35 protein-coding genes (1 of these 35 running past the window's edge) are annotated in these 57,671 nt (G+C 47.9%); 16 read left to right on the top strand and 19 right to left on the bottom strand.

The window, feature by feature from the left end; genetic code table 11:
* Nucleotides 1-776, top strand: partial view of a glycoside hydrolase family 43 protein gene (locus DXT99_RS22100; protein WP_246000945.1) — the 3' portion only. Its footprint begins 358 nt before the window's first position; only the last 776 of its 1,134 coding nucleotides appear in the window; its start codon lies off the left edge, out of view; it ends in the stop codon at nucleotides 774-776.
* A gap of 234 nt (nucleotides 777-1,010) precedes the next feature.
* On the opposite strand, the gene DXT99_RS22095 is transcribed toward DXT99_RS22100, so the two are convergent.
* Together DXT99_RS22095 and DXT99_RS22090 are read right to left on the bottom strand one after the other, a co-directional pair.
* Complete coding sequence (locus DXT99_RS22095) at nucleotides 1,011-1,700, bottom strand: response regulator transcription factor (protein ID WP_115567775.1); 690 nt, start codon at nucleotides 1,698-1,700, stop codon at nucleotides 1,011-1,013.
* Nucleotides 1,672-3,192 carry a sensor histidine kinase gene (locus DXT99_RS22090; protein WP_115567774.1) on the bottom strand — a complete coding sequence of 507 codons (1,521 nt, stop codon included), beginning with the start codon at nucleotides 3,190-3,192 and terminating at the stop codon, nucleotides 1,672-1,674. Before DXT99_RS22090 ends, DXT99_RS22095 begins: the two co-directional genes overlap by 29 nt.
* Before the next feature lie 229 nt (nucleotides 3,193-3,421).
* On the opposite strand from DXT99_RS22090, the gene DXT99_RS22085 reads away from it, so the two are divergent.
* From DXT99_RS22085 to ypfJ, 4 genes are all read left to right on the top strand, one after another.
* Nucleotides 3,422-6,373 (top strand): DUF2723 domain-containing protein, encoded by a 2,952-nt coding sequence (locus DXT99_RS22085; protein WP_115567773.1) that lies wholly within the window; start codon nucleotides 3,422-3,424, stop codon nucleotides 6,371-6,373.
* 141 nt (nucleotides 6,374-6,514) lie between these two features.
* Nucleotides 6,515-7,516 carry an endonuclease/exonuclease/phosphatase family protein gene (locus DXT99_RS22080; protein WP_115567772.1) on the top strand — a complete coding sequence of 334 codons (1,002 nt, stop codon included), beginning with the start codon at nucleotides 6,515-6,517 and terminating at the stop codon, nucleotides 7,514-7,516.
* A gap of 163 nt (nucleotides 7,517-7,679) precedes the next feature.
* Nucleotides 7,680-8,756, top strand: a complete 1,077-nt coding sequence (locus DXT99_RS22075) for an AI-2E family transporter (protein ID WP_115567771.1) — start codon at nucleotides 7,680-7,682, stop codon at nucleotides 8,754-8,756.
* A gap of 517 nt (nucleotides 8,757-9,273) precedes the next feature.
* The gene (ypfJ, locus tag DXT99_RS22070; RefSeq protein WP_115567770.1) at nucleotides 9,274-10,173 is read left to right on the top strand and encodes a KPN_02809 family neutral zinc metallopeptidase; all 900 of its coding nucleotides are present in this window, start codon (nucleotides 9,274-9,276) and stop codon (nucleotides 10,171-10,173) included.
* 94 nt (nucleotides 10,174-10,267) lie between these two features.
* Here ypfJ and DXT99_RS22065 read toward each other — a convergent pair whose 3' ends face one another.
* The 4 genes from DXT99_RS22065 to DXT99_RS22050 form a co-directional block, all read right to left on the bottom strand.
* Nucleotides 10,268-10,567 carry a type I restriction endonuclease gene (locus tag DXT99_RS22065; RefSeq protein ID WP_115567769.1) on the bottom strand — a complete coding sequence of 100 codons (300 nt, stop codon included), beginning with the start codon at nucleotides 10,565-10,567 and terminating at the stop codon, nucleotides 10,268-10,270.
* 446 nt (nucleotides 10,568-11,013) lie between these two features.
* Complete coding sequence (locus DXT99_RS22060; protein WP_115567768.1) at nucleotides 11,014-13,365, bottom strand: DGQHR domain-containing protein; 2,352 nt, start codon at nucleotides 13,363-13,365, stop codon at nucleotides 11,014-11,016.
* A gap of 191 nt (nucleotides 13,366-13,556) precedes the next feature.
* Nucleotides 13,557-13,949: a GxxExxY protein gene (locus DXT99_RS22055; protein WP_115567767.1), complete on the bottom strand. Its 393-nt coding sequence runs from the start codon at nucleotides 13,947-13,949 to the stop codon at nucleotides 13,557-13,559.
* Between the two features lie 61 nt (nucleotides 13,950-14,010).
* Nucleotides 14,011-14,202, bottom strand: coding sequence for a hypothetical protein (locus DXT99_RS22050; protein ID WP_246000943.1), 192 nt, complete (start codon nucleotides 14,200-14,202; stop codon nucleotides 14,011-14,013).
* An 856-nt stretch (nucleotides 14,203-15,058) separates the two neighbouring features.
* On the opposite strand from DXT99_RS22050, the gene DXT99_RS22040 reads away from it, so the two are divergent.
* Both DXT99_RS22040 and DXT99_RS22035 read left to right on the top strand, forming a co-directional pair.
* Complete coding sequence (locus tag DXT99_RS22040; protein WP_115567765.1) at nucleotides 15,059-17,029, top strand: sialate O-acetylesterase; 1,971 nt, start codon at nucleotides 15,059-15,061, stop codon at nucleotides 17,027-17,029.
* Nucleotides 17,030-17,055: 26 nt separating this feature from the next.
* On the top strand, nucleotides 17,056-18,585 hold the full coding sequence (locus tag DXT99_RS22035) for an alpha/beta hydrolase family protein (RefSeq protein ID WP_115567764.1): 1,530 nt from the start codon (nucleotides 17,056-17,058) through the stop codon (nucleotides 18,583-18,585).
* Between the two features lie 155 nt (nucleotides 18,586-18,740).
* Here the strand turns inward: DXT99_RS22035 and DXT99_RS22030 are convergent, their stop codons facing one another.
* Nucleotides 18,741-19,628 (bottom strand): dienelactone hydrolase family protein, encoded by an 888-nt coding sequence (locus DXT99_RS22030; RefSeq protein WP_115567763.1) that lies wholly within the window; start codon nucleotides 19,626-19,628, stop codon nucleotides 18,741-18,743.
* A gap of 92 nt (nucleotides 19,629-19,720) precedes the next feature.
* Nucleotides 19,721-20,857, bottom strand: coding sequence for an AhpC/TSA family protein (locus DXT99_RS22025; RefSeq protein WP_181885218.1), 1,137 nt, complete (start codon nucleotides 20,855-20,857; stop codon nucleotides 19,721-19,723).
* Between the two features lie 697 nt (nucleotides 20,858-21,554).
* Here DXT99_RS22025 and DXT99_RS22020 point away from each other — a divergent pair.
* The gene (locus tag DXT99_RS22020) at nucleotides 21,555-22,670 is read left to right on the top strand and encodes a TlpA disulfide reductase family protein (RefSeq protein WP_115567761.1); all 1,116 of its coding nucleotides are present in this window, start codon (nucleotides 21,555-21,557) and stop codon (nucleotides 22,668-22,670) included.
* Nucleotides 22,671-22,896: 226 nt separating this feature from the next.
* On the opposite strand, the gene DXT99_RS22015 is transcribed toward DXT99_RS22020, so the two are convergent.
* Entirely contained in the window at nucleotides 22,897-24,042 is a 1,146-nt protein-coding gene (locus DXT99_RS22015; protein ID WP_115567760.1) for a Gfo/Idh/MocA family protein, read from the bottom strand.
* A gap of 673 nt (nucleotides 24,043-24,715) precedes the next feature.
* Between DXT99_RS22015 and DXT99_RS22010 the strand changes: the two genes are divergently transcribed.
* On the top strand, nucleotides 24,716-26,287 hold the full coding sequence (locus DXT99_RS22010) for a bifunctional aminoglycoside phosphotransferase/ATP-binding protein (RefSeq protein ID WP_115567759.1): 1,572 nt from the start codon (nucleotides 24,716-24,718) through the stop codon (nucleotides 26,285-26,287).
* Nucleotides 26,288-26,437: 150 nt separating this feature from the next.
* On the opposite strand, the gene DXT99_RS22005 is transcribed toward DXT99_RS22010, so the two are convergent.
* Both DXT99_RS22005 and DXT99_RS22000 read right to left on the bottom strand, forming a co-directional pair.
* Entirely contained in the window at nucleotides 26,438-26,839 is a 402-nt protein-coding gene (locus DXT99_RS22005) for a hypothetical protein (RefSeq protein WP_147294275.1), read from the bottom strand.
* 141 nt (nucleotides 26,840-26,980) lie between these two features.
* Nucleotides 26,981-27,478, bottom strand: a complete 498-nt coding sequence (locus tag DXT99_RS22000; RefSeq protein ID WP_115567757.1) for a hypothetical protein — start codon at nucleotides 27,476-27,478, stop codon at nucleotides 26,981-26,983.
* Nucleotides 27,479-27,887: 409 nt separating this feature from the next.
* Here DXT99_RS22000 and DXT99_RS21995 point away from each other — a divergent pair, with 409 nt between their 5' ends.
* The 5 genes from DXT99_RS21995 (at nucleotide 27,888) to DXT99_RS21975 (ending at nucleotide 36,252) form a co-directional block, all read left to right on the top strand.
* Nucleotides 27,888-28,340: a hypothetical protein gene (locus DXT99_RS21995; RefSeq protein WP_147294274.1), complete on the top strand. Its 453-nt coding sequence runs from the start codon at nucleotides 27,888-27,890 to the stop codon at nucleotides 28,338-28,340.
* A 431-nt stretch (nucleotides 28,341-28,771) separates the two neighbouring features.
* Complete coding sequence (locus DXT99_RS21990) at nucleotides 28,772-30,202, top strand: TolC family protein (protein WP_115567755.1); 1,431 nt, start codon at nucleotides 28,772-28,774, stop codon at nucleotides 30,200-30,202.
* A 39-nt stretch (nucleotides 30,203-30,241) separates the two neighbouring features.
* Nucleotides 30,242-31,447 (top strand): efflux RND transporter periplasmic adaptor subunit, encoded by a 1,206-nt coding sequence (locus tag DXT99_RS21985; protein WP_115567754.1) that lies wholly within the window; start codon nucleotides 30,242-30,244, stop codon nucleotides 31,445-31,447.
* 5 nt (nucleotides 31,448-31,452) lie between these two features.
* Nucleotides 31,453-34,575, top strand: a complete 3,123-nt coding sequence (locus DXT99_RS21980; RefSeq protein WP_115567753.1) for an efflux RND transporter permease subunit — start codon at nucleotides 31,453-31,455, stop codon at nucleotides 34,573-34,575.
* Nucleotides 34,576-35,064: 489 nt separating this feature from the next.
* A complete protein-coding gene (locus DXT99_RS21975) occupies nucleotides 35,065-36,252 on the top strand; it encodes a glucuronyl esterase domain-containing protein (RefSeq protein WP_115567752.1) in 1,188 nt (395 codons plus the stop codon).
* A gap of 84 nt (nucleotides 36,253-36,336) precedes the next feature.
* Here the strand turns inward: DXT99_RS21975 and DXT99_RS21970 are convergent, their stop codons facing one another.
* Entirely contained in the window at nucleotides 36,337-38,802 is a 2,466-nt protein-coding gene (locus tag DXT99_RS21970; RefSeq protein ID WP_115567751.1) for an outer membrane beta-barrel family protein, read from the bottom strand.
* Nucleotides 38,803-39,408: 606 nt separating this feature from the next.
* Here DXT99_RS21970 and DXT99_RS21965 point away from each other — a divergent pair.
* Nucleotides 39,409-39,768 carry a DUF983 domain-containing protein gene (locus DXT99_RS21965; RefSeq protein WP_246000942.1) on the top strand — a complete coding sequence of 120 codons (360 nt, stop codon included), beginning with the start codon at nucleotides 39,409-39,411 and terminating at the stop codon, nucleotides 39,766-39,768.
* Nucleotides 39,769-39,950: 182 nt separating this feature from the next.
* On the opposite strand, the gene DXT99_RS21960 is transcribed toward DXT99_RS21965, so the two are convergent.
* The 7 genes from DXT99_RS21960 to DXT99_RS21930 form a co-directional block, all read right to left on the bottom strand.
* On the bottom strand, nucleotides 39,951-41,378 hold the full coding sequence (locus tag DXT99_RS21960) for an APC family permease (RefSeq protein ID WP_115567749.1): 1,428 nt from the start codon (nucleotides 41,376-41,378) through the stop codon (nucleotides 39,951-39,953).
* 831 nt (nucleotides 41,379-42,209) lie between these two features.
* A complete protein-coding gene (locus DXT99_RS21955) occupies nucleotides 42,210-42,845 on the bottom strand; it encodes a TlpA family protein disulfide reductase (RefSeq protein WP_115567748.1) in 636 nt (211 codons plus the stop codon).
* A 111-nt stretch (nucleotides 42,846-42,956) separates the two neighbouring features.
* Nucleotides 42,957-43,799: a sulfite exporter TauE/SafE family protein gene (locus tag DXT99_RS21950; protein WP_115567747.1), complete on the bottom strand. Its 843-nt coding sequence runs from the start codon at nucleotides 43,797-43,799 to the stop codon at nucleotides 42,957-42,959.
* A 157-nt stretch (nucleotides 43,800-43,956) separates the two neighbouring features.
* Nucleotides 43,957-44,370: a DUF6691 family protein gene (locus tag DXT99_RS21945; protein ID WP_115567746.1), complete on the bottom strand. Its 414-nt coding sequence runs from the start codon at nucleotides 44,368-44,370 to the stop codon at nucleotides 43,957-43,959.
* A 12-nt stretch (nucleotides 44,371-44,382) separates the two neighbouring features.
* Nucleotides 44,383-45,054, bottom strand: coding sequence for a YeeE/YedE family protein (locus DXT99_RS21940; RefSeq protein ID WP_262511376.1), 672 nt, complete (start codon nucleotides 45,052-45,054; stop codon nucleotides 44,383-44,385).
* Between the two features lie 130 nt (nucleotides 45,055-45,184).
* Nucleotides 45,185-46,525 (bottom strand): MBL fold metallo-hydrolase, encoded by a 1,341-nt coding sequence (locus tag DXT99_RS21935; RefSeq protein ID WP_115567745.1) that lies wholly within the window; start codon nucleotides 46,523-46,525, stop codon nucleotides 45,185-45,187.
* 238 nt (nucleotides 46,526-46,763) lie between these two features.
* A complete protein-coding gene (locus tag DXT99_RS21930; RefSeq protein WP_115567744.1) occupies nucleotides 46,764-47,414 on the bottom strand; it encodes a Crp/Fnr family transcriptional regulator in 651 nt (216 codons plus the stop codon).
* A gap of 806 nt (nucleotides 47,415-48,220) precedes the next feature.
* Between DXT99_RS21930 and DXT99_RS21925 the strand changes: the two genes are divergently transcribed.
* The coding region (locus tag DXT99_RS21925; RefSeq protein WP_115567743.1) for a non-ribosomal peptide synthetase at nucleotides 48,221-57,671 on the top strand (9,451 nt) is incomplete at its 3' end.

Raw genomic sequence — 57,671 nt, 5'->3', positions numbered from 1 at the left:
AAAACTTCCGCATTGGGGTGGCAGTAGCCGACAAGCCAACCGGGCCTTTCATTGATATGGCCAACAAACCGGTTTTTGACCCTGGCTATCCTATTATTGATGCCAATGTGTTTTTTGATACCGATGGCAGAGCCTATTTATACTACTCCCGTGCGGCCTACAAACACCCGGTGGAGAGCCAGGTAGCTGACTGGGCCCGAGAGAAAGGATGGTTCAAGGAAATTGAAGAAAGCTGGGTGTATGGCGTTGAACTTAAACCTGATTTTTCAGGCGTTATTGGCCAGCCGGTTTTATTGCTCCGGCCGCCTGTTGACCTCAACGACAAGCAGGCCGAGTGGGAAAGCCGCTCCGTAACGGCCCGCGAAGTGAACCGCCGCTGGACGGAGGGCTCCGTCACGTTTAAAAAAGAAGGTATCTATTACATGATGTACTCGGCCAACTATTTTGGCGGCCAGCATTATGCCGTGGGGTATGCCACAGCAGCTTCGCCTTTAGGTCCTTATGAAAAAGCAGCCAATAACCCGGTGCTGCAGAAAAATACCGATGAAGGCGGTGTGGTGACGGGCACAGGGCATAACAGTATCACACATTCACCGGACGGCAAAGAAATGTTCTGCGTTTACCACGGGAGAACACTCCGAACTGGAGACGAAAGGGTGGTATTTATTGACCGCATGGAGGTGAAAGATGGAAAAATAAACGTCTTCGGTCCGACCACCACACCGCAAAAGCTCCCCTCGGGGGTAAAGACTGATAACAGCAAGGACACTCCTTGAAACGGTGAGGCTGGCAAAGCGCAAGCCATGGAAACCGCTGTAAGCTTCAGTATCAAGGGCTATAAAGTATGATGCTATCCGGCTCTGCTACTTCAAAGCAAAGCTGCTCTGCTTTATCAGGCATCCGGTTTTAAAACTTCTGATGAAGGTTATCATGTGGTGGCGAGAGTGTACGTAACGGATTAGGTTCCGGCCGGGGCGGGTACTTTTAACGGCTTTTGCCAACAGGGTTTTTTAGAAAATCAGCTTATACCCGGCGCCCCGGATGTTGAGGATTTCCACCGCAGGGTCCTTTTTCAGGTGCTTGCGCAGTTTAGAGATATACACATCCATAGAGCGGCCATTGAAGAAGCTGTCGTCCCCCCATAGTTTCAGCAAACTGGCTTTGCGGTCTAGCACCTGGTTCTTCTGCTGAACAAGCAGCCACAGCAGCTCGCTTTCGCGGTGAGAGAGCTTGCATACCAGTTCCCCGGCATACCACAGTTCCTGCTTAAGGGGGGCAAAGGTATAGGCGCCAACTGCCACTGTTTCAGGCGCTCTCTCTTCGGTGGTGTTGCCGCTTCTGCGGAGCAGCTCTTTTAGCCGCAGCACCAGTTCTTCCAGGCTGAAAGGCTTTTTGAGGTAATCGTTGCCGCCCAGTTCAAAGCCGCGCACCACATCCGCTGTCATCGACTTTGCCGTCAGGAAGAGCACTGGCGTCTGGCTGTCGGTTTTCCGTAGCTCCTCCACAAACGTGAAGCCATCCATGAGTGGCAGCATCACATCCACCACACAGATATCAAAATCAGCCTGGCGGATAGCATCAAGGCCCTGTAAGCCGTTGGCAGCGTGTGTTACCTCAAATGCTCTGCTTTGCAGGCTTTCAGATACAATTCTGGCGAGCTGCGGCTCATCTTCAAGCAACAGTACCCGGGGCTGGCTCATGCTGGTACACTGGTAGTGAAATAAGAAAAGTGGTGCCTTCCTGCACCCGGCTTTGCAGTGTGATGCTGCCGCCGTGGCGTTCTATAATTGTTTTGGCATAGCTCAGGCCAAGGCCGTAACCTTTGGTGTTGTGCGTGTTGCCGGAGGGTACCCGGAAGAACTTCTCAAATACTTTAGACTGCATTGCGGCTGGAATACCGATGCCATTGTCCTTGAGCGCAAGGATGGCGCGTCCATTCTCCTCCCGGCAACTCAGCTGCAGAACCATTGTCCCGCGGCTGTATTTTAATGCATTCTCAATGAGGTTAGAGAGCACGTTGAGCAAATGGAGTTCATCCACTTTCACAGGTACAGCCTGCGCAGGAAAATCGAATTTCACGGCAGCACCAGCTACATCCAGCTGTGGCCGGTGCTGCAGAATGGCCTGTTGTGCCAGCTGCTGCAGGGGCATCGGGCGAGGACTTAACTCCAGCTGGTCCTGCTCAAAAGCCAGGTTCTTCAAAATGCCGTCGATGAGGTGGGAGAGGCGGCCAGACTGCTGGCGTATAATCGTCAGGTATTCGTCTGCAGAGGTTTTGCTCAGGTTGAATTCCTGTATGGCTTCGGCGGCAATGCCGATGGTGGCCACCGGTGTGCGCAGCTCGTGCGTCATGTTGTTCACGAAATCATTCTTCAGCTCCGTCAGCTTTTTCTGGCGCAGAATGGTCAGTACAGTGTAGGCAAAGCAGAAGATAGTGACCGCCATCAGCACCAGGGAGCTCAGCAGCACCCATTTCATGCGCAGCAACAGAGTTTTGTTCGGGTCCGGGAAATAGGCTCTTACTTCATCGAATGGTTTTCTGAAGCCAAATTGAAATTTGCGGGTGGCATAAGAAAAAGATTCGGCATTGGCGACCTCTTTATTCTTGAAGGCCAGGCTGTGCTTTGTATGGATGCCCCTTTCGCGTAGTTCTTCTGCATACAATTGCTGCAGCCGCGCCTCATCCAGCTTCACTTCCTTGAACCACTCCTCAATCTTTTCACCCAGGCGTCTGGTGTAATAGGTGGTATATCCATCTTTCAAATTTTCCCGGATTTTCGTGTCTACAAAGCGATCGATAAAGTACTTCTTTTTCCTGAGCGTCATTGTGGCCGATTTCTCATCGAACTCCTGGTAGCCAATGGCAAACTCTACTTTATCGTTGTCAGCAACGCCATAGGAAGGGGCTTTATCACTGATTGAAAAGACAGTAAGGCCAGACAAAGAATCGATGTGGCACTTAATAACCACCAGGTTGGTGTCAGCGAGCCAGCCTTTATACTTCTCGACAATCTCGTCCTGGCGGCGCTCCATTTCATTGTCTACCGCAGCTTGCAGTGCCTCGTTTATATCGCTCTTAAAGGTTTTGGAGGCACTCTGAAATGCCTGGTAACTCCAGTAAAACTGGAACAGCAGCAGGCACAGGGTGCACACCGACATCAAAACCAAAATGTATTTTACCCGCTGCTTCATAGATCAAATATAATAATTCAGGTGCAGAGTTAGCCTGTCGTTAACACTATTTAACACTTCTTAACAAGCGTTAACGCTGTAACTGGAACAACAAAGCTTCCTTTGTTTAAATCAATCTTAAGTTAATAGGTGCCTGAAAAAATACCATTGCTGGTTGTCTTAACTCTTGCCTCATGCTTAAGCTATAGATTATTGATGTTCAACCTGCCACTATACCACATCCTAAATCATGCGAAACTACAATTTCATCAATAACCTCACAGGCTGGCTTGTGTTTCTGGTTGCCGCCACCGTTTATACCCTGACGCTGGAGCCAACCGCCAGCTTCTGGGACAGCGGCGAGTTTATTGCCTGTGCCTATAAACTGATGGTGCCGCATGCGCCCGGTGCGCCGCTTTACCTGCTGGTGGGCCGCCTCTTTTCGCTCTTTGCTGCGGATGCCTCACAGGTAGCCTGGTGGGTAAACTTCCTCTCCGGCCTGTGTAGTGCGCTTGCTTCCCTGTTCCTGTTCTGGTCTATCACCATACTTGCCCGAAAGCTACTTTGTCCATCCGGAGAGCCGCCTAAAAAAGGAAACTTGCTGTTGGTGTTAGGAAGTGGGGTAGTGGGGGCGCTCACTTATACCTTCACCGATACGGGCTGGTTTTCTGCCACTGAAACGGAGGTATATGCCATGTCGTCTTTCTTCACGGCGATTGTATTCTGGGCCATGCTGCGTTGGGAAGCAAGGGCGGGAGAGGCCGCATCAGACAAATGGCTCATCCTGATTGCCTACCTGGTGGGGCTCTCGATTGGTGTGCACCTGCTCAACCTGGTGGCCATCCCTGCACTGGCCTTCGTCTTTTACTTCCGGAAGTATTCACCTGATTTAAAGGGAGCGGCTATCACTTTCATCAGCAGCGCCGGAATCTTACTGTTCATTCTCTGGGGCGTAATTCCGGAGCTGCCTTCGCTGGCCGGAAGCATAGATGTCTTTTTTGTGAACAGCCTGGGGCTGCCTTTCGGAGCCGGTATTATCGCCTTTGTCATACTCCTGGTAAGTGCTATCCTGTATGGGTTATACTATTCGGTTCGGCACAGCAGCCGTCTGTTGAACACAGCGCTGCTTTGCTTTGTGTTTGTGCTGATAGGATATGCCTCCTATATGATGATCCCGATACGCTCCGGATACGACCCGGCGATCGACATCAACAACCCGGAGGACGTGATGAGTTTTGCGGCTTACCTGAAACGCGAGCAGTATGGCGACCGACCCTTGCTGTATGGGCCGCAGTACAATGCACAGCCGATAGGGCAGGAGGAGGGCGCGCTGCGGTATACCAAAGGCGAAGACAAGTACATCGCTTCTCCACGCATCGAGCCCATTTACGACAGCAAAGACATGGCCCTGTTGCCGCGCATTTACAGCGACAAACCGGCAGACGTGCAGGAATATAAAAAGTGGATGGACCTGCGCGAGGGGCAAAAGCCTACCTTCGGGCAGAACATCAGTTTTCTGCTGAACTACCAGTTAGGGCACATGTACTGGCGTTATTTTCTCTGGAATTTTGTCGGGCGCGAAAGCGACGTGCAGCACGCAGGGGTGCTTTGGTTCAGGGGGGACAGTAGCAGCCTGCCAGCCAGTGTGCTCCAGAATAAAGCCCGCAACTGCTTTTACCTGCTGCCCTTGCTGGTGGGGATACTAGGCCTCGTGTACCAACTGCGGAAGCGGCAACGGGATGCTTTTGTCGTGGGCCTGCTTTTTTTCTTCACAGGTATGGCCATTGCTTTATACCTGAACCAGCCGCCGGCAGAACCCCGGGAGCGCGATTACACTTTTGCGGCTTCCTTTTACGCCTTCTGCATCTGGATAGGGCTTGGGGTGCTGGCGCTGGCCGAGCTGCTGCAAAAGCTGCTTCGGAACAAAACAGTTACAGCGGGGCTGGCTTTTGCCCTGTGCCTGTCTGTTCCGGCTATTATGGCAGCAGAAAACTGGGACGACCACGACCGCTCTCATAGATATTTCTCCACGGCTTCCGCCAAACACCTGCTGGATTCCTGCGCACCCAACGCCATCCTTTTCACCTACGCCGACAACGACACCTACCCCATCTGGTATGCGCAGGAGGTGGAAGGCTACCGGACCGACGTACGGGTGGCCGTGATGACCTTTCTGAACACGGACTGGTACGTAAACCAAATGATGCAGCCAGCCCATGAAACAGAAGCATGGCCGCTGACACTGGAAAAGGAGAACTACCAGCAAGGCACCAACGATTACCTGCCTTTTGTGGAGCGCTCCCAGGTAGCGGCGGGCATTGACCTACAGCAGTTTATTCAGCTGGTAAAGGAAAACCACCCAGCCCTGCAGGTACAGTATGGCTCCGGAACTTCCATGCTTACCTTCCCTACCAAAAACTTTTACCTGGGTGTTAACAAGCAGCAGGTGAAGGAGCAGGGTTTCGTGCCACAGGAAAAGCAGGACAGCATCGTCGGCAGCATGCACCTGCAGGTAAACGTGCCTTACCTAGAAAAGCGCCACCTCGTGATTCTCGACCTGCTGAGCAGCAACAACTGGGAAAGGCCCGTGTATTTCTCCAGCACTATTCCTGTAGCAGACTATGTGGGGCTAGACAACTACTCACAGCTGGAAGGCTTTGCCTATAGAATTGTGCCGGTGAAATCGGAAAGCAAAGAGGAGCAGGGGTATGTGAACAAGGAGGTGATGTATAATAACCTGCTGCATACATTCAACTACCGCAGCCTTGACAGTGAGGCCGTTTACCTGGACGAGAACTACCTGCGCTTTGCCGCCAGCACCCGTGAAAAGTTTGCCCTGCTTGCCGAGGCTTACCTGGAGGAGGGAAATATCGCCCGAGCCAAAGAGGTAGTGGACTTCTGCTTTGCAAAAATTCCGCTCGACACAGTGCCGCCGGATATTTTCACACCCCGGTTTATACCGGTTTTAGCGGCGGTAGGAGAGCCCCGGCAGGCGGAAGCGCTGCTGGACACAATAGCCCGGGAGACACAGCATGAACTGGATTACTATTTCGCAAAAGGAGCTTTGTTTGAGCGGAAGGTGCAACTGAACATGCTGCAACTACAGAACCTGATCATCGCTGCCCAGGACAGTGGAATGCAACAGCAGGCGGTGGCACTTCAGCAGCCCTTTAGGCAATACCTCCAGCACATGCGGCAGTGAGTGGCATGTGCAGATTCGGCTATCGCTGTCCAACGTGACAAACCCAGCAGAGCTGAAGTTCTTCCTCTGAAGTGAGCTGGCGGAGAGACATCCCAACCCATTCGCCTTCCCGTACGTCCTTACAGGAAATAATGTTGAGGCATGCCTACTGTAAGACGAATTACCTTCTTTTTAGTGCTGGTGGCGGGAACCCTGCTGATAATCGCTACACTGCTTTCCCTGCTGTACGACGTGACGTACTGGTATCTTAAAGTGCTGGATTTTCCGCGGGTGCAGGTGCTTGTCGGCTTGCTCGCCTGTCTGGTATTGTTTGTTCTTGTAAACAAAGGCTGGGAACTCCCGTCTGTTTTGTTCGTGCTGGGCCTGATAGCTTCCATTGTACTGCAGGCCCGGATCATCTTGCCTTACACTCCTTTAACTGATGTTGTGGTGGAGTCTGCTGAGCCCCTCTCTGTCGAACCCGCACGGAGCTTTAGCATGTTGATAGCCAACGTTTGGATTAAAAATAACCAGGTGGAGGCTTTCCTCGACCTCGTGGCTGAATCAGACCCGGATATAGTACTGGCCATGGAGACCACCGAATGGTGGGTCAAGCACCTGGCGCCTCTCCGGGAACAGTATCCGCACAGGGTGCTCTACCCGCAGGACAACACCTACGGCATGGCCCTTTATTCTAAGCTGCCGCTAAACAACACGGAGGTTATGTTTCTCAGCCACGAGACTGTGCCTTCCATACACACAGAGGTAAGGCTCCCGGACGGCTCCTCATTTATGCTGCATGCCGTGCACCCGGTGCCTCCCAAGCCCAGTGAATACCCTGACAATATAGGGGAGGAAGAAGTGGCGCTTCTGAAAGTGGGAGAGATGGTGGCGCGAACAAAAATGCCTTCCATTGTGGCAGGAGATTTTAATGACGTGGCCTGGTCAAAGACTAACCGCCTGTTCGGCATCGAGAGCGGGCTTGGGGATGTGCGGATAGGGCGGGGGCTCTACAACACATTCGACGCTACATCCCCTGTGCTCCGGTGGCCGCTGGATCATGTCTATGTGTCGGGGGAGTTCAGGGTAGTCGACTTTGAAAGGCTTCCGCCTTTTGGCTCCGACCATTTCCCGATATATGTAGAACTGGTGATGCGGAAATGACAGAGGAAGCATCATCAGCCTTGTGAGCATGTATATACCGGCAGAAACAAAGGCAGCACAAAGCCTTAGCAGAGGCGGATACGTACAGTGGTTCTGGGGGATATTTTCGCTTGGCGGGGTATACCACTGTGGCTTCCCCTGAAAATCATGATAAAAGCCTCCCATGAACAACTCCCCCCAAAACACAGAAACCACCTCAGGTAAAGATCCCGACAGTTTCACCCGCAAGGTCCTGAAGGCGCTGGGCATTGTGCTGGGTGCGCTGCTCCTCATCATACTTATCGGCAGGGCTTTTAACGTGCTGCTGCTGATTTTTGCCGGGGTGCTCTTCGCCGTGTTCTTCAGGGGAACGGCCCATGTGTTGAGCAGCCGCACTGCCCTGTCCGGAAAATGGTCTCTGGCTATCGTGGCGGTTGGGGTGCTGGCGCTGATTACCGCCACTGTCTGGCTGCTGGCCCCGCAGGTGATCGAGCAGGTGAACGCCCTGAGCGAGGAACTGCCGAAAGCGACAGCAAACTTCAGAGACAGAGTAGCGCACTACAAGTGGGGCAGGAAACTCATAGACGAAGCTCCTACAATGGATAGTCTGCTGGAAAACAGGGGCACTTGGCTGCAGCAGAGCCTGGGTGTGCTATCCACCACCTTCGGCGTGCTGGCCGACCTGTATGTGGTGCTGTTCCTGGGGCTCTTTATTACGGCCCAGCCCGGCATCTACAGGCGTGGAATAGTACTGCTTATACCACTGCCCAGGCGGGCCCGGGCCCGGGAGGTGCTCGACACTCTGGGCTCCACACTTTACAAGTGGCTGCTGGGTAAGCTCTTCTCCATGCTGGTGGTGGGCGTCTTCACAGCCATCGGGCTATCCTTGCTGGGTATCCCGATGGCGCTGGTGCTGGGGCTACTCGCCGGCCTGCTGTCCTTTATCCCGAACTTCGGGCCGCTCATCGCCCTGGTGCCCGCCGTGATGATTGCTTTCCTGGAAGGACCCAGCCAGGCGCTCTACGTCGTGTTACTCTATGTCGGGATACAGGCAGTGGAGAGCAATATTATCACCCCGCTGGTGCAGAAAAAGATGGTGGAGATACCACCGGCCCTCATCATCATAAGCCAGCTGTTGCTGGCCATTTTCACCGGAACACTCGGCCTCATACTTGCCACCCCGATCATGGTTGTAGTGATGGTGCTGGTGAAGATGCTTTATGTGCACGATGTGCTGGGGGATGAGAACGTGGAGGTATAAGAGTTGGCATTCTCTCCCCCCGTTTCTTAAGTCTCCAACGCACTGAAACACATCCTCCTCCCTTACATACAGCCGCGCTTTTAACTTTTTCCGGTGCGGCAGGGTGTATAAGGATTCACCTGCTACAGTGATAGCAGGAGGGGCAAAATTAAAACAGTACTTGTGCGCTTGATAACTGTTAAGGTTCCTGCTGGACAAGGGAAGGACGTTGTGGGGGTGGCATTGGTGGTGAACGTTTCCCATGTGTCGGTTTACCATGCAAAGGTAGCAACTCCATAGAGAGTGGATTGGCCTTGACGCTAATTCCCGGTGATGATGGAGGCACGGTATGGGAAACAGGTAAAATAATGGTATTGACAGCTCATCTGCACACCGGTATAGGCATCCTGTTTAAATTGTATGTATCCAAGTGAAGTTGCTCCCCGTTATACCGTTCGGATATGGGTATAGGCTTTCGGTCTGGCAAGGCGGATAATATGCAAGCCCTACAATCCTTCACTTCTTTAAAACAATATTTATGAAATGGCAGGGCAGAAGAAAAAGCGGCAATATAGAAGACCGTAGAGGACAATCAGGAGGCGGTTTTGGAGGAGGCAGAGGGCTCAGTCCGATGCTGCTTATACCTTTGTTCCGGCTCCTTTTCTCGAAAGTAGGGCTGATTATTGTGGCGGTGCTGGTGGCGGTAATGTTCCTGACAGGAACCAACCCGATAGCGCTGCTGCAGCAGTTTGTGGGCGGGGAACCGCAATATACACAGTCAACCAATTACCAGCCAAGCCCGGAAGAGCAGGAACTGGCCGACCAGACGGCCGTGGTGCTGGCAGATACCGAAGATGTCTGGAACAGGATGTTAGAAGGGTACAGAGAACCTACCCTGGTGCTGTTTTCGGGGCAGGTAAACTCCGCCTGCGGTACAGCGTCCTCTGCATCTGGACCTTTTTACTGCCCCGGCGATGAAAAACTGTACATCGACTTAAGCTTTTTTGGCGAGATGGAACGCAAGCTGGGTGCTGAAGGAGACTTTGCGCAGGCCTATGTGGTTGGCCATGAGGTGGGGCACCATGTGCAGAATCTCACGGGTACGATGGAGCAGGTAAACGCCATGCGGGGCCAACTATCCGAAGTGGAATTTAATAAACTCATGGTAAGAGTAGAGCTTCAGGCTGATTTCTATGCCGGTGTGTGGGCGCATCATACCCAAAGAGCGACAGGGTTTATGGAGCCCGGCGACCTGGAAGAAGCCCTGAATGCAGCAAGTGCCATCGGTGATGACCGTCTTCAAAAGCAAGCCACAGGAAGAGTGGTGCCAGACTCCTTCACACACGGCACCTCTGCCCAAAGAGTCCGCTGGTTCAGAAAAGGCTTCGAGACAGGCGATTTGTCACAGGGTGATACCTTCAACGCCACCGAGTTATAAATAAACAGCTTAACCGCTATACACCAGTAGCAAAACAGGAAGCCTCTCCATTTCCGGAGAGGCTTTTTTTACATCCGGAAAGGTACTTGTTAAGTTATTGCACGCCATTTTCGTGGTCTTGCCCGGTTGAAAGCTTTTCGATGGTGGCGTTGGCATCGAACCGGTTCTTGAATTCGAAGAGCACCAGCGGCAGGCCGTTCACGAACAAAAGTAAATCGGGGCGATGCTTGTTTTTGCCTTCTATGCTGAACTGATTGACCACCAGGAACTCGTTCTGCGAAACAGCATCGTAGGCGATAGGGTAGAAGTGGCCAAAGTGGTCTTTGCCGGTATCGTCTTTCAACTCTTTTAGTCCATCTCTGAATTTACCATCAGCAAGATCTCTATACTGCACCTGAGTTGATTATATTTTATATTTTTCAACTGCTACCTCTTTTTCTACTAACTGCTACGTGAAATGGTAAAACAATACTAAACTTAGGCATTGTTGCTATACGAAATAGCTTTTATTAATCTGCTGTACGTTCGCCTCTGAACTCAACAGGCGTACGTACAGGGGCTGAGGTGGAGTAGAGTACAGTAGGTAAGAATGTATGATAGCCACGCAAGGTTTAGTCTGCTTGGCTATCATCTAATGTAATTACAGTACTAAATCAATGAGAATTTTCCAAAGTATATAGAGGGCGTCACAACTTATCGGAATTTAGTATTGTTTATATTTGACCTCACCATACAGCTCGAAAGCTTTATGTAAAAGGTTGCTTCTGGTATTTCACATTCCCAATAAGTTGTGACGCTGTCTTTAAAAGTAATGGAGTAACTAAATAATCTTTTAAAAGATCAATTGTAGAAATGGCTATGTATTTTTTCAATAAAGTTGACCTCTTCCTTATTCAACCTCTTTTCTTTAGTTCCTTCATGTGCCCACAAGTTTCTGTATGAGTTAAAGAATGAAATCCATTTTAAAGATTTTGACTTGCTACCCAACCCTTCACCAACATCTATGGCAAAATCCTTTTCAAAAGTCTTAAAATCACCGTTTTTCTGTTCGGGGAGCTTGGTCCAATATTTTTCAATTATAGTTTTGTAATCATTTATGTTAAACATTTCTGTCCAATGAACGGTTTTTCTTCCTAATCCTTCCTTATAATGCTTCTCCATCTCTTGTTCTGCTCTATTCTGACATTCGCGTTTAATACTGTTAATTTCTAATTCCCAATCCTCAACATAGATAGTCTTCATCTTATTGAGCACAAGAGCTTTCATTTTTTTCTCAATTTCTACACCTAATGTTCGACCTTTGTTCTGTAGCTCCTCATCTTGCCTCTCATTCCAATCAATAAGTTCTGTAGGGTAGTAATCAAGGTGAGATTTATTAATTATACTTTGAAAGAACCTCAGCCACTTTATATCTGCTCCTGCACCAAGTAAACTTAATTGCTTTTCTTTTTCATCATCAGTCATTTTATTTCTTAAATACTCAAGTAATGAAGATAAATAGCTTTTGATTAAGGTAAAGCGTACATCGATATCAGTATCTTTATTGATTAGTGCTTTGTCAATCAAGTGTCTGTGTAAGTTTCCTATAAGGCAGATAAAAGCAAAAGTTCCTCTATTAGAAAATATAAATGAACTTTCAGCGTAATAAATGTCAGAGTAATCTTGTTCTACAAAATCATAACATAGAGTTAATAGACTAACAATTCTTTTTTGGCAACTATACATTTCTTTATTATGGTCATGATTAGATACATTATAAAGAGAGTATTTTATAGCATTTTCAGAAAAATGATTACCCTTTGCACTAGGTAATAAATCACTATATGACAGCGCTGTTGAAAATGGTTTGAAAGCTAATACTGCTTTGTCTTCTCCTACAGAAATTTTTTCAAACAATGGACTTGACTGAGAATTAGCAAGTTTTTTGATAATTGATGATCTTAAGGCTTTTATTCTTGAATCTGCTCTATCAGAATTCCAATACAAATCTTCTTCTAAGTCTAATCTTAAACTCGGGCTAACTGCTTTTTGATTTTCATTGATGTCCATGAAGATCTTCAATTGCTCACTAGTATCTAAATTATCAAAGGCTACAACAGGAATTGTGTTAGAGTTTTTATAATTAGAATTAGCATATCCATATACTCTGTGTTGGCCATCTATGATATAGGCTATGCCATAGCTATTAGGAACCTTTAAAGTACCAAAGCAAGAGTTAGATGCTGAGGCTTTTGAACTAGCTTCAAACTGTATCTTATGCTTCTTATTACTGAAGTTTATTATTATTGAGTTTGGGAAATAACCTCCTTCGTCTATAAATTTAGTTATTCCTGATAGCCTACTAGGTACCAGTAATCTTTGATATGTTGGCAGTTCAGATTCATTAACTTTTGTTCTATGCAAAATGAATCCCATTTTAAGTAATAGCGATGGTTCTAGTGAAAACATATAGTATGATTTAGTGCCCATCTCTCCCTTGATTGCTGGTATTTCGATTCTGTCTTTACTAATCAATTCATTCTTAAACACTAGGCCTAAAAATTGATAAAATGCTACTCCTTTATAATTCTTAATTAAGCTATTTATATAATTGAAAATGTTGTTGTTATAGAGAAAAGAATTTGTTGAATTAAATCTTTTCATGTCTTCACTATCCTTATCAATTCTCAGATTCCTTGTCGCAAAAACATATTTAATTTTAAGATTTCTCCCATAAATTTGATGTAATACTTTTTTAAACCCATCTAGGCGAAGACCAAGTAGTTCAAATTCATCTTTATAACTTGGCGCTTTTTTGAACTTTTCACTTGATTTGCACTCAATAATGAAGGCTGTATCATTATTTATTGCTATTACGTCAATTTGTTTTTTGTCATTGCTGTTATTACTAAAATACAAACTTAAACTTTCGTCAAAGTTCATTGTTCTGTAACCTAGCTCATAAAACTGACACCAAACATCATCCTCAAATTGTTTAGAATGAGATCTAGGCTTACGTAATTTTGTTTTAGTTTTTAATGGTTTAGTGTATTCTTCCCATCCAACTTTTATATAGCTATCAACTAAAGAATGATCTATACTTATAGTTTGATGACTATTCTTTTTGGCTTTATAAACTTTCCCTAAAAATGATAAATCACTAGTTATTTTTTTCTCAATCTCTATAACTTTAGTTTGATCAATAAAAGCCATTTTAGTTGCAGTTAGTAATGTTATAAGTTATTTAAAATCAGTTCAGAAAATTTACATAGTTTAGCTTTCTCCCGAATCCGCTTCTCCAGCAGAGCCCTTTAGTCTGAATTTGGATTTTTGGGATTATTGAATTTATGGATTTAAGATTTTGCTTTCTAATCTTTTCATCCATAAATCTGACAAATCCCAATTCAGACACGTTTATTCAGCGGGTGGCGCAGCCTTTTTACTTCCAGGCTTTTTGCTCCGAAGTTCAGCAACAAGCCTATATCTAATTTGTAAGCTATCAGGTAATTAAGGCCTTGGGCAAGATGAACATCTTCCAGCTTTACCAGCGCCTTTAGTTCTACCAGTACTTTGTTTTCAACCAGGAAATCAACCCGTCTGCTGCCTATTTCTATCATATCATAAAAAATAGGCATCTCCAGTTCTCTTGCAAAGCTAAGCTGCGCCTTTTCTAATTCAATGGCCAGCGCTCTTTGGTAGATTACTTCCTGAAAGCCATTGCCAAGCGTGCCGTGTACCTTCATCGAACACCCGATAATCCTGTAGGTCAGTTCGTCTTCAATCTTTTCCTTTTCCATGTGCTGTTGTCTGAATTTGGATAAGCGGGATTTTTAGATTATTGGAATCTTTTTTTATTCTTCACTTATTCTCCTGAAATCCATTCATCTGACGAATCCCAATTAAGACAGTAAATCCAATCCCCTCCAGATTCTCCCGAATCCGCTTCTCCAGCAAGGCACTTTCCTCAAACTGAGTCGCCAGTTCAGTGGTCAGCAGCTTCATCTTCTCTTCGAAGGGAACACCGTCGTCTTCCTCGGCTTCGGAGCCCACGTAGCGGCTCGGTGTTCGGCTACAGCATCAAGCAATACTTTGGCGGCGTTCCAGAGTATGTTTCCTAAATCTAGCTGCTGGCGTATTGGTTTTGGCATGTAATTTACTCGGTGTTTAAACAGAAGCATAAGGTAGTGAATTTACCATTAAATGCAGGGGAGGTGATATAGAAATATTATAATGTTCTAAAGAACAGGTAACCCAACGGGACTTTAAACGCTGCTTAATGTGTTCCTGTCATTGTCTCTGTTTCAGGGAGGGGAGCGCATGAAACCTGCAGCTGATGTTAATGTTTTAACTCAGCTATTGCTGATTTTTAATTACAATTTTGTTTTTACTAAGCTTTTAGTAAAATATTCAGCCTGGATTTCTTTACTTTGGACTATTTAATAAAAGTTGCGATGAGCACATTTCACTGTTTCGCTACCATTGAAAACCCACCCCTGCCCCTCCAGGGAGGGGAATTTCGGCCTACAAGTAAGACTCCCCTCCCTGGAGGGGTTAGGGATGGGTTCATTCAACTGCAAAGGAACAATCGCGACTTGAGTTATATAATAACCGACATTACGCAAAAGTCCCTGCGGGACGACCTGTCGATAGAAAAAGAGTCTAACTGTTTTTTAGCTCCAGCGGAGCGACCTGTTGATGATATTTTTACAGGCCGCTCCGCTGGAGCTAAGGGCGGGTTCTGGATATCAGGCTATTAACAGGTCGTCCCGCCGGGACTTGAAAAAAAACTATGTCTGGTGTTGCCTAATGTCTTTAATAAGCAACAAAAAGGGGCAATAGCGGCACTATTTGTGAGTTAGATAATGGCCTGGCTTGCTCATTTGTAACTTTTACCATAATCACTTTTATGTATCACAAACAGATAAAGATTGATAAATTAAAATTTGCCGGGCTCCTGGCCCTGTGTCTTTTTCAATTTTCAGCATTCAAAGCCCTGGGCCAGGTGAAGCTGCCGGAGCTCATCAGTGATGGCATGGTGCTGCAAAGAAATGCGAAAACGAAAGTATGGGGATGGGCAGCAGCCGGCGAAAAGGTAACGGTAAAATTCAACCGCAAAACGTACAGGGCCACTGCCGATGCCAACGGAGATTGGGCAATAACCCTTGCTCCTATAAAAGCAGCCGGTCCTTATACCATGGACATCACAGCCAGCAACCAGATTACCATTAAAGATATAGTGGCAGGGGATGTTTACCTGGTTTCGGGGCAGTCGAACATGGTGCACCAGATGTCGCTGCATAACATAACCTACGCCGATGATATTGCCACTGCCAACTACCCGCAGATAAGGCATTTCTGGATTCCTACCACAACCAATCTGGAAGGCCCCGCGCAGGATTTGCCACCCGGATCGTGGAAATCAGCGAACCCGGAGGATGTTAACAATTTCTCGGCAGTCGCTTATTTCTTCGCCCGGAAACTGTACAATGAATACAAGATTCCGATTGGCTTAATTAATGCAAGTGTCGGCGGCACCCCTATAGAGGCCTGGATGAGCGAAGAAGGACTGAAGGACTTTGATACGGCACTGGCTGCGATAGATAGAAACAGAGACACCAGCTACGTGAATTCTTTCAGGCGTCAGGCGCAGGCAGCTGCCAATGCTAACAAACAAAAAGCAGAGCAGGACAAGGGGCTGACGGGGGAAGTGAAATGGTACGAAACCGCTTACGAACCCAAAGGCTGGCGAAACATCAATATTCCCGGTTATTGGGAGGACCAGGGCATCAAAGACCTGAACGGTTCTGTCTGGTATCGCCGCGAACTGGACGTGCCTGCCTCCATGGCCGGTGTGCCGGCAAAAGTATTCCTGGGCAGAATTGTAGATGCTGATGTTTTATACATCAACGGAGAACAGGTGGGCAATACCACCTATCAGTACCCGCAGCGGCGGTACAGCCTGCCGGCAGGCGTTCTGAAGCCAGGTAAAAACACATTTGTGATACGGGTGCAGAACTTTGGCGGTAAAGGCGGGTTTGTGCCCGACAAGCCTTATTACATAGAAGCCAACAACCAGACCCTTGACCTGAAGGGAACCTGGCAGTACAAAGTAGGAGAGGTATACCGTCCGGTTAGCGGGAGCGTTGGTGGTGGATTCAGCGCGCAAAACCAGCCAACGGCTTTATACAACGCCATGGTGGCACCGGCTACAGATTACACTCTGAAAGGCATACTGTGGTACCAGGGAGAAAGTAATGCCGGCAACCCGACGGAATATAAAAAGCTGCTGCCCGCCTTAATCAGCGATTGGCGAAATAAGTTTGAGCAAGGCAATTTACCTTTTCTTTATGTGCAACTTCCGAACTTTATGGAGGTAAACTACCTGCCTTCGGAAAGTAATTGGGCGCTAATGCGGGAGGCTGCCCTCCAGACCTTGTCGGTGCCAAACACCGCCATGGCCGTGACCATTGACCTGGGAGAGTGGAATGACATCCACCCGGACAATAAAAAAGACGTAGGAGAGCGCTTAGCGCTTGCTGCGCAGAAATTGATTTACAACGATAAAAAAGTGGTTTCTTCTGGCCCGCTTTTTCAATCTGCTGAAATCGATGAAAATGAAATCATTCTCAGCTTTACGAATGTGGGGAGTGGGTTAATTTCTAACGATGAAGAAGAACTGAGCTGGTTCGCCATAGCCGGAGCCGACAAGGAATTTGTATGGGCCAATGCCAGAATTGAGGGAGACAAGGTAGTGGTGTGGAGCGATGAAGTGCCGGAGCCAAAATATGTGCGTTACGCCTGGGCCGATAACCCCGATGGCGCCAACTTATACAACAAAGAAGGTTTGCCGGCTTCTCCTTTCCGTACCGATAAATAGATTTCAAACGCTTTCATCAACACCCCATGAAAAAGGCAATTTACGTACTGTTTGCCCTGGCAATGGCCTCGGCTCCGGCCTCTGCCCAGCAGGCAACCGCCAGCGCCGGTACTACCTATCCGGCGGTCGTCGATTTTACCGCTCAGCAGGATCATCAGCACATGATGCAGCAGCTGGGCATTAAAGCGCTGCGGCCCGGGCCCAGCGGAGACGAGTCGGCACCCAATCACGCCAACTACGATGAAGCGCTGGCTAACCCGTATCCCAACCTGCCGGAACTGCTGACCCTGAAGAACGGCAAGAAGGTAACTACACCGGAGATGTGGTGGAAGAAGCGGCGACCCGAGATTGTGGAGGAGTTTGAGCGGGAGGTATTCGGGCGGGTGCCGGAGAATGTGCCGCAGGTCACCTGGAAAACCCTTATTTCAGAACGGGAATATGTGGGCTGGATACTGGTAAATGCAAAACAACTGGTGGGGCAGGTAGATAACTCAGCCTATCCTTTGCTAGACGTAAAGATAAATATGACAGTCGTGACACCAGCCAACGCCAAGGGGCCGGTGCCGGTGTTAATGATGTTTGGGCGCAGCGCGTTGCCAGCCCCGGCGCAGCCGCCTAAGGAAAGCCTCGAAAAAGTAAACGCTGCCCTGAAGGAGCTGCTGGTAAAGGCTGATCCTTCGCTCCGGGAGGTGTTTGAGCAGTATCCGGCTTATAACCCCATTGCATCCCAGGCTCCCACTTTTGGCCCTCCACCGGCTGGTGACCCGCCTACTCCGCAGCAACTGCTGGCGGCAGGCTGGGGCTATGCTTTAATTGAGCCGGGCAGCATACAGGCTGACAATGGTGCGGACCTCACCAAAGGCATCATTGGCCTGGTGAACAAAGGGCAACCCCGCAAACCCGACGACTGGGGCGCACTAAGGGCATGGGCCTGGGGCGCTTCGCGCGGACTGGATTACCTGGAAACAGATCCGGCGGTAGATGCCAAACATGTAGGTATAGAAGGCGTGTCGCGGTTTGGCAAGGCGGCACTGGTGGCCATGGCATTTGATCAGCGGTTTTTTACGGCCCTGGTTGGCTCTTCCGGAGAGGGCGGTGCCAAGTTGCACCGGCGCAATTTCGGTGAAGCCGTGGAAAGCCTGACCAGTAGCGGAGAGTACCATTGGATGGCAGGTAACTTCCTGAAGTATGGAGCCTCGGAGGCTACTTTCGGCAATAAAAACGCGAATGATATCCCGGTAGATGCGCATCAGCTTATTGCCTTATGCGCCCCGCGTCCTACTTTTATAAGTTATGGCATACCCGAAAAAGGCGATGCGAAATGGCTGGACCAGCAGGGGAGTTACATGGCCACTGTAGCGGCCGGCCCGGTGTTTCAGCTTTTAGGGGCCCGGGACCTGGGCGTAGGCCACGATTACAAGACGGCTAAAATGCCCGGGGTAAACGTCAGTTTGCTGGACGGGGAGCTGGCATGGCGGCAACACGATGGCGGCCATACCGATGCCCCCAACATCAAGTACTTTATTCCATGGGCTGATAGGTTCATAAAAAAGTAAACCAGCCTAAGCCCCTCAAAACTAGAAACAAGTAGCAAGAACTATTAAAAGCTCCTGCTACTTGTTTCTTGTTTTGAGGGTAAACATCAGGTAAGCACATAGACTGATGTCTTGCCAGTTCTTCTCTTTAGCAAGAAGGTAGAACCATTTAATCGTTACTTCAACTTCTCATTGAAAAAATCAATCGTACGCTGCCAGGCAAGTTCTGCCGCTGCTTTGTCATAGCGGGGTGTAGTGTCGTTATGAAAGCCATGGTTTGCATTGGCATACATGTAAGCGGTATATTCTTTGTCATGCTCTTTTAATGCAGCTTCATACGCTGGCCAACCCTCATTCACACGGGTATCCAGTTCTGCAAAGTGCAAGAGGAGGGGAGCCTCAATTTTAGGAACATCCTCACTTGCCGGCTGACCTCCATAAAAAGGAACGGCTGCCGCCAGATCCGGAACTTGTACTGCCATCATGTTAGCAACCCACCCACCAAAGCAAAAACCTACAACACCAACTTTACCATTACAACTTTCGTGGTTTCGCAGATAGTCATGTGCAGCTATAAAATCTTGCAGCATTTCATTTCTGTCCCGTTTGCTTTGCATTGCACGGCCTTCATCGTCGGTACCCGGATAGCCGCCTAATGGCGTTAAAGCATCAGGAGCAATCGAAATAAAGCCTGCCAGCGCTGCCCGCCTTGCCACATCTTCAATGTATGGGTTCAATCCCCGGTTTTCATGAACAACGACAATGCCTCCCAGCTTCTTTTGGGTATCAGCAGGCATTGACAATAACGCTTTCATTGTTCCGCCACCTTTTTCAGACTGATACTGGATATACTCTGATTTTAAGCGAGGGTCATCTGCTTTCACCTGAATGGAGCCCTTGTAATTAGGCATGAGAAAACTCATCAGTGACGCTACTGTAAGCCCTCCCACTGCATAGGTGGAAAGCTTTTGCACAAACTCGCGCCTGTTAACCCGGTTGTGCGCATAGTCATCGTAAAGGTCAAATACTTCCTGTTTAATGTCTTCTTTTTTGATTTCGTCCATGTTCGTCTGTGTACGTTTTAGCTTATGTTTATTTGAGTGGCTCTACATTACAGGGCATTATTATATACCTCATATACTATGAGTTATAGCTTTTATTTACTTGCTAAATTCTTTCGGATAGCCGCATTTATTTCTTTTATATTGTTTTCGTTGTAGCCCAGTATTTTCAGAACTTCTTTGCCTGAATTGTCAGTTAGCACGATAAACGGAATAGCCGAAAAATTAAACTGCTGTTGAACTGACTCCATTTGTTCTTTCGAGACAATATACTGTTGCCAGTCCATCTTTTCCTGTGTCAAAGCCTTTCGCCAACTGCTGGTGTCTCTGTCTATAGAGATACTGACCAGGTTCAGGCCCTTATCTTTGAAGGTATGATTTATCTCTTTTAAAGCTGGTATTTCCTGGCGGCAAGGGCCGCACCAGCTGGCCCAGAACACTAACAAATTCATCCGGGCGTCGGGGCTCAGGATTCTCTGTTTTTCATTCATAGCGTTGGTGAGGAGCAGATTGGGATAGGGCTTGTTCGGAGAGGGCATGTTGGCAAGGTAGCTGTAGAACTTCTTCCCGGTGCTTGAATTCAGAACGTCTTTATCGAAAAGAGACAAAAAACTGTTCAGCTCTTTTTGTGTATAGGCTTCTTTGTTCTGGTAAATTTCTGATAACAAGAAGTATGAATCAGGATGCTGCTTAATGGTTTTCATGAAATAGCTTAGCCTGGCTAGCCTCTTTGCGGAGTCAGGAACATCAAGGCTGCCGAAGCCTTTGTTCATGAATTTCTGGTACAGCATGTTGTCTTTCCCACCGGTAATCAGGTGAAACGTCCACATCACCGGAGTATTGGGAGTACTTGGATCCGCTATTATTTTCGTGTTTTCTCTTCCCTGAAAAAAAGCCGAAATTCCAGCTTTCTTTTTTACGCTTGATTGGTAGGTGTTCAGAAAGGCTATTTGTCTTATCATGTTGTTTTCAACAAATGTACTATCACGATAATGGATACTTGCCAGAAACGGCACAAAGGAAGCGTCAGGTTTTAACACAAATTTAAAGTGTCCGTTTACAACTTCAGTAGAATCCACGATCTCTTTAGGGTCGTGCGCATGGGTGAGGTATACCTTTCCATCCGGGACTACATTTACAAAGCCCTCAATCAATATTTCATCGGGCTTTTCCTGCCTTGAACAGGCCGCCAACACCAATAAAATGGCTATCAATCTTACTGATGTTTTCATGTTGTTTGCTTTATAAATGAGGCTAACCATACCTTTATTATGGGAACGCCATACGCAGCGAAATTGTATTTGTCAGCCTCAGTGAATTTTTGTTCTTGATAGGGCTGGATGTTATAAATAAACCATTTGCATTTAAATCCGGTGTTGGAGTTTACTGATTCGGATTATCGTAACCAGCTTCTTCAATGTAATAATTTTTAGGAGAATATCAGCCTCTTGCCTTCTGATTCAGCGGGAGAGACATAGGGATTTATAGAGCTGAGGGTGTGGCCGCTGCAAAGCTCTGTTTCTGCATACATAATCCTAATCACAGTTTCTTGCAGAGACGAAAACCTGAAACAGCTGCTCAGGCTCTGCTCTACGTCAGTTGTGTAAGTCTGTATTATTTCCGATAGTATTTTATCACTACACTATTATATAATGTATTGATTTAAATTAGTATATTTATAATATAACCCATTAAGATGAAAGTTTAGTCAAAACTTGTATATGAAAGCAACAGGCATGATTCTGCAATTTATTCTTTTATACAACATGCCTAAGCCAAACAATTATTTAATGTTCAATAACTTATGTCTCATGTATGAACAAGAAGGGGTATAATTGCTAAACGACATATGAAGTATTGCTTGTTTTAATTCCTGTTATTTTTCTCTCAAAATGTAAAGCAGATGCTTTGCTGTAACCAAACAAAACCATGAAGACACTTTCTCAAAAAGCTTTTCAATTTCTGTTATTAGCAGCGGTAGTTTTTGCTCCACTGTGTTGTTTCGGGCAAAGCCTGTCTGTCGAGGGTAAGATAGACGGTATTGGCAACAAGAAGGTGTATCTCTTTGTGAGAGACGCGCATAATCAGGACATACTACTGGACTCTACTGTGTCTGCAAAGGACAAGTTTGCCTTTACTCATGAGCCTGGAGAGCTTAATTATTATACTGTAACTGTTGACAGTGTGCCTGGAGGTATATTATTCTTCCTGGACAGCAACGTGCAAATAGAGGGAGACAGTAAGGCAATATGGGAGTCATCTGTGACGGGTTCACGTTTAACAGATGAATTCAAAGTTTATGACAAACAATTTATTATACCTGCGAGGCAGAGGCTATTTGCCCTATCCGACAGCATGCAGGCCCCAAACCTGGACCCAAGCAGGAGAGTAGAGCTTGAAAAGCAGCAGCAGGAGATTATGGACGCGGAGCGTCTTCGGTCAGAAAAGTATATTAAAGAACATCCTGATTCGTATTTAAGCCTGTTTAAATTGCAGATTTTTGGAAAAGAAAAGAAAAGGCAGCTGCTGGATATCCTTGGCGAGGAGCTTCAGGAACATTCCATTGCGAAGGCTATTCGGGAAGAAGCCCAGCTTGAGGCCTCTGTGAGTGCAGGCAAACCTGCGCCAGGCTTCACTGTTCAGGACATGAAAGGCAATGCAGTTTCGCTCTCGGATTACAGAGGGCAATATGTGCTGCTTGATTTCTGGGGCTCATGGTGTGGCCCGTGCATCAAACTAATACCCGAGACGAAGGCAGCATATGAAAAGTACAAGGGCAAAAAGGTGCAGTTCATGGGCATTGCCTATGACGAGGAAAAGGACAGGGCTAAGCTCAGCGGGATGATAGAAAAGCACGGAATGGCGTGGCCGCAAATTTTCCAAAATATGTCTGACGAAAGCAAAAAGGGTGTCGTTCGAAGCTACAGAGTTACTTCCTTCCCTTCCGTCATATTGATTAACCCACAGGGCAACATTGTTTACAGGGGAATAGGTCAGGACGGTCTGGTAGGGGCATTAAAGGTGCTGGACAAAGAAATTAACTGAACTGTTGAAGATTAATGGATGAAGAAAGTTGCCTTAACTTTTCCTATACCTACTTTATAAGCTGACACAGTGGAAAGCCTTTATCATACTATGTCGCATTACATAATAAGGCCCATTGAGATAGTTCCCGGAGAAGCTTAGGCGGTTATTTAAAGAGGGTACCCAGAATGGATACCCTCTTCTAACTTTTAGCAAAAAAGATTCTTATTCAACAATGTTTCCCGAACTAAACTGCTACCCATCCGCGCTTGCGATTCGATTCCAGAATCCGCTCGCAGATTAGTAGCTCGCGGTAACCGTCTGCAAATGTTGGGAAGGTTGGATTTTCGGGCTGCCTGCCCGCTTCGATAGCGGCATACACTTCTTTGAACATTTGCTTCGAGGTATCCGGGAATCCTTCGTTGTGGCCACCAGGAAAAGTTATTAGCGAGCGCACTTCCGGGTGCACCAGCGACGGGTCGCGCAGGAGTACCTGGTTTGCGCCGTCGCGGTTGCCCACCCACATTTCGTTGGGCGACTCCGAATTCCAGGCATACGTTTGCTTTGAACCGGAAATCTCCAGCTTCATTTGGTTTTTACGGCCAGCAGATACCTGCGATACGGTGATAACTCCGCTATTCCCATTATCGAAGCGAAGTAAAACGTTGGCGTGGTCTTCGGTGGTAATATCCATATCAGCATAATCCTCGGGAGTGAGCAACTTGCCGGAGTAAGTTTCCACAGGCTTCAGGGGCTTCTTGCGGGTTTTGTGGATGGTGTTGAAATCAGCCATTACCGAAGTGGTCTTAAGGCCGGTGATGTATTCGAGAACATCCATCAGGTGCGAGCCAATGTCAGCGATTGCGCGGGAATCCCCGGACTTGTCAGGTTCTAAGCGCCAGTTATAATCGGTGTTATAGAACAACCAATCCTGCAGATACGACCCGATAAAAGAATAAATTTCACCCAGTTCTCCTTTCTCACGCATGGTTTTCATCTGTCGCACCAGCGGGTAGTATCTCAGGTTGAAGTGTACGGCATTTACCAGGCCGGATTCGGCGGCTATACGTACCAGTTCTTCCGCCTCTTCTAAGTTTTTGGCTAACGGTTTTTCGCACACCACGTGCTTGCCCGCCTGTAAGGCCGCCTTCGATTGAGAATAATGCAGGAAATTAGGGGTGCAGATATGAATGCTTGTAATATCGTCCTGTTTCAACAGGTTCTCGAAAGTATAGGAGCGCTCAATACCAAGTCCGGCAGCCTTTTCTTTGGCCATATCCTCGGTTAACTCACAGAGGGCGGCTACTTCTACGTTTGGGAGCCGCCGAAGCGCTTCTATATGAGCGGGGCCTATAAAGCCCGTGCCTACGACACCTACTTTAATTTTCTTCATTATCTGGGTTTATTTATTTGTTTTAGATGATTTAGGAAGAAAATTATAGAAAACTATCTGTTTTTAATAGCTTTTTTTGCAAAAATGCGATCGGTGGTGCGTTGTTGTGCTACTGTTGCTGCGCTAATTACAATACGCTATGGCTATACCGGATTCCGGAGTTTCACTCTTATCTCCTAAAATCAAATGAAGATCCAGTTTATGTATGGTTGTTGTTTCATCTGTAACTGAGCACAGTTACTGTGAGGATTGTTTGATTATAAATCTGATTTTCGGTCAAACCTAAAATCAGTAGAAGAGGGGGGAAGAAGTGTGTTAGAACAGGATGAACTATACAGGTGTAATGCTCCTACTGATAATACTCGTAAGCAGCAAACTTACGTTTCGGGATAGCAGGTTGTCCTTCTGAATCTTTAGGCTAACGCTGTATTGTAGTTGTACTAATCTTAATTGATTTGGCTCAAGTATTTCAGGTATAATAAAGTAAAGTGTTCTGATTAAAGTACTACTATTCCTGATTGCTGTTATTCTCAGTACTTCCTAAGGAGCGTATTTGCTATTACTGGCAATGTCGTTTTCTGTCGCTGGTTTGAGCTGAGCCTATAGCATCGTTGGCAGGGGAGACAGGTACGTACAAGCTTTTAATCAGCCTGATGGCTTAACAGATAAACCAATGGTAGAACTTATTGAGTTTTTGCGTAACCCTTCGTCTTTTCCGCACCACCCTCCACATGTGGAGATCCGGCAAACACATGCTTCTGTGCTGGCGATAGCACCTCCTTTTGTGTATAAAGTTAAAAAACGGGTGAACTTAGGGTTTCTTGATTTTACCTTACTGGAGGAGCGAAAAAGGAACTGCGAGCGAGAACTTGAGTTGAACAGCCGTTTTTGTTCCGGCATTTACATAGCCGTACTTCCAATTGCCATGAAGGACGGGCAGCTGCTTTTCGGGACAGAAGGAGAACTGGTTGATTATGCCCTTCAGATGAAGCAGTTGCCGGATGGCTATTTTCTGAACCAGCTACTGCAGGCCGGTAAAGTTACCCTTGGTATGCTGGGTGCAGTCCTGGGAATTCTGAAAGATTTTTATGAGAAGTATTCTTCAGAATCCTCTATAGCACATTACGGCAACCTGGGGAAAATCAGGGAGGCAGTGGAAGAAAATATCGCCACACTAGAACAGCATACAGGCATTGCCGTGCACCCGGCCTCTCTGGAGGCCATCCGGCACTACTTCCAGCGTTTTTTTCAGGATAACCAGGGGTTGTTTTCTAAGCGTGTGGAGGAGCAAAGAATCCAGGATTGCCATGGCGATCTGCACCTGGAGCACATTCACATCCGGAAGGATAAAGTTTGTATCTACGACTGCATTGAGTTTAATGACAGTTTCCGCTACATAGATGTGGCCTCCGATATTGCTTTTCTGGCAATGGACTTTGACCATCATGATCGCCCTGATTTGTCAAAGTACGTTACTACTCGCATGGCCGAATTGCTGCATGACCCGGATATGCTATTGTTGGTCGATTTCTATAAATGTTACCGGGCCTGTGTTCGGGCCAAGGTAGAATGTATAAAAGCTAGTGAACAGGAGGTGTCGGTTGTGGAGCGGGAGGCCAGCAGGGAAGAGGCTAAGAGCTACGTGAGTCTTGCGCTACAGTATGCGCTTTTTGGTTCAGGACCTGCTGTGCTGATTGTGTGCGGCAGAAGTGGTTGTGGCAAAACGACCCTGGCTGAAAGTTTAGCCAAGCTATTAAACTGGAAATGTGTGAGCAGTGACGTATTGCGGAAAGAAACAGCAGGATTGCCCCTCTACCAACGTTCTGACCCGAAGATACGGCAAAGCTTATACTCCCTGCCAATTACCGATAAAGTATACCAAACGCTGCTGGAAGAAACACTTACCCGGGTAAAAGGCCTCCAGGGTGTAGTGATAGATGCAACTTTCGGTCTGGCGAAACACCGTGATCTGTTCGGGCAGGCATTAGCCAAAGCACGCGTTCCATATTACTTCTTAGAGATGAAGACCTCCGAAGCGGTGATGAAGAAAAGGCTGGCTGTAAGAAACATAATCAAACAGGTAGTTTCAGATGCACGGTTAGAAGATTTTAATTTGCTCAGGAGTATTTACCAGGAACCTGATGAACTACCTTCTGAGCACCTGTTTAAAATTAATGCTGATGCAGGTGTAGAGGTGACGCTTGCGCGTGTGCTTAAGAAGCTTTCAACTACATTGCTGCTATAGCCAAACAGTGCCATAGTGTATAGCGCGAAATGAGTGATTTCAGGTGCTGACAAAACTCATTTTAAATGTAATAGCAGCGCTATTGGGAGGAGAATATAGCCGCAGTCAGGCGCTGAAAGAACTTATTTTCAGCTTAACCCGCTGATTGTGTCAATTAGTTTCTTCTACCCATACTTGCCGGGCAACACCAAGACCCACTAAGTTTCCCTGGCCGCCGCCTCTCAGCTGGATCGCCACATTTTGCCCCTGTCGTAACTCGCTTAGGCTGATGGACTGCCCGTCTGGGCCTACAATCTGGGTGGTTGGCAGCACGAGCACATACGCCCGGTCAAAGCGGGAGTACTGGGAGGGAAAGCCTTCGACCTCCAGTATGACCTGCCCCTGGTCATAACGGCTCATAATAATACTTCCCCTAATATCCACCCTTTGAGGCGCCATTTTATTATTTGCGGTTGGTGCATTGGCGGTTCCAACTCGTGCGGTGCTGGTTTGGCAGCCGGTTATCCCTAGCGTAATCAGGAAGCAAAAGGCCAGAATGATTTGCTGTTTCATTTTAAATCCCATATGCTTCTCCTTTACATTTGTCGTTTTGTATGATGGGGGCAAACTGATGCAGGATATATTTGGTGAACTACTTTGCGGAGGGGGACAGTTGGTTTTTTTAACTTTCTCTATCTCCTTTAAAAGTGCCTCCTATTCAATCTTAGTTTTCAGGCTATCAAAGAATGACTTAAGAAAGCTTAAACTGCCGGTGTCCTGTTTCTCATAAAAGTATCTCCAGTTCACAAAGGCATTGTTGTTTTCTAAGAGATGATCCTCAAAGGCTTCTTCCGTGATGGTCAGGTCTGTCGTTACAAAGGCTTTTATCTCGTCTTGTAAAAATATGGGCAGCTGGTTGAAGAGAATCTTCAACTCATGCACATGCTTAGGAACTTCACCCTCTTGTTTGATCAGCACTTTCAAAGCCTGTTCTATCGCTAAGCTAAGAACAACTATCGCTGGTATAGTTTGTGAAGCTAATAAAGTGTTCGAGCCTAAGGCATCATTGTTATTCAGGTCAGTCAAATGGATTCCCTTTTCGGAGCCTGTTAACCTGCTTAAATTATTCAAGCCTTCATTTGCTTTCCGTTCTAGTTCCTGAAATGCAAATTCGAAAATTCTAACAGCATCCTTTTGAGCGTTAATGTCCATAACATGAGATTTTGATGGGCTTTCTTTTTCTTCCTACTCTTAGTCAGCTAGGCATAATCACAATGCCACCCGGACTCTTCCACTGACATCACCTCCAGCTTTACTGCACTATAGGTTTGCTTTGGGAGCGAGTTCGTATTTTACAGCAACCGGTGTTGAACATAAGATATGTCTTTTTATGCATACGCTTTCCATTGTTAAAGGCTCTGTTTTGCTGCACATAGTCTCTGTATGGGATATCAAGGCTAAAAAGATGTTTAAATAAAAATGGAATAAAAGGAGATGCGCCATCCTTATTTAAATGCTTTTATTGTTGTGGTTATAACTAAACTAATACGAAAATAGGTGTAGCAGATAAAAAAGATAAATTTATATATACTTTATAATATATATTGCGTATAGGATGTTCATGAAAAAGCTATTCCTTCTGCCCGTCCTGCTCTTCCTTCTCCTGGCCTCCTGCAAAGAAGAAGATGCGCCCACTCCTGATGTAAACCAGGTTCAACTGGAAGGCTCCTGGAGCACGGTTACCCAGGAACTCAAATATTATAATGCTTCGGGGCAACTGATGCATGCAGAGACAGATGAAAAGGTGACCACTTTTCATTTTAATGCGCCTGAGGTAACCACAACCTATAACACTGGAACCAGGACTACATGTACTTACACTTCTTTTCAAAAGAATGGAAATGATTACCTCCAGTTTTATCATAACGGCCGCTTACATGATTTTGAGATTACTTCCATTACAGGTTCCGCTATGTCGTGGCAGGTTCGTTTAGAGAAAGCGCAGTATGGTGCCGGCTCAACTATAAAAGAGGCAGATCATGTTATTGTCACCATTGGCTTGTCTAAGCGGTAGCAAAAACACAGCACCTTTGCAAAATCATAAACAGTTCTACTGCCTGGGGAGGCCAAGGTAAAGGCCCCCTCAGGCCATCATTTCAGCAACACTGCCTTCTGCCGCACTCCCGCTTCTGCAAAGTAATTCGTTCAGTCATAGCCCTAACTCCTACAAACTGAACAGCTTCCTGAGCTCTCCCACTAATGTGTAGTCACTCATGCAGACTTTATTGCCTGTTCTGTAGCAATTGATTTAGGTGAGCACTGCTCCAGTCCACTAAATTCCTTACCGTTTTAAATCTTCAGTACTTCCCTAAACTAGAAAGGAGGAAAATCATCTTAGGTCAAGTATAACCTTATATAGCTACTATTGGTTATATAGTCTAGGCCAACACATTTAAAATCAATCAACAAGACCAATTCATATTTTTTAATGAAATGTAAAAAATATTGAAAAAAGGCATTTTTATAAGCACCTCCACCAAAGCACCGGTATGTTCTATACCTGGTATGTCGCTTCTTTGCTGCTTTACTATCTGCTGGCTAATGGGGTGTTCCCGCAAGGTTGCCGAAGTCAACCTGCCCTATGAAACTTTACAGACTTTTTCCCTGCCTGGCGAAACGGAGGCGCCGGACCAATGGTGGCAGGCCTTTGAAGATCCGGAACTCAATCTATTGGTAGACTCCGCATTAGCTTCCACTTTACCATTGAATGCTTTCTGGTACCAGTTTCAGGAGGCCCGGGCACTGGTGAATATAGCGTCATCAGCCAGGGTGCCTGACGTGTTTCTACAGCTACAAAGCGGGATAAGCCGGCCTGAACCTGATTTTGTAGGGGGGGAGAATACACAGCTTTCCCTGCGGGCAAATTACGAAGCAGATCTTTGGGGCCGGATTAGGTATAGCATACATGCTGAAGAGTATAGGTTCAAAGCCAGTTTTTATGATTACAAAACAGCGGCAGTCACGCTGACAGGTGAAGTTGCTTTGGCATGGTTCAGGCTAAAAGCCACCAATATTCAGCTTCAACTGCTGGGCGAACAGATAGAAACCAATGAACAGGTGCTGGCGCTTATTCGGAACAGGTTTGCCAGCGGGCAGGTAAGGGGTGTCGATATTCTGCGGCAGCAGCAGCTCATAGAAAGCACTGTACAGCAACAGATAGCGCTGGAGTTGCAAAAGGAAATGCTTGAAAACCAGCTCTCCATCCTGCTCGGTCAGCCGCCCGGTGAGCTGCTGGAGGCCCCTGCCCAACTACCCGATTTACCGCCATTACCCCTGACCGGTGTGCCGTTACAGCTTGTCAACCGAAGGCCTGATGTACTAAGCTCGTTTTACAGGCTACAGGCAGCCGATAGGGAAGTGGCTGCCGCCATCAGCAACAGATATCCGCGGCTAAACCTCTCGCTCAATGCAGCCCTCCGATCAAATACGCTGATAGGATTGTTCGAGTCACAAGCTATTTCGCTTGGCAGCAGCTTGCTGGCACCCGTTTTTTACGGAGGCAGGTTAAGGGCACAGGTAAACCAGGCAGAGGCTATCCGGCAGCAATTGCGATACGATTACGGGCAGACGGTGCTCCTCGCTTTCCAGGAAATTGAAAATGCTCTGATTCAGGAAACAAAGCAGCTCGAAAGGGTAGAAGTGATTCAGAACCAGGTGGAGCTGGCAGAGAAAACTTTTGGCCAGCTAAGGGTGGAATACCTCAACGGGTCACTCGCCTACCTCGATGTGCTGGTGACCCTGAATCAGCAACAACAGCTTCAAAGGGATCTCATCAATGCAGAACTGGAGCTGCTGGAAATAAGGATAGCCTTGTACCGGGCGCTGGCAGGTGGCTTTGAAACAGAAAGAGAGCCTATGCTGGAGGAAGAACCGTAAAATCACTAGCACAGGCTTAAGTCTAATTTATTTATGTAGATGACAAAAAAGAAAACGTTCATCATCAGTGGAGCTATACTTCTGGTAAGTGTTGCCATTACCTTGCTTGTATTTATGACAGCACCGGAAGCGCAGCGTGAAGGAGCAGCTAAAAGGACTGCCATGCTGGTGGACGTGGTGCAGGTGAACAGAGGCAACTATACCCCTACAGTGGTTGCGACAGGAACCGTGCAGGCGGCAAAAGACATTACATTAAGTACACAGGTAGGAGGGGAGGTGGTAAGCATTTCAGAAAACTTTATCCCGGGTTCTTTTGTGAAAAAAGGCGAAGTACTGCTCCAGATAAACCCTGCTGATTATAGAAACACCCTGCAACTGAGAATGAGTGATCTGCAATTGGCCAAAGCAGATTTAAGTGTTGAGATGGGGCGGCAGGATGTTGCCCGGAAGGATTATGAGCTGATTGGAGAAGAACTCTCCGGTGAAAACCAGGACCTCGTGCTCCGCAGGCCCCAACTGGAATCTGCCAGGGCTACTGTTGCTGCGGCAGAGGCTGCCGTACAGCAAGCCCGGCTTAACCTGCAGCGCACAACCATCAGGGCTCCGTTTGATGCCCACATCATCAGTAGAAATGCCAATGTAGGCTCTCAGCTGGCACCGGGAACAGAGCTGGGGCAATTAGTGGGAATGGACGAGTACTGGGTAGCCGCCAATGTTCCCGTTGCCAAAGTAAACTGGCTCACTTTTGCGGAAGCAGAGGCCAATTCCGGCTCGGATGTGAAGATCATAAATGCCAGCAGCTGGCCGGAGGGCCAGTATAGGGAGGGCAGGTTGTTCCGGTTAGTGGGAGCGCTTGATGTGCAGACGCGAATGGCGAGGGTGCTGGTGTCGGTTCCGGATCCGCTGGTACGTAAAACAGAACGGGATACGATACCACCGCTCATGATTGGCACCTTCGTGGAAGCCCATATTCAGGCCAGGGAGATACCGGATGTCATCCGGCTTAACCGCGACTACCTCCGGCAGGGCGAAACCGTTTGGGTCATGGACGAGGGAAAGCTGCGTATCCGGGAGGTGGACATCCTGTTTGAGGATGCCGATTATGCCTATATCAGGAAAGGCCTTTCCGATGATGATAAAGTTGTAACGACAGACCTGTCCACAGTAGTGGAGGGCTCTGGTTTACGTACAGAGGGAGAGGAGTCTCCGCAGGACACGACGGAAAATGAAGAGGTTCAGGAATAAAGCTTATGGAGGAATCAAAAGAACCGGCTGAAGAAACGCACAAAGGTGCCATCGCATTCATGGCACGCAACCCCATTATTACGACTCTCCTAATGTTTATACTGATAGGGGGCGGATTCTGGACCATGTACAACATCCAGAAAGAGGTATTCCCACAATTCCAGCTGGATTATGTGCAGATAAGCGTGGTATATCCCGGGGCTGCACCAACTGAAACAGAGCAGGGGATTGTGCTTCCTGTTGAAGAAGCCATCAAAGGTGTGCAGGGGATAAAGGAGGTCACCTCCGTCGCCAACGAAGGCTCCGGAAATGTGACGGTAGAGCTGGTGCCGGGTACCGACAGGATGAAAGCATTTCAGGATATTGACCAGGCTGTAAGCCGGATACAGACTTTTCCGGATGATATAGAACAGCCGCAGGTTGTCTTGCAGGATCGGCAGCAGGATGTGATGCAAATAGGCTTGTTCGGGGACGTAGAGGTATGGACACTTCGCATACTAGCAGAAAGATTACGCAACCAGCTTCTGGCCAACGATGAAATTACGCAGGTAGAGATCGGAAACGTTCCCGACTTTATCACCCATGTGGAAATCCCCGAGCACCGCCTGCGGGAATATAATCTGACGCTGGGCCAGATAGCCAACATTATCCGTCAGTCGAGCCAGGATGTGCCCGCCGGCTCTATAGAAACGCAGGCCGGAGAGATATTGCTGAGAATGGAGGAGCGCAAGCTCTGGGCAGAAGAGTATAGCAACATCGACATCATTTCCTCGGAATCGGGCGCCACCGTGAAACTGGGCGATATAGCCACCATTACCGATGGATTCGAGGAAACAGGATTTCACGGGCAGTTTAACCAGCAGAACACCGTGGATCTGGAAGTCTTCCGGATAGGCCAACAATCCCCGCTGGAAATTGAAGATATTGTAAAGGAAATTCTGGCAGACTACGAGAAATCCCTTCCACCCGGTGTAAGCGTTAGGATTGATAGTAACAGGGCAGAAGATTTCAGGGAGCGTTTGTCGCTTTTAACAGAGAACGGTTTACTTGCCATCGTGATCGTAATGGTGATCCTCGGGCTTTTTCTGGAATACCGGCTGGCATTCTGGGTGATGATGGGAATGATTATTTCTTTTGTTGGGGCGATGGTGTTTCTACCGCTGGTGGACATCAGCATTAACATGATTTCCATGTTTGGGTTCCTGATTGTGATGGGTATAGTGGTGGATGACGCCATTGTGGTGGGTGAGAACATTTATGAGTATCGCCAGAAGGGTTACAGCTTTATGGATGCGGCCATACTGGGTGCCAAAGACGTTTCTAAACCCGTTGTTTTCAGTATTCTGACTACTATTATCGCTTTTGTGCCACTCCTGTTTATTCCCGGGGAGACCGGTAAATACTGGTGGCCCTTACCGATGGTTGTTATTGTGGTGCTGGTAGTTTCGCTTTTTGAGGCGCTGTTCATACTTCCCTCTCATGTGGCGCACAAGCCAAAGAAGAACTCGTCTAAGGCAGTGCGGAAGCTGGAGGGCTGGCAAAAGTCCATTGCGGAGGCTTTCAATCGCTTTGTCCACCGCTTCTACCGCCCTTTCCTGGATCTTTGCCTGCGTAACCGGTACATCACCCTGAGTACGGCAATGGCCTTGTTGCTTTTAGTAGGGGGCTTTGGATACAGCGATCACATGGGCATGGTCCTGATGCCCGAAGTAGCTGCCGATGAAATAGAGGCCGCAGTAAGATTGCCTGTGGGCACCACCACCGAGCAGGCCGCTAAAGTAGCCACGGAAATCACTAACTCCACGCAGCGCATGTTCGAGGAGCACAATCTGTATGAAGTAGCCGAAGGTATCAAAACCAATGTACGCGGAAAGGATTTCATTGATGTGGAGGTAGTGATGAAACCGCCTGATGAAAGGGACATGAGCGCCAAAGAGCTCATTGCCTTGTGGCGTGATGAAATAGGTGACATTGAGGGGGTGGATCAGATTACTTTTGAGGCGGAAAGGGGACCCGGAGGTGCCCGGCAGGACATTAGTGTGGACCTGAGCCATACCGATATTAAAGTGCTGGAGCGGGCGAGTCAGGCATTTGTGGAACGGGTAAAGTCTTTTGAAGAGACCCGGGATGTGAGTGACAATTTTAACATGGGAAAAGTGCAGATGGGTTTTGAGTTGTTACCGGAAGGCAGAAGCCTGGGCCTAACACCCTCCGCTGTAGGGCAGCAGGTGCGGGACGCGTTTTTCGGAGCTTTGGCCATGCGCCAATTGCGTGGCATCAACGAAACAGAGATCCGCGTGAAGCTGCCTAGGGAAGAGCGGAAGGACATGAATAACTTGGAAGAGTTTATCGTCCGGGCACCTGATGGCACGGCTGTACCCTTGCTTAACGTCGTGAAGGTAGCTGAAGGGGAAACGTTTACTAATATCAACAGGAGGGACGGACGCAGGGTGGTGAATGTAGGGATGGATGTAGAGCCGGCCAATGCCCAGACCCGTGTTTTAAAGTCGCTGAACGAAGAAATGCTGCCACAGCTAAAAGCGGATTTCCCGGGTATTACCTGGACCTTTGAGGGCAGCCAGGCAGAGATGCGGGAATCCACGCAGGCGCTGTGGTCAGGTTTTATCATTGCCATGCTCCTTATTTACGCCTTGTTGGCGGTGGCGTTAAACAGCTACATCCAGCCTATTATTGTTATGCTGGCTATTCCCTTTGGCGTGGTAGGAGCGGTGATAGGCCATATCTTACTGGGGTATGACCTTTCTCTGGTGAGCCTGATGGGCATCATCGCACTCTCAGGGGTGGTGGTGAACGATTCGCTGATCATGATCGATTATGCCAACAAACACAGGGGAGAACTCTCTGCTTATGATGCCATCCACGAAGCAGGCATCAGGAGATTCAGACCAATCATCCTCACTACCCTTACTACCTTCGGCGGACTGACACCCATCATCCTGGAAACATCCAGACAAGCTTACCAGCTTATCCCAATGGCTATTTCGCTCGGTTTCGGGATTATTTTCGCCACAGCCATTATTTTAGTGATTGTACCTTGCCTCTACATGATCCTGCATGATATCGTTGAAATGACCACGAGCAAGGAGAAAGTGTTAAAAGAAGCCTGAACAGAGAATAAGCTTCCGTGTGATTGTGGCAACGTCGCCTACTTCTATTACTTGTGAGCAGTTCAAAAGTATACTCCAAAAATTAGCTTAGTTGACAGCCTTAAGATCTGTAGGAGAAATAAAAATGTTATCTTACTAACTGATATTACGCAAGTAGTTTTTTGTCTCCTTTTAATGATAAGGCTGTTTCACTATCCGGTACTATCCCCTTGAGGGGATTATAGGGGTGTCCGTAACGGAGGCAGACGACTAGAAAAGTGGTTTTATAGCAATTTCTCTGCACATGTAAACACCCCTCTTGCTCCCCTCAAGGGGAGAATCGCCTAGAATTAAACACCCTTATTATCGAAGGGTACTTTTCCAGCTTAAGTAAATTTTTGCGTAACTTCAGTTGCTAATGGGATGAGGAGCAAGTGCTGCAGCTATCTCTTTCCCGTTGGTTGTTTCCAATTAACTCAGCTAACAGGTTCAACAGAAAAGTAAAGGCTTATGATAAAAGGAATAGTAATGTGCCTCGCGGTTTTGATTCTCTTCAACAAGGCACAAGCGCAGAATTACGATGAGTCTAAAGTGCCCGCCTATACTTTACCAGAAGTACTTGCATCGGCAGACGGAACTGTAGTAGACAATAAAGCAGCCTGGGAAAAAAAGAGAAGACCGGAAGTGCTGCGCCTTTTTGAAAACAATGTCTATGGGCAAATGCCCCAGGGGTATGACAGCATCGCCTTCACCCTTACCAATGATGTTGTAAATGCCATGGATGGACAGGCACATTTAAAAGAGGTAACCATTACTGTCTGGAGAAAGAACAAGTCAGCCGATATCAATCTTGTTCTTTTCGTGCCTACCAAACCTCAGAAACCGGTGCCGGCATTCCTGTTAATTAATAACCGCGACAAGAGCAACACCGATCCCTCAAGAACTACCAAAAGTGCGTTCTGGCCTGCAGAAATGGTTATTGACAGTGGGTATGCCGTAGCCGCTTTCCATGTCAGCGATGCAGCACCTGATAACAAAGATACCTACCAGGAGGGCGCGTTGCAGCTTTACCCTGAACAAGAGGGCGCTGACAACGGAACGAAAGCAATAGGTGCCTGGGCATGGGCCGCCAGCAGAGTGATGGATTATTTTCAGGAAGACAAGGATATAGATGCCCGGAGAGTTGCGGTTGTAGGGCACTCGCGTGGAGGGAAGGCCGCATTGTGGGCTGGTGCGCAGGATCAGCGCTTTGCCATGGTGTACTCCAACTGTTCCGGAAACACAGGGGCGGCCTTGTCCAGAAGAAGATTCGGTGAGACTGTGAAAGTCATCAATGACCAGTTCCCCCATTGGTTCGCGGACAATTACAAAAAGTATAATGAGAATGAAGCTGCCTTGCCGGTTGATCAGCATATGCTGCTTTCCCTCATTGCGCCAAGGCCCGTTTATGTTACCAGTGCCACGGAAGATCTTTGGGCCGACCCAAAGGGCTCATACCTTTCTCTGTTGCATGCCCAGAAGGCTTATAAACTATACAGAAGGCACTCAGCGCTTACTCCCGAACCTCCAGCAGTCAACAGCCCCATCATCAATTCTTACCTGGGTTACCACAACAGGGAAGGTGCTCATGATTTAACAAAGTATGACTGGGCAAACTTTATCCAATTCGCTAATTATCATGCTTCAGGTCAGCACTAACACCAGTGGCTGTAAAAGACCTACAACAATCCAAGCAAATTCTTAGCAGAGGAAGGGCGTGTCAAGAACATTAACGCAGCTGCCTTATTCGGGAGACAGGGTTTTGGGACTGCCGGTGGGGGCGGCCTGGTGCAGCCGGTAACTGAGCGTGAGGTTTACCTGCCTTCTCCGCCCCTGGTTTTTACTGCTGGTGTAAAAGGAAACTCCTTCAATACTTTCGCCTTGTTGCACAGACCGTGTGATGCGGGAGTTAAACAGGTCCAGGGCATTGAGGGTAATGGTGCCATTTCTGTTAAATATGTCTTTGCTGATACCCAGGTCAACATAGTACAGGGCTTTCTGAGTGCCTTGAGGTGTTTTCTGAGGCGCTTCGTAATTTGCCCGCACCTGTAAGTCAATAGCCTTGGGGAGCGTAAACCGGGACGTGTGGCGGGTAAACCAGCTGTAGGTATCGGTGCTGAAGTTTTCCTCAAAATTACTGCCGTCGATGATCGCCCGGAAGAAGTTAAAGCTGTGATCCATTTTCCACCAGGTGGCAGGCGTAAACGAACCAATCAACTCCAGGCCAAACGCGTCTTCTGCCTCCAGGTTTTCAGGCCGTAAAGTGGCGATTCCTTCGTTGTTCACCCGTCGTATGGTTGTTATTCTGCCCGTGGTATGCCGGTAAAACAAGGATGAGGACATAGACCCCTTTTCAAAATACTTGATGTGCCCAAAATCAAAGGCATTCGTAAACTCCGGGTTGAGGTTAGGGTTACCACCCATCACATTCCGGCTGTCGGACAAAGTAAAATAAGGGCTGAGGTCGAAATAAACCGGTCGGCGTACCCTGCGGCTATAGCTGATTTGCAGTGCATTTTCCTTTGGTAAGTTATATGTAAAATGTGCGCTCGGAAATAAATTGGTGTAGCGCCGCGGGTTCACTTCGTTTGTTTCCCGGAGTGTGGTCTTCACATCGGTGTGTTCGGCACGCAATCCCACCTGGTAAGAGACCTTCTTTGTTTTATTCCCCAGGATGCCATACAGGGCATTGATATTCTCATTATAAATAAAGTAGTTCTCCAGGCCCGGTAGCGGCGTTATTTCCCCTGCGGCATTCTGATCTCCTACCAGGTAATCGTTTACCATATCCCGGAAACTGCTCCTTAAGCCTGCCTCCAGTTTGCCGCCCTCGCCGATAGGCTGCACGTAATCCACCTGTGTCAGGTATTGTTTTTCATACTCGTCATTCAGCGAGCGCTGGTACAATGCTGTAGCGGGTTCGGGCGTACCGTCGGGGAAAAAGGTGTTTTGGGTGTATACCTGGTCAGAGTTTTCCCAGTAATCCAGGAACCTGAAATCAACATTAAGCTCTTGTCCTTCCCTGGCAAATGTTTTCTTGTAGCTGATGGCATACTCCGCATTCACCTCGTCCTCGTCTTCAACCTGTTGTCGGGCGGTATAGCTTTGGAGTTCCTGGCTGGCCAGGTAATCTTCGTAGCGGATGTTCCGGACGCGGTTGGCATCGCTCCTCCTGAACATATAGGAGGCGGTGAGGATACTTGTTTCAGTGAAAAAATAATCGAGTCCGCCCCGGATGTTGTTATTGAAGCCCTTCAGCCGGGTATCATGTTCCTGCCTTAAAATTGAAGTTGTATTGTTGCTAGTCAGTTCCTGGTAAAGGGAGCCCAGGCTGGGGGTAATGCGGTAAGCCAGGCCATAATTTAAAAAGAAGTTTATTTTTTTATGCCGGTAATTCACGTTGGCGGCTCCTCCGTAATTGGTAGGCTCACCGGCTATTACCTCGAAAGAACCGTTGAACCCACTTTTACGCTCTTTTTTTAACACAATGTTGATGATGCCGGACATGCCTTCGGCTTCGTAGCGGGCTGAGGGGTTGGTGATAATTTCTACTTTTTCGATCAGGCTTCCCTGCAATTGCTGCAGTCCGCTTCCTCCTTTAAAACTAACCAGTCCGGAGGGTTTTCCATCAATCAGGATGCGTACATTCCCGCTGCCGCGCAGTTTCACGTTTCCTTCGGCATCTACTGAAACGGATGGTATATTGCTTAAAATTTCGGTAGCCGAGCCGCCTGCGTTTGCCAAATCCTTCCCTACGTTAAATATCTTCTTGTCCAACGACAACTCCATGGTGCTTTTTTCGGCCTGCACCACCACCTCTTTCAAGGCGGTGGCTTCCGCTACTAATAGCTTCAATGTGCCCAAATGGTGAGTTGGGTTCTCAGGCGTAAGCGTAAACACTGTTGATTTCAAGGCTTTGTATCCCATGAAATCTATCAGGGCATAGTGCTCCCCAAGCGGAGCATCCAACGTAAACTGCCCTTCTTCATCTGTCATGTTTCCTGATATCAATCCATTGTCAACGCTTTTAAAAAGCCTCACATTGGCGTAAGGCAGCGGCAGTCCTGTTTGTGCATCCAGCACCTTGCCGCGTACGGCAGCTTTTCTGTTTACCTGCGCCAGGCTCAGCAGCGGAAACAACAGGAGAAGCAGGAAGGCAACAGCGGTATAACGCGTGCTGTTTTTTATGGAATAGAGAGCTCTTGTCATATGCTTAGCTGGATAAAGTACTAAAAGCAAGGGTGTTGCTGATGGGCATTAGCAATGGGCGGGAAATCAAATAAAATAAAGTTCGCCGAACCTCTATATTGTATGACCACCAGCGCTCACTGCCATAGTCTAAATATAGCAAAAAAAGGGAGACGCTGCTACAGGAAAACAGAATCACAATTTTCAGCGACAAGCTGTAAAACAAAAGTTTTGCATTGAGAACCAGGAAGATGAGTAAGAAGTGGTTTGTATAGCAAAGACCAGAAGAAGGGGGTACACAGCTTTGGATTTTGGTGTACACTTTTTAAAAGGCTTCGAGGTTATGATTTGGTTAGATAGACAAACTTTTCAGCCACCAATGTGGAGGCGGTCTTGATTTCAAATTTTTGTTTTACAAGGCCTTTTAGTCTCCCTGATTGGAAATCAAAAATGTGCTTATATGAGCTATCTATAGTAATCCGAATTTATATAATTTATAATAAAAGCATTGTAAATTGAAGCCTTAGTCCCGTATACAGGGCAAAATGCTTCGTATCTGAATTGTGTGAGTAAGTAAATTTTAGTGAAATGAGCCAGAGACATTCTTTATTATATAGCATTGCAGCAGTGAAGTGCCCCAGATGCCGGGAAGGGAATATGTTTCCGGAAGGCACCTTGTACAGCACTAAATTTGCGAACATGCACGAGTACTGCCCTTGCTGCGGACAGTCTTTTGAGCCGGAGCCAGGATATTACTATGGAGCCATGTACGTTAGCTTCGGCTTTAATGTGGCTATCTTTTTAGTCACGCTGGCAATCCTTTATCAGTTTGTGGAGGAAGTAACCATGGCTATGATGATGGGCGTTGTAGCCGTTGTTGTTATAGGTTTTCTACCAATCATCTTCAGGCTGTCCAGGGCGCTGTGGATCAATATTTTTATCAGGTACGAAGGACCCTGTAGTCAAATCCCGAAGAAAGTGCATTAATAGTAAGTCTTCTATCTCCAGAAGACATAGATGAATCTATAATGAAGCGCTTGGATAAACATTTCCTGAAGGCGCCTGATGTTATGCGGGTGGAGTAGAGAAAATGAAATCAGGTTAATGGCCATGTCATCAAATGAAGCCTGTAAGAAGCGTGTATTTTCCTAGGACATTCAGAGTTAGGTTTAAGAAACAACCTTCTCATTCGTTGGAACCTGGGCTCTTTCCCTTCTCTTTTTGTTGAACCACCAGTACATCGGTATGCCGGTAAGCATCAGCACCATCCCGATCGACGCTTCACGCGGACGCACTAAAATCGTGTTAAAGAACAGGGCAGCACAGAAAAGTATCATAATAGCAGGAACCACCGGGTAACCCCATACCTTGTAAGGGCGGTGCGCATGCGGCATTTTCTTTCTTAGAATAAATACGCCTAGCGTAGTGGCCCCATAAAAGATGAATACTGCAAAAATGATCATGTCTGTCAGCTGGTCGAATGTGCCGGAGAGCACCAGCAGGCAAGCCCAGATACACTGGTAGCGAAGTGAACTGGCCGGTGCCTGCTCCTGGTTCAGCTCTGCTGCTTTAGGAAAGAAGAGACCCTCCCTGGCCATGGCATAATAGGTGCGGCAGCTTGCAAGAATCGTGGCATTGGTGCAGCCCAGGGTGGTAACGAGGATAAGCACAGAAATGAATACTGCACCACCATACCCCCAGAAGCTTCTGATAGCCTCCACGGCCGCAATCTGGTTTCCTGCCTCATGAACCTGCTCCAGAACTGAAACAGGCAATAAAGAAAGGTAGGTCATGTTCACCAGCAAATAAATAACAACAACCGTGAACACGCCAATGGTGATGCCCCGCGGGATATTGCGATGGGCGTCTTTTATCTCCCCACCAACATAGCCGATGGCCGCCCAGCCCTGGTAAGCCCAGAACGCAGACAGCATGGCCGCGAAAACAGCGCTGAAGGTAACGGGGGTAGGGGAAGTTGTTGCCAGTTCAAAGTTTCGTCCTATCTCGGCCTGGCTGTTGCCAAGCCCGAAAAAGACAATAACGCCTATGCCTGCAAATACCAGCAGCAGAATAGCGGTGCTAAGTCCTGCCCCGGATTTAATCCCTCTCATGTTCACCCAGGTCAGCACAACAATAAGGAGAATGGCCGTAAGCTTTACACTCAGATCAGCGAACGGAAAAAAAACGCCACCAATGGAGAAATCTGCCAGGGAACCCAGAAGCTGCGGCAGGGGAAGAATGCTGTTGAGAGACTGCGCAAAAACATAGGCCAGCGAAGAAATGGCCGCTGTCTGAATAACGGTAAACAAGGACCACCCGAAAATAAAGGCAAAGAAGCGATTGTAAATCTTCTTGTAATAAGCATACTCCCCGCCCGTGTCTGCCAGCAGACCCGCCACCTCCGCATTACTTAATGCCCCGAACAAAGTAATTATACCTCCCAGCACCCAGCAGATAAGTACCCATCCCGGTGACTGGAGTTCTGCTGCCATAGGAGCCACTTTCTTGTACACACCGGACCCTATAATGTTCCCGATAACAACCACAATGACAAGGCGCAGGCCCAGTGTTCGGTTGAGTTGGCTATTTTTATCCATACAATATCTCTTTTACCGGATGCCTTGACAGCTATATAAAACGGTATTAAGATATGCTGGAAACTCCTGATATCATATACAAGCGGCTGATAATTATTCCTGGCCTAACCAGCAAGATAAACTGGCTTTCTGGCTATTAGAGCAGCTTAAGCTTTCTGGCTTAAGAGGCATGGTAGTAGTGGGCAAGTTGATGAGGGACTGGTTTTTCATTTGCTTCATCTTGCTCTGCGCCCGGTATGTATGGAGGTTATTTGTCAGTGTGTTAATTGAAGTGAGCAATTTCATGCAGGCGGGCCGAGCAGAGGACTTTGGGGCATGTCTTCAGCAGCTTACTTTCTTATAATGAGTAACTGACGTTACCCAGAAGTCCCAGCGGGAAGACCTGTTGATAGAAAAAGATTTTCTCTAATCTTTAGCTCCAGAGGAGCGACCTGTTGGGGATATGTTTACAGGCCACTCCGCTGGAGCTAAGGGCAGTTTCTAACCGTCAGGCAATCTACAGGTTAAAGCAAACTATAATTTGGTGTTGCGTAACCTCAGTGAGTAATTCTCTTATGTTTCAATTTTGCTCCACTACTTCCGCTTTTCTCATCAATGCTTTTGCCAGAATAACCACTGTCATCAATTTTCGAAAACAGACAGCATCAAATTTTCTCGGAGGCCCTTGGCTCAAAAATTCCTTGAGAAGCTATGGCGCATAGTTCAGTTGAAGTGGTAAAATTGCTGTCTCCCAAAAAACTAAACCTGATTACATCAAATTCTAATGAAGGCAAGCGGGTAGGTTTTAAATGTGGGCATTAGCATTTCTTTTACTGTGAGCCTTAGAGCCTTTTATTCCTTAACCATACTTTGCAGAAAATCCCGCACTTCTTTTGTGTCGTATTCAGCCATGCCTTCTTGTTTGGCTACAATCTTGCCTTCAGGCGAAATGATGAAGGTGGTTGGGATGGCGTTCGAGTGAAACTCCTGCGGGAACTGACTAGCTGGCATATACACCGGGAAAGTATAGCCTTTCTTGTCTATGAATTTTTTTACCTTCTCTGTGCCGCCCTCATCTACCGAAAGCATGACAAAAGCTATCTTGTCGGAGTCTATCTTCTCGTACAGGCTCTGAATATTTGGCATTTCGGCTATACAAGGCGGGCACCAGGTCGCCCAGATGTTCATGAAAACAACTTTCCCTCTCAGGCTCTCAAAAGGCACTGCTTTCCCGTCCAGACTTACCAGTTGGAAACCGGCTCCTACCATATCCGCTGAACCGGAAGCAGCGGACTCTCCTGCATCATGATAGTTCACAGCCGCCGCAGGTTCAGGTACATCCGCTTTCATGACGCCTGTTGCCAATAGCAATCGCTGTACCTGCCCGATGGCTTCTGTATGCAAACCAGCTATGTAAAGTCCTCCAAATAAGACTAGTATGATAGCCCAGCCCGGTATATCTTTAAGTGATAGTTTATTCTTCTGCATGCGTTGGGTTCCTCTGATAATTTATAAAGGTACAGCTATTAAATAACAGCCTGAAAAAGGGGGGCATTTGAGTTTTTTTATGCGTGATTCACAAAGTCTGGGAAGCCTGTTTTAGAAGAATATTTCTTTCCCGATGATATAAATACCCATCACCAGCACAAACCACCCAAAGGCTGTCCTAAGCTTGTCCGCCTGAATTTTGGTAGATAGGAAAGACCCCAGAAAGATACCCGCAATAGACAGAAGCGAGAAAAAGCCCAGAAAGGACCAGTCTACTTCGTAATTATAGATATCCCCAATAAAGCCGAACAGTGATTTCACAGCAATAATCAGCAGCGAAGTACCTACAGCCATCTTCATGTCCAGCTTGCTAAACAGCACCAGCGCCGGTATGATCAGGAAACCGCCACCTGCTCCCACCAGGCCGGTTAATGTACCCACCACGGCACCTTCGGCCAGAATGCCGCCGTAGTTGAACTTTTGATTTTGGTCTTTTGGCTGTTCGTGCTCATCCAGTATGTCACGGCCCATGTTCTCGTCAGCAGTGCCACCTGGCTTATGCTTTTGCCTGATCATGCTGATGGAGGCGAAGACCATCAGGCTTGCAAAGAGCAGCATGAGCAGGATACCTTTAGTTACTTCAAAGCCGCCAATGGTAAAGATGCTGTCCGGAATGGCCGGTACTATGTAGCGCCGCGTAGTATAAACTGCCACAATAGAAGGGATTCCGAAAACAAGCGCTGTCTTAAGGCTCACCAAACCCTTTTTGTAAAACTGATAGCTCCCTACCAGGCTGGTGAGTCCCACAATAAAAAGAGAGTAGGCTGTTGAGATGACAGGGCTAAAGCCCAGCAGGTAAACCAGTGCCGGTACCGTTAAAATAGAGCCACCCCCGCCGATGAGCCCCAATGAAAGCCCGATAACTAGGGCCGCGATGTATCCGATTAATTCCATTTATGTGTTGCCATAGTTTATACTACAAAGCTAGTGTAGCATTTAGGCGGGTACAGTGACAAATATCACACAGGAAAGCGAAGCTAAAGGGGCTCATAATAGCTACCTGCGTTAATCAAAACGAACATAGAACATTCAGTTAAAGCACAGGCTTCCCCTAATGAGGAAGCCTGTTTTTGACGACACCATATGTAAGTGTTCCCAGAATAGCACTTAAGAGAACGACCAGAATAACGCTGTATCCAGTCCCTAGCAGCGTGTAAATCGGACCGGGGCAGGCGCCCGTCATGGCCCATCCTAAGCCAAAGATGGTGCCGCCAAAAAGGTAGCGCGGAATACTCATGTTCTTAGCGGTGAAGGAAATTGGCATACCTTCTGTTGATTTGAACTTGTATTTCTTAATGAGAGCAACGCTGATGATGCCCAGTATGACGGCCGACCCAATGATACCGTACATGTGGAAGGCATCGAAGCGGAACATTTCGTAGATCCTGTACCAGGAAATAGCCTGTGATTTGGTCATGATAATCCCAAACAAGGTGCCGATAGATAAATAAGTGAAATATTTCATAATATCTAATTATTAAAGGGTTAAAATGACAGGCAGCAGCAGATAGGTCATAATAAGACCGCCGATAAAGAAGCCGATAACGGCAATCAGCGATGGCAGCTGCAGGTTACTCAGTCCGCTGATGGCGTGTCCTGAAGTACACCCCCCCGCATAGCGTGCTCCGAAACCAATGAGAAACCCTCCGAATACCAGCATCACGAATCCTCTCAAAGTAAAGAGGCTATCCCAGCTAAAGATTTCCTCCGGCAGGTAATTTGCCCCGGGGTTGCTGATGCCCAGTTCCTGCAGCTTCACGACGGTGTCCTGTGCCAGCGGAATCGGCTCAGGCTGCTGTAGCCAGGTGGAGGCAATAAACCCTCCGATAACTGCACCAAGAACGAAAACAAGGTTCCATACCTGCTTTCTCCAGTCAAAGTCAAAGAAGTCACTTACTTTACCACCGCCTCCAATGGCGCAGGTTGTCCGTAAAGTGTCTGATACACCGAAGCTTTTGCCTGCAAACAGCAGTAACAGCATGGTAAGGGTGATCAAGGGGCCCGCCACATACCAGGGCCACGGCTGGCTCATCCATTCTATTATTCTTTCCATTCTCTGATTCACGTTTTTTGTATGCTCAGTTTTTGTCCCGCTACCTGATATATAAAGCAGACAGCTTATAAACTGATGCAAAATTAAAGTATACACGCCGTCGCCACTGTGACTTTCATCACACAGGAACAATGCATGCTAAAGGAGCGAAGAGTTTATATTTGGTACTACATTCTTGCAGGACCTGTAAAGAAGATGCAAAATTCAAAAGCGCCTCTTTAACTCCTTATTTACCCTTTAGTTCTGTCACTGCTTCACTCATGTCCAAAACTTCAACAGGAAGCAGCCCCTCCAGTATGCTGCTGCCAGCTGCCGAACGGTAGCCTCCGGCACAATGCACCACAACGGGTTTATCCGTCGGAATCTCGCAGGCTCTTTCCCTTAGCTCTGGTAAAGGTATGGTAATGGCCTGGTCAAAGAATTTTCCGGCCTTGGTCTCACTGCTGTTGCGTATATCAACGATTGTGAAATCATTTTCCCTGGCTCTAAACTTTTCTGCGTCAAAAGCCTTACTCTCTTCACCATCTTCTTTATCATATAAAAAGGCTCCTGCCATATTAAGCTCATAGCCTATTTTGGCTGCTTTTCGGATAAGCTCTTGCAGGGATTCTTCTGATGCTGCTACCAAATAGAACTTTTCATCCGGACCAACAATGCTTCCCAGCCACGTCTCAAACTTATTGCCGTTTTGGATGTTGATGGCTCCTTTCAGATGCCCTTTCTTAAATTGTTCCTGGGGGCGGGCGTCCACTATCACAACAGCCTTTTTCGGCGCAGCATTTTTATCTAATCTCTTTACACCCTTCAGTGATTGCTGGCAGGCAGGTGCTCCTTTCTTATTGAGGCCCACATCATAACCAAAGTATTTGGGCATAAAAGGTTGGTCCTCGATAATCAGCCTCACAAATGCGTTCTCACTCATTGGCTGCAGGGCATAGTTGGTGGCTTTCTCGGTACCGATGGTACTGCTGTTAGCTTCGCTCAGGCCTTTGCCGCAGAGGGTACCCGCTCCATGTGCCGGGTATACCAGCACGTCATCATGCAGCTTCATCAGTTTTTCACGGGTGCTATGATACATCTGACGGGCCAGCTCCTCCCTTTGCGCAGTAATGTTTCCAGCACTTTCTCTTAAATCCGGCCGGCCCACGTCACTAATAAAGAGTGTGTCCCCTGTAAACACGGCTACATCTTCTCCGCCGTGCTCCAGCACAATGCTGATGCCGTCAGGGGAGTGGCCCGGTGTGTGCAGCGACCGGAGTTTAATTTCGCCCAACTGCAGTACAGCGCCTTCGTCAAAAGTTTGGTGCGGGTAGTCTGCCCCCACCATGCTATGGGTATATATAGTGGCCCCGGTTTCCTCATGGATTTCCAGGTGCGAACTCACAAAGTCAGCGTGTGGGTGCGTTTCTATCACCCCTACAATTTTAGCGTCATTTTCTTGAGCATAAGTATAGTATGGCTGTGGATCACGGGCAGGGTCAATCAATACAATCTCCCTGTTTTCCTCACTTAGTATAGCGTAGGAGTAGTGGGCCAGCCCTTTGTCTTCAAATTGCTTCGTCTTCATGTTTTTTGCTTTTCCTTAAACTTATGATACAAAGATAGGCACGTCATAAAGAAAAGTCTGTGACTCTTGTCACATTGGCTTCCCCTGGTAGAAGAATGCGAGGGAAGGAATCAGTGAAAGGATTGATGAAGACTTGTGGGATGCTCTTTATCTTCTATATAAGTAAAAGGGGGAGCCGTTCTATAGAAGTTAGAGGAAGTGAAAGGAGTGACAATCTTTAAAAATATATAGCTGGCATTTACCGGTCTATGTCTTCAAGTAACCCAGCCAAATTATCACGCACGTAAACTCTGTTCCTTTCCAACTCAACCAGTTTTCTTTTCTCCAGTTGCTTGAGAAGCCTGGATATAACTTCTCTGGAGGTCCCCAGTTCACTGGCTATTTGCTGATGAGTCATCGTGAGTTCGAGTGTGTTCAACTGCTTCGACTTTACAATCAAATACTTCAGCAAGCGTTCATCCATCCTTTTAAATGCGATATCATCAATCGCCTTCAGCATTTCCTGAAAGCGCTTTTGGTAAGTCATCGCAACAAAGTCTTTCCACTGGCGAAATTCGTTTGTCCATTCCTCATGCTTCCGGACAGGGACACCTATAACGGTTGTTTTTTCCTCTGCCACCGCTTTTATATCGCTGGGGTCTGAGGTACTGCAACAGGTTAAGGATACGGCACAGGTTTCACCGCTTTCTATGTAGTACAGAAAAAGCTCATGCCCTTCCTCATCTGTACGCATCACTTTTACAGCACCCTCTAGAATGATAGGGACCATCTTGATGTACTGCCCCGGCTCAATGATAGTTTGTCCAGGCTCAAACACCTTGATTTTACCATTTCTTTCGATCTCATCCTGAAGAAGGGGATCTGTGATAAGTGGAAGCTGGATACTCATATACAAAATTAACGATTAGGAAGAGGTGTTGTTCGTCTATCGGGAGAAAAAGGTTTTGTTTTCACGCTAAGTATGCTCTTAAAGGGGCATGTATACAAAAACAATCCGATAATAGTTGGTGCAGTAGCAAAATTGTAAAACATCCTCACATTGATTTTTAGAAGACAACCTAACTAGCTGAGATACATTTATTTTGAAACTGAACTGACGACTCAGGATTTTAAGAATATGTATTATAATAAGATAAAATGTAAAATAATTGTAGCTGGAAGAATTTGAGTTGTGGGCATAACACTAAACGTATTACTTGTTGCTTAATGCACTGGTATACAGAGTGCTGTACATGTGCAATTTTTTATATAAACTATTCGGCCAAGGATTATATCCAGTGGCTTTTATACAACTAGAACGAAGTATTGATTATTATCGATGACTAAACTTTGATTCTTATCACACAGACGATATATTTCTAATATTTAAAATATTGTTTTTTCGATTTCTCCTGAATCTCATAAACGCACTGATGATGGTTTTAATCTTAGATTCTAATGGGTTTACTGCTTAAATTACACCATTCACTAACATTTTTTTTAATGTTATAACTAATCATCTGTTGTGTAGGTAATAAGCAATGATATTTTGAAATAAATCATGTTTTAATATTTAAAAACGCTTTTTCGTTGAATAATTTCGTAATAAAATTTATTTTTTCAATGTATAAAGGGAGCTATTTTCTATTGTTGAATAAGCTTTTATCAAATTGACATGATTGCGTTCTCAGCTGCTCTGTAAACACTACTTTACTTATGGAAACATTGAACTTCTCAAAGAAGGCAGGTCTCTCTTCTGCCCTGGTACAACTGCACCCAGCCCAGCAGGAAATCTATTATGATCAGGTGACAGATTGCGATAGTCCGCATTACAATGTCGGTGGTTACATGGTGCTTAAAGGGCAGCTAAAAAAGGAAGAGTTCAAGGAAGCTTGCAAAAGCCTGCCCACAGTATTCGATGTGCTTAGAATGCAGATTGCATGTACAGATGAAGCTCCTTTCTGCACTTTTTTGCAGGAACATTTTGCCCTTGAAATAGAAGAGCAGGATTTCAGTGATGAAACGGACCCAAAGGTGAAGGCTTTGCACTGGATGCAGGACCGGTTCAATATTGCTTTCGATCTGGAAGGCACGCTGTATGAATTGAGTTTACTCAAAATTTCAGAGGAGGAGCATTGGTTATATGGGCGCTTTCATCACCTGATAACAGATGGTTTTGGATTTGCTGTTCTCGCCCATTATGTTGCCCGAAAATACTCTCACCTGATAAATGCTCCTGCAGACCTCTTCGCGTTTCGGTACGCCAGCTATGAAAAGGAGGTAACAAAAGCCCTGGCCTACCTGGACTCAGATTCTTATCAGAAGGACGGAGCCCATTGGAAAGAGCAATTTACAGAGGTGCCGGATCCTTTGCTAAAAACGCGGATAAATGGGCTAAAGGGGCAGAGTGGAACTTTTGTTAGCGAAATATCAGAAGCTCAGAAAATACTCTTTGAGGCAGCGGCCCTGCAAACCAACACAAGCCTGCAACAACTAACATTAGCAGCTTTAACCATTTACTTTGCCCGGACCGAAAACCGGGAAGACGTTGTTTTCGGAATTCCTGTCCATAACAGAAGAAACAAGCAGCAGCGAAGCACGGTGGGGCTTTTTGCAGGTATGATTCCTTTCAAGGGGCATTACGAACCTACCATGTCTGTAAGCAGCTTACTACAAGCTGTAAAACAACAGCAACGCACCGATTACCGCTACCAAAGTTATCCCATTAGTCACCTGAACAGGGAGTTGAAGCTGATGGCAAAAGGGCGTAATCAGATATTTGATGTAGTCGTGAATTATGCCATGCTGGATTTTGAGGTAGACATGGAAGGGATACAGGCAAATTTATTTGATTTGTCAAGCCAATATGAAAGCCAGCCCATCCAATTCTGGTGGCGGGACTATGGTAAAAACCAGCCTTTACAGTTACGCATCGATTACCACCTTTCCTATTTCACAAAAGAAGAGGCCGAGCTGCTGGGGCAGCGCTTGCTGTTTATCATGGAACAGTTTCCTGCGGCGCTTGAAGAAAGAGTGGCAGACTTAGACATTGTACCGGAAAAAGAGCGGCGGCAGCTGCTGGAAAAATTCAATGCTCCGGCTGCGTTATTCCCCCATAAAGAAACCCTGCTGGACCTCTTCGAGGAGCAGGCCGCCCGCACCCCGGATGCCACTGCGCTAATTTTTGATAAGCAGCAGCTTACCTATCAGCAGCTAGACCAGAAAGCAAACCAGCTAGCCAATTATCTCCAGGCGAAGGGGGTACGGGAGGAATCACTGGTTCCCATCTGCATAGACCGTTCATTTGAAATGATTGTGGGCCTGTTGGGTGTGATGAAAGCGGGAGGTGCCTATGTTCCGATTGACCCCACCTATCCGCAGGAAAGAATCCGCTTTATGCTGGAGGATACGCAGGCAGCGCTTGTGCTGAGCAGCAGTGCCTATGCCGGTTTGTTTGAAGGAGAGGAAGATAAAAAGCTGGTGCTGCTGGATGAGGAATGGGAGCAGATAGCTCAGGAAGTGGCTAGCAAACCTGATACTGCGCTTCAGCCGGATAACCTTGCTTATGTCATCTACACCTCCGGCTCTACAGGAAGGCCAAAAGGCGTACTCATCGAGCATAAAGGCGTGGTGAACCTGGTTAGCCAGCAAACGAAAGAATTCACTATTAAGAGCGACGAAAAAATACTGCAGCTTTCTAATTATGCTTTTGATGCTTCTGTGGAGCAGATATTCCTGGCCCTGTGCAATGGTGCAAGTCTGATACTTGTTTCAAAGGAGTTGCTGCTTAATCCTGATGGTCTGGCACAGTTGCTCACTAAAGAAGGGGTGACGCACATGCATGCTACCCCAAGTTACCTGCAGCAAATGAAGGCAGGTAAATACGGGCATCTGAGAAGAGTAATTGCCGGAGGCGAGGCATGCCCTGTCAGCCTGGCCAGCGAGTGGGGTGCCTTCACCCGTTTTTACAATGAGTACGGGCCAACAGAGACAACGGTAACCTCAACGGAGTATGCCTATTCCTCCTCGTTTGAGGGCTCTGTACTGCCTATCGGCAGGCCGCTTGCTAACACCCCGCACTATGTGCTGGACAAGGCAGGCAGATTGATGCCGCAAGGTGTCGCCGGAGAATTGTGCATCGGCGGTGTGCAGGTGGCAAGGGGCTACCTCAACAGAGAGGAGTTGACTAAGAAGAAGTTTGTGCACGACCCTTTCAGCCAGGAGGCAGGCGCCAGCATGTACCGCACGGGAGATATTGTCAGGTGGCTGGCAGATGGAAACCTGGAGTATCTGGGACGGTTCGATGACCAGGTGAAGGTTCGGGGCTACCGCATTGAGCTGGGCGAGGTGGAGAGTGTACTAAGTCATTGTCAGGGAGTAAAGCAGGCAGTAGTCGTTGCCAAAGAAGATGTTAACGGTAGCAAGCGGCTTATCGGCTATGTGGTAGCCGCCGGAGAGTTTGACAGGGAAGCGCTCATCAGCCAGATGAAAGCCAAACTACCTGACTATATGGTGCCTTCGATTCTGATTGAGTTGAAGGAAATTCCTTTGAACTCAAACGGCAAAATAGACAAGAAAGCCTTGCCAGAGGTGGACGCTTCAGAGACGCTAACCAACAGCTACGTTGCCCCCAGCAACGAGACAGAGGAGAAGCTGGCGGCAATATGGCAGAATCTCCTGCAAGTGGAGCGTGTGGGGATAGAGGACAATTTCTTTGAACTCGGCGGACATTCGTTGCTGGCTACAAGGCTTGTTTCATTGGTGCGCAAAACCCTTCTGTCTGAGCTGCAGATTAAAGACGTGTTTTCTCATCCTACCATAGCAGCGCTTGCAAAACAGGTAACGTCAAAGAAATCATCCAAACTCCTGCCTGCCATCGCGGCTGTCCCTCACAGTGCAGATGATAAATTACCTTTATCCTTTTCACAGGAACGCCTGTGGTTCATCGACCAGTTGGAGGGCAGCAGTCATTACCATCTTCCTGCAGCCTTCAGACTCAGAGGCGATTTAGATGTAAAATCACTTTCCCTTTCCCTCCGGAAGATTGTCCAGCGCCATGAGGTGCTTCGAACTGTGATAAGGCAGGATGTCGGCCGCGCCTATCAGCAGGTACTGGAAGAGGAGTGGCATCTAAGTTATATGGATGAGGTATGCTTTGCGGATGCTGCTGAAATGCGTGCCTTTATTCAGGAGACGGTGCTGCACCCCTTCGACCTGAGTCAGGATTTCATGCTGCGGGCTGTGCTGGTGCGCTTTTCAAAGCAGGATCATTTACTTGTAGTGGTCCTGCATCATATCGCCTCAGATGGCTGGTCTGTGCCCATACTGGTAAATGAACTGACAAGGCTTTATGAGGCAGGTGGAGATTCCGCTGTTGCAGAATTACCTCCTTTAGACGTGCAGTACAGCGACTTTGCTTTGTGGCAGCGCCGTTACCTGCAGGGGGAGGTGCTGGATGAGCAACTCAGCTATTGGAAGGAGAAACTGGAGGGAGTGGCGGCATTAGAGCTTCCTACAGACTATGCCCGTCCGACTGTACAGGCTAAGACCGGAGGAAAGGTTTCTCTTCAACTGGAGCGCAAGGTGGGGGAAGCCCTGGAGACTTTGTCCCGAAAAGAAGGAGTAACCTCTTTTATGAGCCTTCTTTCCGTGATGAAAGTGCTGCTTTACCGTTACAGCGGCCAGGAAGACATTTGCGTAGGAAGCCCCATAGCGGGCCGTCGCCAGGCAGAAGTGGAGCCGCTCATCGGCTTTTTCGTTAACACACTGGCACTGCGCACGCATCTCAGTCCGGAGCTGAGTTTCAGGTCACTACTGCAGGAAGTTAAATCCACAACGCTGGAGGCGTATGCTCACCAGGACGTGCCATTTGAGAAAGTGGTGGAAACTGTTGGAGTAGCCAGAGACCTGAGCCGTACACCGCTGTTCCAGGTAATGTTTACGTTGCAGAACACAAGTACTGTCTCAGCACTCAAATTAGGAGAAGTAAGCTTAACAGAAGAGGAGCTCGAAAGCGCAACAGCTAAGTTTGACCTTAGCGTGACGGTCTCCATGACTTCGGAGGGTATAGCTATAACAGTTGAGTACTGTAAAGATCTATTCAGAGCGTCGACTGTAAAGCGCATGCTGGGGCACTACCAGCAACTGCTCTTACAGGTGCTGAAGCAGCCGGAGTTAAGCCTGTCGGAGCTGGAGCTGTTAACGCAGGACGAGCGTGTTGAGCTTGTTGAGGCCTTCAACCCTTCCGCAGTGGCTTACCCAGGAGACAAAACGCTGGTAGAGCTTTTCGAGGAGCAGGCGGCAAAAACACCAGAGGCTCCTGCTGTATCCTTTGGAGAAGAGCAGCTGACGTACGGGGAGCTGAACGCCAGGGCAAACCAGCTGGCGCACTACCTGCAGAAAAGAGGAGTAAAGCAGGAGACGCTGGTGCCTGTCTGCCTCGACCGCTCTGTAGCGCTTGTCACAGCCCAACTGGGCATCCTGAAGGCAGGCGGTGCCTACGTGCCGGTTGACCCGAGCTACCCCCAGGAGCGCATCCGCTTCATGCTGGAGGACACCGATGCCTCCCTTGTGCTGAGCGGCAGTGCCTATAAAGGATTGTTGGATGGAGAAGAGAGAGAGTTGGTGCTGCTGGATTCTGATTGGGACAAGATAGCGAAAGAATCATCAGAGAAACCTGATGTAAAGTTGCAGCCCTCGAACCTTGCCTACGTGATTTACACCTCGGGTTCTACAGGCAAGCCCAAGGGCGTGCTGGTGGAGCACGGGGGCGTGGTGAACCTGTGCTCCTGGCACATGAAAGAATTCAGCTTAAGCTCCAATAGCAGGTCTACCATGATGGCGGGCGTGGGCTTCGACGCCTCCGCCTGGGAGGTGTGGCCGGTGCTTGTCTCCGGCGCCAGCCTCTACATCGTGGAGGACGAGCAGCGCCTGGAGGCAGAGAGGCTGCTGGCTTTCTACAATGAGAGGGGCATCACCCACAGCTTCGTTCCCACCGCCCTGGTGGACGGGCTGGTGAGGCAGGAGCAGCCACAGGGGCTGGCCCTTGAGTACGTGGTGACGGGAGGGGACCAGCTTCGCTCCATCGACACTTCTCACCTCTCTTACAGGCTGGTCAACAACTACGGCCCAACGGAGAACACGGTGGTGGCCACCTCCTACACACTGCCTGCCGCCCGGCAGCAGGGGCTTCCTCCAATCGGCAAGCCCATCAGCAACACCAGCGCCTACGTGCTGGACAAGTCCGGCAGGCTGGTGCCGCAGGGCGTGGCCGGGGAGCTGTGCATCGGGGGCGTGCAGGTGGCAAGGGGCTACCTCAACAGAGAAGAACTGACGCAGGAGAGGTTCGTCAAAGACCCCTTCAGCAAGGAGGCAGGCGCCAGGATGTACCGGACAGGAGACTTGGTAAGGTGGCTCTCTGACAGTAACCTGGAGTACCTGGGGAGGATAGACGACCAGGTGAAGATACGCGGCTACCGCATCGAGCTGGGCGAGGTGGAGAGCGTGCTGAGCCAGTGCCGGGGAGTGCAGCAGGCGGTAGTGGTTGCCAAGGCAGATGCCAACGGCAACAAGCGCCTCATCGGGTATGCAGTGGCGGAGGAGTTCGATAGGGAGGCCATCATCAGCCAGATGAAGGCAAAGCTTCCGGAGTACATGGTGCCGTCCCTGCTGGTGGAGCTGGAGGAGATTCCGCTTACAGCCAACGGCAAGGTGAACAAGAAGGCACTGCCGGAGGTGGACGCAGGCGAGGCGCTGGCAAACAGCTACGTTGCGCCACGAACAGAGACCGAGGAGAAGCTGGCGAAGATATGGCAGGAGCTGCTGCAGGTGGAAAGAGTGGGCGTGGAAGACAACTTCTTCGAGTTGGGCGGAGACTCCATTGTTACCATACAGCTGGTGAGCCGGGCAAAGTTAGCAGGCTTCTCTTTCCAGCCGCGGGACGTGTTCGAGCACCAGACAGTGGCTTCTCTTGCTGCAGTGGCACTAACAGCGGCGCAGATACAGGCAGAACAGGGAGAGTTAACAGGCGAGGCAGGTTTACTGCCGATACAGCAGTGGTTCTTTGAGCAGGAGCTTCGGGAGCCGCACCACTTCAACCAGTCCCTTTTACTGAAAGTAGACAAGGCCCTTTCTTCAGATCAGCTAAGCCAGGCGCTAACGGCGCTGATAGAGCAGCATGATGCCTTACGTTTCGCTTACCATCAGAAGAAGGAGAAGTGGCGTCAGGTATATAGTAAGTATGCGCCTGAGTTGGGGAAGGTGGATACCATCAGTTTAAAAGACTTGTCCGGAAGTGCCCTCAAAACGGGCATCACAACAGTATGCGATGCCTATCAGCAGAGCCTGAATCTGGAGAAAGGAGAAATAACTAAGGCAGCGCTGCTGCAAACTCCTGAAGAAGAAAAAGAAAATCGGCTGCTCCTTGTGATACACCACCTGGCAGTGGATGGCGTTTCCTGGCGCATATTGCTGGAAGACCTGGAGCAAAGCCTGATGGCCATCAGCCAGAGAAAAGAAATTGACCTGGGAATAAAAGGCAGCTCTTACCGTCAGTGGCAAGGGGTGCTGCAGCAGTATGCGGAAACAAAGGCTGTACGGCAGTTGACCTATTGGCAGAAATTTGCAAAAGCGGAATTCAAACTACCAATAGATAAAGCGCATGCTGAACCCTCCTTTGTTGCGGACCAGCAGTGCTACAGCGTTTCATTAAATGAGTCTCTGACGCAGGCTTTATTGACGGAAGTACAGCAGGCTTATCATACACAGATAAATGATATACTGTTGGCTGCCCTGGCAAAAACTATCAGCAGCTGGATAAATCAGTCTGAGATAGTCATCGGTTTGGAGGGCCACGGCAGAGAGGATATCAGTTCAGAAGTGGATATCAGTCATACAGTGGGCTGGTTCACCAACTTGTATCCTGTGCTGCTTTCTCTGAAAGAAGAGCAATCAGCCTCAGGTGTGATCCAATCGGTGAAAGAGCAGTTGCGCCAGTTGCCGGATAAAGGGCTTGGCTTTGGAGCCCTGCGCTACCTGCACCCGGATAAAACGATACGTCAGAGCCTGTCAGGCCAGACATACGAAATTGTGTTCAATTACTTAGGTCAGTTAGACAATGCTTTAAAAGGGAGCCGGCATTTTACCTGGGCAGAAGAACTGACAGGGGCATCTGTTAGCCAGAAGAACCAATTAGGTAGCAAGCTGGATATTGGTGCATCCGTTGTGCAGGGGCAGCTAAGCCTGGAGTGGCGCTACTCCACAAAAGAATATGAAGCTGATACCATAGCATCCTTAGCAAAAGCGTATTTGCAGAACCTCACCAGTCTTATCACGCACTGCCAGCAAAAGGACTTCCCGCTATACACGCCATCGGATTGTGGTTTAACAGGGAAAGTAGGTTATCAGGAGCTGGAAGGATTCCTGCAAAAAGAATACGGAAGCAAGCCGCTTCATGAGCAGGTTAGCAGCGTGTATGGCCTGAGCCCGCTGCAGGAAGGTTTATTGTTCCATAGCCTGTATGATAAGGACTCCCTGTCTTACATCGAGCAGATGAGCTGCAGGTTTGAAAAACTGCATGTAGATAAGTTCAGAACCACCTGGGAGTATCTGTTACAAAAGCACAGCATCCTGCGAAGCTCTTTTCACCAGGACCTGAGCGTGCCGGTGCAGTGTGTACACAACACAGTAGAGTTGCCGTTTGAGGTGCTGGACTACCGGCACTTAAGCAATCAGGAACAAAAAGAACAGATTGCTGCTTACCGGGCTGCAGATCAGAAAAAAGGCTTTGACTTTGAACAGGCACCGCTGCTCCGGATTACAATCATTCAACTAACAGATGATGTTTACCAGATGGTTTGGACGTACCACCACCTGCTGCTGGACGGTTGGTCTATGCCGGTGCTGATGCATGAGATGCTTAGCACTTATGAACATCTTTTACAGGAAGAAACGCATGAAACAGGAAATGAAGACCGCTATGAGGACTTCATCCAATACATCCAGAAGAAAGACGAGCAGGAAGCAGAGCAATTCTGGAAGCGCTACCTGTCTGGTGTCGAAGGAACCAGCCTGCTGCCTTTTGTAAATGATAAACAGAACAGGAACAAAGGAGCGGACAAGCTTTACCAGAAAGTGGAGTGGAAGGTGGAAGAGTCCCTGCACCATGCATTGCAGGCATACAGCCAATCGCACCACCTGACACTCAACACGCTGATTCAGGGTGTATGGGCATTCTTAGTATCAAAATATAGTGGCCAGCCGGATGCCTTGTATGGCGTTACAGTTGCGGGAAGACCTGCAGAACTGGCAGGGGCAGAGCAGCGGGTAGGTCTATACATCAATACACTGCCCTTGCGCAGCAGAATAGAAGAAGACAAGGCCGTGCATGCCTGGCTGGAAGAGTTGCAGCAGGCACACATAGAAGCCAGAGATTACGCCTATACACCGCTTAGCACAATACAAAACTGGCAGGGACTGAAGGGAGACTTGTTTGACAGTTTACTTGTATTTGAAAACTACCCTGTAGGCGAGGTGCTCTCACGCCAGTGGCAGCTGAAGGTAAGCGAGGTGGAGGTAGAAGAGCAAACAAATTATCCTTTATCCATTAGCTGCCAGGCAATAGAGCAACTGTCGCTGAATTTCAGTTACAACGCCAGCTTGTTAAGCGAAGAAACAATAGAAAGAATCCGCGGTCACTTTGCAAGCGTGCTACAGCAAATTGTAAGTCAACCGGAGTTAAACCTGTCGGAGCTGGAGCTGTTGACGGCGGAAGAGCGTGCCGAGCTTGTTGAGGCGTTCAACCCTTCCGCAGTAGCCTATCCACAGAACAACACGCTGGTAGGCCTTTTTGAGCAGCAGGCAGCCAAGGCACCTGATGCCGTGGCTGTGAGCTTCGGAGAAGAGCAGCTGACGTACGGGGAGTTGAATGCACGGGCAAACCAGCTGGCGCACTATCTTCAAGAAAGAGGTGTAAAGCAGGAGACGCTGGTGCCAGTCTGCCTGGACCGCTCTGTAGAGCTTGTCACAGCCCAACTGGGGATACTGAAGGCAGGCGGCGCCTACGTGCCGATTGACCCCAGCTACCCCCGGGAGCGCATCCGCTTCATGCTGGAGGACACCCATGCCTCCCTTGTGCTGAGCGGCAGTGCCTATACAGGATTGTTTGAGG

Source organism: Pontibacter diazotrophicus (assembly GCF_003367245.1).
In the GTDB taxonomy this organism is placed as follows: domain Bacteria; phylum Bacteroidota; class Bacteroidia; order Cytophagales; family Hymenobacteraceae; genus Pontibacter; species Pontibacter diazotrophicus.
The sequence above is the reverse complement of the archived record's forward strand: the minus strand, read 5'-3'. Positions and strand labels throughout refer to the sequence as shown.

What these genes read in the sequence shown, in the direction of transcription:
- DXT99_RS22095 (WP_115567775.1), bottom strand. Translation starts at nt 1,700, where the DNA reads ATGAGCCAGCCCCGGGTACTGTTGCTTGAAGATGAGCCGCAGCTCGCC.
- DXT99_RS22090 (WP_115567774.1), bottom strand. Translation starts at nt 3,192, where the DNA reads ATGAAGCAGCGGGTAAAATACATTTTGGTTTTGATGTCGGTGTGCACC.
- DXT99_RS22085 (WP_115567773.1), top strand. Translation starts at nt 3,422, where the DNA reads ATGCGAAACTACAATTTCATCAATAACCTCACAGGCTGGCTTGTGTTT.
- DXT99_RS22080 (WP_115567772.1), top strand. Translation starts at nt 6,515, where the DNA reads ATGCCTACTGTAAGACGAATTACCTTCTTTTTAGTGCTGGTGGCGGGA.
- DXT99_RS22075 (WP_115567771.1), top strand. Translation starts at nt 7,680, where the DNA reads ATGAACAACTCCCCCCAAAACACAGAAACCACCTCAGGTAAAGATCCC.
- ypfJ (WP_115567770.1), top strand. Translation starts at nt 9,274, where the DNA reads ATGAAATGGCAGGGCAGAAGAAAAAGCGGCAATATAGAAGACCGTAGA.
- DXT99_RS22060 (WP_115567768.1), bottom strand. Translation starts at nt 13,365, where the DNA reads ATGGCTTTTATTGATCAAACTAAAGTTATAGAGATTGAGAAAAAAATA.
- DXT99_RS22055 (WP_115567767.1), bottom strand. Translation starts at nt 13,949, where the DNA reads ATGGAAAAGGAAAAGATTGAAGACGAACTGACCTACAGGATTATCGGG.
- DXT99_RS22040 (WP_115567765.1), top strand. Translation starts at nt 15,059, where the DNA reads ATGTATCACAAACAGATAAAGATTGATAAATTAAAATTTGCCGGGCTC.
- DXT99_RS22035 (WP_115567764.1), top strand. Translation starts at nt 17,056, where the DNA reads ATGAAAAAGGCAATTTACGTACTGTTTGCCCTGGCAATGGCCTCGGCT.
- DXT99_RS22030 (WP_115567763.1), bottom strand. Translation starts at nt 19,628, where the DNA reads ATGGACGAAATCAAAAAAGAAGACATTAAACAGGAAGTATTTGACCTT.
- DXT99_RS22025 (WP_181885218.1), bottom strand. Translation starts at nt 20,857, where the DNA reads ATGAAAACATCAGTAAGATTGATAGCCATTTTATTGGTGTTGGCGGCC.
- DXT99_RS22020 (WP_115567761.1), top strand. Translation starts at nt 21,555, where the DNA reads ATGAAGACACTTTCTCAAAAAGCTTTTCAATTTCTGTTATTAGCAGCG.
- DXT99_RS22015 (WP_115567760.1), bottom strand. Translation starts at nt 24,042, where the DNA reads ATGAAGAAAATTAAAGTAGGTGTCGTAGGCACGGGCTTTATAGGCCCC.
- DXT99_RS22010 (WP_115567759.1), top strand. Translation starts at nt 24,716, where the DNA reads ATGGTAGAACTTATTGAGTTTTTGCGTAACCCTTCGTCTTTTCCGCAC.
- DXT99_RS22005 (WP_147294275.1), bottom strand. Translation starts at nt 26,839, where the DNA reads ATGAAACAGCAAATCATTCTGGCCTTTTGCTTCCTGATTACGCTAGGG.
- DXT99_RS22000 (WP_115567757.1), bottom strand. Translation starts at nt 27,478, where the DNA reads ATGGACATTAACGCTCAAAAGGATGCTGTTAGAATTTTCGAATTTGCA.
- DXT99_RS21995 (WP_147294274.1), top strand. Translation starts at nt 27,888, where the DNA reads ATGAAAAAGCTATTCCTTCTGCCCGTCCTGCTCTTCCTTCTCCTGGCC.
- DXT99_RS21985 (WP_115567754.1), top strand. Translation starts at nt 30,242, where the DNA reads ATGACAAAAAAGAAAACGTTCATCATCAGTGGAGCTATACTTCTGGTA.
- DXT99_RS21980 (WP_115567753.1), top strand. Translation starts at nt 31,453, where the DNA reads ATGGAGGAATCAAAAGAACCGGCTGAAGAAACGCACAAAGGTGCCATC.
- DXT99_RS21975 (WP_115567752.1), top strand. Translation starts at nt 35,065, where the DNA reads ATGATAAAAGGAATAGTAATGTGCCTCGCGGTTTTGATTCTCTTCAAC.
- DXT99_RS21970 (WP_115567751.1), bottom strand. Translation starts at nt 38,802, where the DNA reads ATGACAAGAGCTCTCTATTCCATAAAAAACAGCACGCGTTATACCGCT.
- DXT99_RS21960 (WP_115567749.1), bottom strand. Translation starts at nt 41,378, where the DNA reads ATGGATAAAAATAGCCAACTCAACCGAACACTGGGCCTGCGCCTTGTC.
- DXT99_RS21955 (WP_115567748.1), bottom strand. Translation starts at nt 42,845, where the DNA reads ATGCAGAAGAATAAACTATCACTTAAAGATATACCGGGCTGGGCTATC.
- DXT99_RS21950 (WP_115567747.1), bottom strand. Translation starts at nt 43,799, where the DNA reads ATGGAATTAATCGGATACATCGCGGCCCTAGTTATCGGGCTTTCATTG.
- DXT99_RS21945 (WP_115567746.1), bottom strand. Translation starts at nt 44,370, where the DNA reads ATGAAATATTTCACTTATTTATCTATCGGCACCTTGTTTGGGATTATC.
- DXT99_RS21935 (WP_115567745.1), bottom strand. Translation starts at nt 46,525, where the DNA reads ATGAAGACGAAGCAATTTGAAGACAAAGGGCTGGCCCACTACTCCTAC.
- DXT99_RS21930 (WP_115567744.1), bottom strand. Translation starts at nt 47,414, where the DNA reads ATGAGTATCCAGCTTCCACTTATCACAGATCCCCTTCTTCAGGATGAG.